Source organism: Lactobacillus porci, assembly GCF_009695985.1.
Taxonomy (GTDB): Bacteria; Bacillota; Bacilli; order Lactobacillales; family Lactobacillaceae; genus Lactobacillus; species Lactobacillus absianus.
This window is the reverse complement of record NZ_VUMX01000009.1, coordinates 1-57671: the sequence shown is the minus strand read 5'-3', so window position 1 is coordinate 57671 and position 57671 is coordinate 1. Positions and strand designations below refer to the sequence as shown.

Genomic DNA, 57671 nt, shown 5'->3' with positions numbered 1-57671 from the left:
TCGGCGGCTAATTCAGATACGCCGGCGGCCGCGCAAACGACCACACAGACAACCGCGGCCACACAGACAACCGCGGCGACGCAGCCGACCACACAGCCGACCACGGCTGCGCAGACAGCTAAGACGCCAGCCGCGTCAACGACCACGGCTGTTAAGGCCACACCGGCTAAGGCTGCGTCAACGGCCACGGTGGCTAAGTCCAAGTCAACGGCGACTAAGGCAGTGAAGGCAGCCAAGGCGCCGGCAATTCAAACGGCCCAAAAGGCAGTCGCTGCTGCGCCAGCGGCTCAGCCGACCAAGAATGCCTTTAAGACGTCTTCTGGCCTGACTTTCTACTACGATGGCAACGGCAATGTGGTTAAGAACCAGTTCATTACCGTTGATGGCAAGCAGTACTACGCCGATTCAACGGGGAAGATTGCCAAGAGCACGACCAAGACTCTGAACGGGATCAAGGTTTCGTTTGACAAGAAAGGCGCCGTCAACAACGGGGTGGATCACGCCCAGCTTCTGCGCGATCAAACGGAATTTCTGACGGCGGTCAAGCTGAAGAAGGGGGCCAAGTACGACTGGACCGAATCCAAGAATGGCTACCAAGAGTCAGCTGTCCACGAAATGGCCCAATTGCTGGCCCAAGGCGACGTCAAGGAAGACAATGCCGTCATTGCTTCACTAATGGAAAAGAACAGCTCCATGCAAGGCAAGGTTCTGGCGACTTTGACGGCCAACGTTGCCAAAAGCAACGAAACTGCCGCTCAATTTGCCAAGGATCTGGTTGCCAAGCTGGGGAATGCTGACGCGACTGGCAGCTTTGTTGGGGTTGGCTACTACAAGGGTACCTTGGCCGGCCTGATCTACAAGGTTGAAGCCGTTGCCCCGGCCAAGCAGGCCGCCTCCGCTTTGGCCCCAACGGTTAAAAAGGTTGATGGCCAAGACAAGGTGAAGATCCAAAATGGCCTGAAGGACGGCCAAGCCCTGAGCAGCGAGGAAACGAGCAAGCTGCAAGCCAACATTTCCGCCGCCCTCTTGACCGGACCAGCTGGAACTGAGATCAGCCAGGACGTCTTGACGGCGATTGAAGCCGGACTTGGCGGGGATGATTCAGCCGATGTTGGCACGACTGACTATCTTGATGAAACTGGCAAGACTTATCATTACGTCTACTGGCTGGACGGGGCTGACAGCGCCGCCAAGCTGGCCAACTTCTTAAGCCTCAACCAGGGCGTCAAATATGGCGAAGCCATCAAGGCCAACTTCACAGCGACTTTGACTGAAGGGACCGGCAACAATAGCGATGCGGTCAATGAGACGCCAACCAGCAAGAAGACGGCTGACGAAATTACCGCTGCTTATCAAAACGGGACTGAAACCGGCTTGAAATACGAGAGTGTCAAAGTGGAGAAAATCCCAGGTCTGACTGACGAGATGGCCCGCGGGGTGGACGTGTCGACCTACCAGGCCATGCTCAAGGCTGGCGTGAAGTACTATGACTTTAATGGCAAGGAAGCCGACCTGTTTGACGTTTTGAAGGAAGCCGGCGTCAACTGGGTTCGCCTGCGTCTTTGGAACGATCCCTACAATGCAGACGGCAACGGCTACGGCGGCGGGAACACCGACGAGGAAAGCCTGATCAAGACGGCCTTGCAGGCCAAGAAGTATGGGATGAAGGTCCTGCTTGACTTCCACTATTCAGACTTCTGGGCTGACCCAGCCAAGCAGCTTTTGCCAAAGGCCTGGAAGAACCTGTCCAAGGCTGAATTAAACGAGTCCGTTTCCCTTTACACTCAGAGGGTTCTGGGCGATCTGGCCAAGGCGGGTGTTGCTCCAGCCATGGTTCAAATCGGCAACGAAATTACCAAGGGCTGCTTCGGCTATGATGCTGACCAATTGACCGGGGGAGATTGGAACAAGTTCTGGCAAAGCGACTACGGCACGACCGTTGCGGGCTATTTGGCAACGGCGGCCAAGGCAGTCAGAAGTGCTGACAAGGACGCCAAAATTGCCGTTCAGTTTGAATCGCCAGACGTTGACCGCTACCGGATGATCATGACGGTCTTGAAGAACAACGGCGTTGACTACGACTACTTGGGGACGTCCTACTATCCATTCTGGGGCAGTTCCAACAACAATCCGGACAACCTGCTGAAGGTGCAGGAAATGGCCCAAAAGGAATTCGGCAAGCGGGTAGTCGTCATGGAAACCAGCTGGCTGAACAACGTCAACGACTCCGACGGCACTGGCAACAACATCGGCTACGCTCCAAGCGACTATGCGATTGGACCGCAAGGGCAGGTTGATGAAGTGACCGCCCTCTACAAGTCCCTGGTCCAGGGTGGCGGCGTTGGGGCCTTCTACTGGGAGCCGGCCCAAATTGCAGTCAGAGCCGGCTGGAACAGCTGGAACTACAACAAGCAGGTGGCCAACGTCTTAGGTACTGGCTGGGCTTCCAAGTATGCGATCGGCTACGCGCCTGACAATGAAATGTACTACAACGGCAAGGAAACCTGGGGCGGTTCAACCTGGGACAACATGGGCCTGTTTGATGACCATGGCTACCCGCTGCAATCATTGCTGGTCTACAAGGGCATGATGGAAGGCTACGCGTCCCCAGAAAACGTGGCATCAACCGTAACGACGAAAGTCAGCGCCGTTTACGGGGCTGACGGAATCCAGTTGCCAGAGGCCAATGCCTTGAAGGCGGGGCAAACCGTGACCTTGAGCAACTATTTGACGGCAGCTGCTGGCGTTTATTTGAATGGGACCAAGGGCACCGCGATCAGTGAAGGATCCCTGAAGGCCTTGTTCAATGGCTTGAGCGGAACAAGCGATGCCATTAAGGGTGCCCAGTTCACTGACGCTAGTGGCAACAAGTACCACTGGGAATACTGGCTTGAAGGCAAGACAGCAGCCGACAAGCTGGCCAACTTCTTAAAGGCCAACAGCGGTGCCAAGTACGGGGAGGCCTTGACGGTTAACTATACCGCGACTCTGGTTAAGGACAAGCAGAATTCCGTTTCGGCAACTTCAAGTGCAGTTCCAGCTTTGACCAAGGTTTGGGGCCTTGACGGCGTCACGATCGACAAGCCGCTGACTGAAGGATCAGCTTTGCCTGAAGCTGATGCCAAGGCGATCAATGCCCTGCTGGCAAGCACCCTGACCGGCGAAAAGGGCGAAGCCATTCCAAGCTCGGCCTGGGACAAGGTCAAGACGGCTTTGGCTAATGGCGTCAACGGCAATGATGTCTTCACGGTTGCTTTCGCCAGCGGAAGCAAGTCGACCTACCGCTACGTCTACTACCTTGACGGCACTGATCTGGCTGACTTGAACAAGGACGCCAAGTATGGTGATTCAGTCAAGCTGAACCTGACGGCTTCATTGAAGTGGCTTGCCAACCTTTAACGAATAAGCGATCATTAGAAAAGCACTCTAGATCACGTGATCTAGGGTGCTTTTTGGTGCATCGCTGCATCTGCTATGGAAAAATATCAAAATCAAAGGTCAAGCTGATTGTAATTTTCTATCAACTAACTATATCGGATAATCAGAGATTGCATGATAATTTAGGTCAAAATGAATGCATAAACAGTTATGGATTTCAAGATGGGAGTTTCAAGCTAACGGACCCGGCTGCGACGGATGGCAACCGGGACTGCTCGTTGGGCCAATTGCCGGTAGCCTAATGCAATTAAGACGGCTGCCGCGGTCAAACCGAAAATTCTGGATAAAAAAGTCATAGCGATTACCTCCTCGGAAAAATTAACTGATTCGCAACTTCTTCTTGAAGTTGTGCCTTTATCATAGCCGAAGTCTGTGACCATCTTGTGAACATTACCCTAAGAAAGCATGCGTTTATCTTAAGAAGTTGTCAACAAGGCAAAGAAAAAGGACCTGAAATTTGCTTCAGGTCCTTTAAATATGCTGATGATTAACGGAAGTTGGACTTAACGACGTACTTGCCAACAGCAACGATGTAGTACTTCTTGCCTTTAATCGTAACTGCTGAGCCATAGGTCTTGTGCTTGCTGTTCTTCTTCCAGGTCGTCTTGCCTGAGCGGACAGCCTTGCCCTTGGACTTCTTGTAGACGTAAGCGTTCTTCTTCAAAGTCCGCTGGGTCCCGTCGGCGTTTGCCGCAACGACAAAGGCGTTGGTGCCAACTTGGTAGTACTTCTTATTGTCCAAAGTAGCACTGGCCAAAGCGTAGAGCTTCTTGCCTTCAGCGTAGGCAACCGTTGTCTTTTGCAAGTCCTTGGTGTAGGCGATAGAGCCGTGCTTCAAGGTAATGTACTTGCCGTCGGCGTTGACCGCGCGGACGTACTTGTTGGTCCCGATGCGGTAGAACTTGCTGCCGGCCAGGGTTACCTTTTCGTAAGCGTAAAGCTTCTTGCCAGGCTTGTAGCCTTCCTTGGTGGCCTTGGCGTTCTTGTCGTAGACCAAAGTGCCGACCTTCAAGGTGATGTACTTGCCGTCAACGTTTGAGGCTCTGATGTATTGGCTGGCCTTCTTGGAGATCTTGTAGAACTTGGTCGTCCCGCGGGTCAGAGTGCCATAGGTGGTAATCGTCTTGCCGGCCTTGATGGTCTTGACGCCCTTGATGCGAACGGCTTTGCTATTGTAAACGGCTGAGTTTCTTTGAACCTTCTTCTTGGCTACGGCATTGGTCGTAGTGATGTTGGTGTAAGACTTGCTTGGCAATGCCCCTAAAACCATGTCGGCCTTGAAGGCGTCAGTCCCCAAGCTGCTTACGACGAAGCTGGCGCTGCCTTTTCCGGCCTTATAGGCACCGGTAAAGGTGTAGGTTACCTTGCCATTCTTGTCAGTGGTCGTCTTGGCCTTCTTGCCGTTTAAGGTCAGGTCGCTGTAAACGGCACTGTCCTTGTCCAGGCTGAAGCTGAGCGTGGTCAGCTTGCCATTCTTGATGACCACGTTCATCATGGTTGGCAGCAGGCTGGCTTCAGTTGAGTTGACGTTGCTGCCGACATCGTAGAATTCAGCACTGACAGCGTAAGTGCCATCGCGGTATTCAATGGACTTGGTCGTCTTGACTGCGGCAGAAGCAACGCCGGCGCTGACTGCTGGGGCCAGGCTGACAACGGAGGTTGCCAGTGACAGGGCAGTCAGCAAAGACTTAGTAATTTTTCGCAATTTTTACCTCCTAAGAACATAACACAATGATCTTTTCCGTTTTTAATTATCGTACTTAAAGGCGCATTTGACAATAGAATCCGGCCCGTTTTCCGTTGCTGATTGGCAAAGTTTTTTCCTTTATATGCTGAAAAAATTGTCATATTTGTTTACGCTTGCAAAAGGTGCTAGGATTAAAGTGAAAAGGTGAGAGCATTTTGCCTAAATGGTGGCCACATGCCAGATGGATCAGTTGCACAGTTAGCCCAAGAGAAGGGGGTAATTCGTCATGACCAGAACCCATGCCAAGAAAGCCTATCGCAAAGCCCGCCGCCAGCGGCAGCTAGCCTGCCCAAGCGGGAAGAAGGCCTTTAAGACCAAGTTTGACGCGGACCTGTTCCTCTACCGGGAGCAAGCCGCCATGCACTCGATGGAAATCAACCACGAGCACTGGCACAAGATGCCGATCCGGGCCTACCTTTGTCCTTACTGCAAGCATTACCACGTGACCTCGATGTCGAGCGAGCGCTGGGGGCAGCTGCTCAAGCAGGGACATTTGGATTGAGAAAAGCGAGTCAGCAAGCTGCTGGCCCGCTTTTTTTGCTTACGGATGCCTTATAGTATAATTGACTTAGAATTTTGCATAAAAACGGAAAGGAAAAGACTTATGGCAGAAAGAATCAACGCTTGTTTTTACGACATCGAGTCGCTGACCAATGCCTTTACCTTGTCCTGCTACCGGCCTGATGACGGCCGCGTCGACATCTATTACTTGGTTGATGACCCGGCCTTGATGGACGGGGACAGCATGGACTTCAAGAAAATGACGGCTGCCCGGATCCGGCAGAAGAACCAGAACTTTGCCGGCCAGGTCTACTACCAGAATCTGCAGGGGCAAAAGGCCAACGAGCGCCTGGCCATGACTTTTGGCGTCTCTGACGCCCATTACGTCAATGATCCAGACGCTGAATCCAGTTTTCCTGATGCCTTCCGTCCCATCTGCGACACTGACCCGGACTATCGCCCGGAAAAGGCGCCATGGCTGATGGGCTACAATTCCAGCAACTACGACCTGACCATGCTGGCCTACTACTTCAACTTGGTCTGGCAGCCTGGGGAAGACGGCAAGCGGTCCCGCTTCAAGCCCACGACCGCCAGAATCATGCGGGCCTTCAATGATGAGCTTTTTTCCGGCCGCTACATCGGCAACATGCGCCTCAGACTCTGGAATGACCAGACGCTGGGGATGATTGCCAAGAACTTCATCATGAGCGGACGGCAGATCGATGTGGCCCAGCTCAACGAGCGGCAAAGGCGGGTCGGCCTCAAGCGCCTGCTGGGGATGCTGGGCTGGCAGATCCTGGAAAGCGACAAATTGCGCCCAGGGACTGACCGTTTGCGGAATGAAGACGAGCTGGCTGACTTGATTGCCTACAATGTCTCAGACGTCGTCAATTTAAAGGAGCTTTTCCTGCATCCCTTCTACCAAGGCCAGTTCATTTTGAAAAAGGGCCTGCTGGAACGCTACCCCGACTTGGTCTATGAGGAAAAAGGAAGCAGCTATCAGCCAAACGTCTCGCCTAAAGCGGTCAGAAAAGACCGGCTGACGATTGACTCAACTTCCGCCAACTTCGCCCGCAAGACCTTGTGCCCTTATGGCCGCTTGAAGGACAGCCGCTGCGTCTCCTTCCTGTATCCAGCCAAGGAGGTCTGCCAAAAGACCGGCGAAAAGCAGCGCGATATCCTGGAGGAAAGCCGGGACTTTTTCTACGGCTTGTTCAAAGAGTCTGACCTGCGCGAGAAGTTCGACCGGGTTTATGACTTCTACAAGCAGTTCGCGGGGAAGAACTTCAACCCCAGCAAGGAGTACCAGGAAGACTACGGGGACGAGGCCTTGCCAGTGGCTGATCTGGCCCAGCTGAAGACCGGCGACACCAACTTGTTTTACTATGAAAAAGATGGCCGGCCGTCGACCTGCTACATTACTTTTTCAATTGGGGGCCTGCATGGGTCGGAATACAACCGGGACTTGTTTGAAAAAGACCACCAGGCCTGGGAGCAAAAGACAGCGGATTTGGCTTACGTGAAGCGCAAGTTTCCTGATCCGCTGGCCCTGCGCCAGGCTAAGACCGTTGAACTGCCAGACGGGCGGGTGGAAAAATACAACGCCTTTTTGACCAGCAAGGCTACGATCAAGGCCATGTCGGCTGCCAAGCCCGAAGAGCTGAACCAGTTCTGGAAGGACTTCAAAGACGAAGAACCGGCAGTCTTCAAGCTGACGGGCGGCAAGGTCAAGCTGAACGAGCGCTACGCCTACACTTCCGCTGACCTGACCAACCACGAGGACTTTACCTCCTACTATCCAAACATGCTCCGCCGGCTGAATGCCTTTTACAACGAGAAGCTGGGAGAAGACCGCTACACGGCGATCTTCCAGAGAAAGCAGGAATTGGACGTCTTTCGGAAAGACCCCAAGGCCAGTCCGGAAGAGCGGCGGATGTACAATATCGAGCGGGAAGGGACCAAGCTGATTCTGAATTCCGCCACTGGGGCGGCTGACCCGCGGGATGAGCATACGCCGTCGGTGATCCGGATGAACAACCGCATCCGCTCCATGCGGATTATCGGCCAGCTGTTCACTTACATGATTGGCCAGGCGCAGACCTACTACGGGGCCAGAATCGTTTCCACCAACACGGATGGCCTGTACTCAGTCTTGGAAAAAGGGCTGAATGATAAAATTCTGGCTGATGAAGCCAAGCAGATCGGGGTCGAGATTGAGCCGGAAGAGCTGTACCTGATTTCCAAGGACTCCAACAACCGGATGGAGCTGGCCAGTCCCGCCCTTGATGCCGCGGTGTTATCCGCTTCCGGGGCCAGTCTGGCCTGCCGTAAGGACACTTCCCCGACCAAGTCCTTGTCCCATCCGGCCATCATCGACTGGGCCTTGAGCGAATACCTGCGCCAGGCAGCCGCCAGCGGCACTTTGAGCGCCCACTTTGACCGCGAGCTTGGTCAAAAGATCATGGCCAAGATTCCAGCGGCCTTTCCAGACCCGGCCCACCGCCTGCGGATGTTCCAAAACGTGCTGGCCTCCAACCACAGCCGGGAAAAGGCCAGCTGCATCTTTGGGGTTGACCCGGCGGAAGCTTTTGACTTGGACGACCCTAGTCAAGTCTGCCCGGATCCCTTGATCATGCAGCGCTACAACCGGGTCTTCATCTGCAAGGATGACTCGCCTTTGACCGTGCACCTGTACGCGGCCACGGCCAAGAAGGTGACGCCGGCCATGCAGAAAAAGCGCCAGCGGGACGGCGAGCCTTTGCTGCAAGATGACCAGACCGCCCGCCTGGTGCTGGAGGCCAATGGCTTTAAGAACCTGGGCCGGGGAAGAGAGGCGGCCGTCAAGCGGATTCCAAACTTGAATCCGGCCTGGTTCATGCACCTGGAAAACCGGGCCATCAACCTGCTGGATCCAGAAGCCTCCGGCCAGCTGCTGGACTCGCTTGACCTTGACAAGTACCTGGAGCTGGTGGAAAGCGCCTATGAGAACAATTGGCGCAATTTGACCCCAGCTGAGTAAGGCAGAAGGCCATGTTTTTTGCTAAAATAGATAGGCCAAAAAAGATAAATTCGCTAATGCAGGCAAAAATAGCAGCAATTAATTCCAGGAAGAGAGGGGATTACTCGCGATGACCAAGAAGATTATGGACAAGGACGGCATCCGCCGGGCCTTGACAAGAATGAGCTATGAAATCGTTGAACGCAACCAGGGGACGGAAAATCTGGTCCTGATCGGGATCAAGACCCGGGGCTGGTATCTGGCCCAGCGGATCGCGGACCGCTTAAAGCAGATCGAAGGGCATGAGCTGCCCGTCGTCTCCTTGGACATTTCCGGCTACCGCGACGACTTGAGCCAGGAAGAAAAGGAAAAGGCCATGGAGAGCTTTGAAACGCCAGTCGACTTGACCGGCAAGACCGTCATCCTGGTCGATGACGTCCTTTATACGGGCCGGACCATCCGGGCGGCTTTAGACGCCATCATGGACCAGGGGCGGCCAGCCAAGATCGCCCTGGCGGTCCTGATCGACCGCGGGCACCGGGAGCTGCCGATCCGGCCGGACTTTATCGGGAAGAATATCCCGACTGCCGCCAGCGAGGACGTGCAAGTCTACGTGCAGGAAGCTGACGGCGAGGATGCCGTCAAGATCAGTGAAGGTGAATAGAGAATGGCAGAACAGTACTTTACAGAAAATCCAACCACGGCTCATGACGAGCAACAGGTCAACTACCACTTGCAAGGGATCAGCCTGAATTTGACCACCGATGCCGGCGTTTTTTCCAAGAACCGGGTTGACTATGGGTCAGGAGTCTTGATTGAGCAGATGCTGGAGCAAGAGCCGGCAGCAGGCAAGATTCTGGACCTGGGCTGCGGCTATGGCCCGATTGGTTTGTTTGCCGCCAAAAAGTGGCCTGACCGGCAAGTGGACATGGTCGACGTCAATGAGCGGGCCCTGGCCTTGGCCAAGCGCAACGCGGCCGCCAACGGAGTCAAGAACGTCCAGATCTTTGCCTCAGACCGCTATGAGCAAGTTGCGGCAAGCGACTATGCCATGATCGTGACCAACCCGCCGATCCGGGCGGGCAAGAGCATCTGGTCAGCCATGATCGAGCAAGCCCCCCAGCACCTGGCTGCTGGCGGCCTGCTCTTGGTCGTGATCCAGAAGAAGCAAGGCGAACCCAGTGCCCGCAAGCTGATGAAGGCCAAGTTTGGCAACTGCGAGATTTTGACCCGGGACAAGGGCTACTACATTTTAAAGAGCGTGAAGAACTGATGTATACGAGCGAAGAAAAGAAGCGCTACATGCAGCTGGCCTTTGCTGAAGCTGAAAAGGCCCGGGTCCAGGATGAGGTGCCGATCGGCGCCATCGTCGTGGGACCGGACGGAACCGTGATCGGGAAGGGCTACAACCGCCGCGAGCTGGATGAGGACGGGACGGCCCATGCCGAGATGCTGGCAATCCGCCAGGCCTGCCAGGCCCTTGACTCCTGGCGCCTGATCGACTGCAGCCTGTTCGTGACCCTTGAGCCTTGTGCCATGTGCGCCGGGGCCATCATCAACTCCCGGATCAAGGAAGTCTACTTCGCGGCCATGGACCCCAAGGCCGGCGCCGCGGGCAGCGTGGTGGACTTGTTTGCCGTTGAGAAGTTCAATCATCATCCGGCAGTGGTCCGTGGCCTGTTCAAGGAGCAGGGCGCCCAGATCTTAAAGGACTTCTTCCGCCAGATCCGGGCCAAGCAGAAGGCTGCCAAGGAAAAAGCGAAAAAAGCCCAAGAAAATGACTCAGAAAATTGCCAAACGGAGCAGTTTAAGATACAATAGTTGTCGGGCAATGTTTGTCTTCCGAAGCGTGTCAGGACCGGAAGGTAGCAGCACTAAGGTTGTTCAGGCATGTGCCCTTTATTTTGAAATCAACAAGCTCTTAGCTCCTCGGAGCTAGGAGCTTTTTTAATCGCAAGCAAAGGAGCAAGCAAAGAGAATGGCATATCAAGCTCTTTACCGGAAATGGCGGCCCCAGACCTTTGACGCGGTCGTCGGCCAAGAGGCTATTACTGATACCCTGAAGAACGCGATCAAGCGCGGCAAGGTTTCGCACGCCTTCCTGTTCGCCGGTCCCCGGGGGACGGGGAAGACCTCTTGTGCCAAGATTTTTGCCAAGGCCTTGAACTGCTTGAATCTGCAGGACGGGGAGCCCTGCAACGAATGCGCCAACTGCAAGGCGGCTGACGAAGGGGCCATGCCGGACATTCTGGAACTTGACGCGGCCTCCAACAACAGCGTGGAGGACATCCGCGACCTTTTGTCCAAGGTCAGCTACAGTCCCAATCAGGGCCGCTGCAAGGTCTACATCATCGACGAAGTCCACATGCTGACCATGTCAGCCTTCAACGCCCTCTTGAAGACCTTGGAAGAGCCGCCGGAGAGCGTGGTCTTTATCCTGGCCACGACCGAGCTGCAGAAGGTGCCGGCCACGATCATCTCCCGGACCCAGCGCTACAACTTCAAGCGCATCTCCAAGCAGGACCTGGTCAAGCGGATGAAATACATCCTGGATCAGGAAGGGATCAAGTATGAGGACAAGGCCCTGTCCGTCATTGCCCAAGTCGCTGACGGGGGGATGCGGGACGCCTTGAGCATCCTGGACCAGCTGATGTCCTTTGAAAAAGAGCAGCTGCTTTACCAGGACGCCCTGGAAATCACTGGCTTTGCCGCCAGAGAGCAGATCGAAAAGATCCTGCTGGCCCTTTTTAAGGAAGACGCGGCCAGCGCCTTGACTTTAGCCAAGGAGGCGGCCAAGGACGGGGCCAGTCCCCAGAACATCTTAAGCGAAATCATCAGCCTGGCCACGGAAGGGCTGCTGGCGGTCAAGACCCAGCAGGACAGCGGGAACTTCTTGACTCCGGACTTCTACCAGACCCTGCTGCAGGTGCGGGAAGGGCGCTTTTACCAGGTGATCGACCAGGCCAACGATGCCTTGAACAACCTCCGCTTCACCAACCAGCAGCAGATTCCGTTGGACGTCTTCTTGGTCAAGGCCGCCAGCGGCCAAAGCGTGCAAAAGGAGCCGGCCCAAAGCCAAGGATCAGTGGCCGTGACCGCCGCTGACCCAAGACTGGCCCAGCAGGTCGACCAGCTGACCCAGCAGGTGCAGGCCTTGAGCCAGCAAGTCGCGCGCCTTAGCCAAGGGCGGGCGAATGGCGGGGGCAGCCTGAGTCCAAATCATGTCTTCAGGCTTAACCAGACCCTGTTTGACGACAAAAAGAAGCAGGACCTCTTGAGCAGCCGCACCCAGTCCGGCCAAGGCAAGGCGGCTGCCCCAAGCCCGCGGTCCTTCAAGTCCTCAAGCGCGGACGTCAATGCCGTTTTGGCCGCCGCGACCCGGGCTGACCTGGAAGAAGCCAAGAACTTGTGGGAGCGGGACCTGCCGTCGGAATTGACGGGGCCAGACCAGGCAGCCTTGAAATTCCTGGAGCCAATCGCGGCCGGGAACGGAAAGATGCTGCTGAAGGTCAAGAACGATGCTTGGCAGGTCGGTCATGACCCAGACGGCTTTTTGACCGAGCTGAAGGACCTGCTGGAGCGCTTCACCAAGACCCCATGGACCTTGGCCCTGGTCGAGGAAGCAGAATGGCCAAGCATCCGCCAGGCCTTTATCAAGGAGCACTTCGCCAAGAAGAAGCCGGCCCCAGCTGATTCGCCAGCCGAGCAGCCAGCTGCAGAGGCAACGGCTGCGGAAACAGGGCCCGTGCCACCGGAAGCACCGGCAGAAGCAGAGCCGGAAGTGGAGCCTGACAATTCCGATGTCGTGGACAAGGCCCGGGAAGTCTTCGGCGACCTGGTTCAGGTAAAAGATTAACGATTCTTAAATATTGCAAAAAATCGCAAAAAACGGGCTTTTTGCTCTAGGAAAAGCCCGGATTAGCGCTAAAATATTGTCATAAAAGGAGTAATTTACAATGAGTAGAAGACCAGCTTTCCCAGGCATGGGCGGCATGAACATGCAACAAATGATGAAGCAAGCCAAGAAGCTTCAAGAACAGATGGCCCAAGAACAGCAGACCATCACTGAGCAGGAATTCGTTGGCAAGTCAGCTGACGACATGGTGGTTGCCACTTTCACCGGTGACCGGCACTTGAAGGAGATCGCCATCAAGCCGGACGCCATTGACCCTGACGACCCTGACATGCTGCAGGATTTGATCATTGACGCCGTCAACAAGGGCTTGACCCAAATCGACCAAGCTACCCAAGCCAGCTTAGGCAAGTACACGAAAGGCCTGATGTAATTTGCAGTACCCATTGCCCATTGCCCATTTGATCGATTCATTCATGAAGCTGCCCGGGATCGGGGAAAAGACCGCGACCCGGCTGGCTTTTTACGTGATGGACATGCCTGAGGGTGACGTCAAGGAATTTTCAGAGGCCCTGGTGGACGTGAAGCAGAAATTGACGACCTGTTCAGTCTGCGGCAACATCACTGAGCACGACCCCTGCGAAATCTGCACCAATCCTAACCGCGACCGGTCAACGATCATGGTGGTGGAAGAGCCCAAGGACGTCATGGCCTTTGAGAACATGGGCGAGTACAACGGCTTGTATCACGTGCTGCACGGCGTTTTGTCGCCGATGGACGGGATTGGGCCGGAAGAGATCAACATCAAGTCGCTGATCGTCCGCCTGCAGAAGAACGACGCGGCCAAGGAGGTCATCCTAGCCTTGAATTCAACGCCTGAAGGCGAATCGACTTCAATGTATATCAGCCGGCTGATCAAGCCGGCCGGAATCAAGGTGACGCGCTTGGCGGCCGGCCTGGCCGTTGGCTCTGACATTGAATATGCCAACCTGATCACGCTCAAGCGCGCGGTACAAGGAAGGACGGAACTCTGATGTCAAAAAGAAGATCCGACAAGATCAAGCAAGCAGAAGATGCCAAATTGATGGCCGCGGTGGAGAAGATCCAGCAGGAAATCAGCCTGAACAAGGGCCTGGACAATACCACCCTGGACATGTCTGACGACAACATCATCACGGACAAGGTATTGCGGGCAGAGTATGCCTTCTTGTACGATGAAGCCCGCTACCGGCACGCGAGCTACACCGGCGTGACCAACGCGATTTCCCAATGATTGAGCGGGAGCAGAATATCTCTAACGAATAATTAAAGGCTTCTAGAAGTGAAAAACTTCCGGAAGCCTTTTTTATGTATTTCAAATCACAGCAGAAAGCTGCTGAAGCTCAAAAGTCCCTAACTGCCATAATAACATTGAGTTTTTTCCTGTCCTTTGAACCAACCCCCTAGATTTGGTGCAAGATATGACTGTAAATACTAGCGATAGTTCTGTAAAATAGAACGTAGAATATCGGAAGGAATATGCAGCAAAATGACAGGATATTTTATTACTTTTGAAGGCCCAGACGGCGCCGGCAAGACGACCGTGATCAATGAAGTCGTCAAGCAAATCCAAGCTTCTTGCAAGCGGCCGATTCTGGTGACCAGAGAGCCCGGCGGCTCCAAGATCGCGGAAAAGATCCGCCAGATCATTCTGGATCCCGCCAACACGGAAATGAACGCCAAGACTGAGGCCCTCCTTTACGCGGCCAGCCGGTCCCAGCACGTCAGCGAGATCATTGAGCCGGCCTTGAAGCGCGGGGACCTGGTGATTTCCGACCGCTTCGTTGACTCATCCCTGGCTTATCAAGGCAAGGGGCGGGGCCTGGGCATCAAGCAGGTGCAGGCGATCAACGACTTCGCGACGGGCCACCTGCAGCCGGATTTGACGATCTTTCTGGATCTTGACCCGCGCCTTGGCTTGGCCCGCATCAGCCGGGCAAGAGCAGGCACGGAAGACCGCCTGGAACAGGAAAAGCTGGCCTTTCACCAAGAGGTCTATGCCGGCTACCAGGAAGTCAACGCCCTGCACCCGGACCGGGTCAAGCTGGTCGATGCCAGTCAGGAATTGCCACAAGTCGTGGCGGCAAGTGTTAAACTAATTGCAAGCACCTTACCAGAGATTTTTGAAAAGTAAGAAGCAGGCCTGCCAGACAGGCTTGCCAGACAAGGGGGATTTGCTCATGAAAATGATTATCGCTATCGTGCAGTCAGAAGACGCCAGCCGCCTGCAGGCGGCATTTGTCGATCACAACATTAGGGCGACCAAGCTGTCATCAACGGGCGGCTTTTTGCGGGAAGGCAACACCACTTTCCTGGTCGGAATTGCCGACGACAAGGTTGAAGAAGTCCTAAGCGTGATCAAGAAGCATTCTGAGCAGCGCGAGGAATTGATTACGCCGGGCCTGCACCCGGGAATCTCCTTTGAGCAGCAGATCGAGCCGGTCAACATTACTGTGGGCGGGGCCACGGTCTTTGTCCTGCCGGTTGACCGCTTTGAGCAGTTCTGATGATTGACATCAAGAAGGTGGGCCAGGACCAGGCCCAATTGCTTAAGCAGGCCGCTGACAAGGACCAGCTCTCGCATGCTTACCTTTTGGCGGGCAATGACGAGGAACTGGCGGTCAACACGGCCTATTGGCTGATCTGCTACCTGAACTGCACGGGCGTCCAGAAGCCGGATGGAACCTGTGCCAACTGCCGGCGGATCTTGGAAGGCAACCACCCCGACATCCGCTTGGTTGACGTGCCGGACAAGCGGCAGACCATTTCAATTGACCAGGTCCGGGAATTGAAGCAGGAATTGATGAAGCGGCCCGCGGAAGGAACCTACCGCTTTTTCATCATTAACCATGCCCAAGCCCTGACCCTGCCGGCCGCCAACGGTCTGCTCAACCTCCTGGAAGAGCCGATCGCCCCGGTGATTACTTTTCTGGTGGCCAATAACGTCAACCAGATTCTGCCAACGGTCAAGTCAAGAACGCAGATCATCAATTTCAGCCAGGTTCAGGTCAGCGACCGGACCAGCTTCTTGCTGGAGAACGGGCTCAGCCAGGAGGAAATCGACCTGCTGGGCGAGACAGCGGCTTTTGACCGTCAGCTTAAGTCCTTTTACCAAGAGCTGCAGGGGCAGGATTCGCTTTCGCTGATTACGGCCCACCAGCTGGCGGCCAGCATCAAGAAGCAGAAGCAGGCCAGCGGGGTCTTGGAGAAGTACGTCTGGATCATGCTCAAGCGCTGGGCCAACGAGGACTTGGACCAGGCGGCCCTGCGGCCGGTCGCGGCCAGCCTGTTGACCGACTTGATGAAAATCGACCAGATGCGGCAGAGCAACGTGAACTTTTTAAGCAGCTTGGACTATTTGGCCTTGCAGCGGCAGAAATGAAGGCAGGTAACGGAATGGATCCATATTCAAAATTGCAGCAGCTTCAGCAGCAGATGGAGCGCATGGTGAAGAGCATCTCTTCCCTGCAGCAGGAAGTGCTGGAGACGCTGAAGGAAAACACGGAATTAAAAGTTGAAAACCAGCTCCTGCGCGAGAAACTGGACAAGATGTCCGTCAACCGTCCGGAGCATGAGGGCAAGACGCCAAGTGGCATTGAAACCTTGAAGCAGATCTACAAGTCGGGCTACCATATCTGCAACATGTACTATGGCACCCACAAGGATCCAAGCGCCGATTGCATGTTTTGCCTGGACATTTTAGATAATTTTGGAAAGAAGACAGGTCACAAATAATGCAAATTCAAAGCAGCTACGGGGATGAACAGGCAGGCAAGCTCTACTTGGTGCCAACGCCAATCGGCAACCTGGAGGACATGACCATTCGGGCCAAGAAGGTCTTGCAGCAAGCTGACTATATCGCCGCCGAAGACACCCGGACCAGTGGGATCATGCTGGACCGGCTGGGCATCCACAACAAGATGGTGGCCTTCCACAAGTTCAACTCCAAGGAAAAGGCGCCAGAGCTCATCAAGTTGATGCGGGAAGGGGCCGTGATTGCCGAAATCAGTGATGCCGGAATGCCGGTCATTTCTGATCCCGGCTTTATTTTGGTCCAGGAATGCATCAAAAACGACATTCCAGTCGTTCCGCTGCCAGGTCCGTCCGCTTTCGCGACGGCCCTGATCGCTTCCGGCTTTGACGCCCAGCCCTTTACCTACTATGGCTTTTTGCCGCGCAAGAGCAGCCAGCAAAAGCCCTATTTTGAGCAGATGAAGCAGGCTATGGCCACCTCAATTTTCTATGAGGCGCCCCACCGCCTGGTCAAGACCTTGGAAACGGCCGCGGCGGTTTTTGGCCCGGACCGGCAGATCGTGTGTGCCCGGGAATTGACCAAGATTCATGAAGAATTCGTCCGCGGGAGGATTCAGGAAGTGCTGGACCACTTCCAGGAAGTCGCTCCCCGGGGTGAATTCGTCGTGCTCGTTGCTCCGGCCACTGAAGCAGTCCAAGCCCTGAGCTGGGATGACCTGGTTAAGCTGGTGCAAGAGCTGACTGAAAAGGGCGTATCCAAGAAGGACGCCATCAAGCAGGTGGCCAAGGAGAACAAGGTTTCCAAAAACGAGCTTTATGACCGCTACCACCAGAAGTAGCACTTTTGGCTTGTGCTAAACTAAAGATTAGATTGCAATCAAGATGAGGCATGCAATGAAGTTTTACAAGGATTACCGGGTGCAGTATGATGACTGCGATGAGACCAAGCGCTTAAAGCTGACGACCATGATCAACATGCTGATGGAGGTTTCCGAAGCCCAGCTGGCCAATACTCTGGGCAGCGCCAAGGCCATGAATGAGCAGGGACGCGGTTGGGTCGTCACCCAGTATGAGTTCCACGTCAAGCGTCTGCCAAAAGCCCTGGAGGCGGTCAAGGCCTGGACAGAGGCGGCTGGCTACAACCGCTTTCTCTGCTACCGGGACTTTGGCATGGAGGACCTTGAAGGCAACGAATTGCTGACGGTCCACAGCCAGTGGGTTCTGTTTGACCTTAAGCTGCGCAAGATGCTGCCGACGGACCCAGACTTGGTCAAGGGGATTGGAGCGCCGAAATTGGCCAAGGTGCCGCGCTTTAAACGCCTGCGGCCACTGGAAGCGTATGACTCCTCCCACGTCTACCGGGTCCGCTATTATGACCTGGACACCAACCACCACATGAACAATGGCCGCTACTTTGACTGGATCGTTGATACCTTGCCGCGGGACTTTTTAAATCAGCACGTGCCCGTGCGGATTGATCTGCGCTTTGACAAGGAAGTGCAGTACGGGGATGAGGCCCAAAGCTGGCTGAAGTTCACGCGGACCAGCCAAGAAGAGTGCCTGTCCCAGCACCTGATCAAGGTAGGCGAAGACGACATGGCCCTTTGTGAGATAGCCTGGCGCAAGTCTTTATGATTTAAAGTTGCTTTTGTGCTTTAATAAGGCTTGATTCTGATTTATCGATAGCCACGGTTTTATTCACGGAGGATTTACAAATTGAAGACTGAATCAAAGACTTTGGGCAAAGTTAAGTTTGGCGCCAAGCTGGAATTGCGCGACGTAATTCTGCTGGGCATGGTGATTGCCATCAAGATCATCCTGGGCAAGTTTACGGTCGGGAGCCAGCTGCTCCAGGTCGGCTTGGGCTTTATCGGCAGCGTCATGCTGGGCTACTTGTTTGGGCCGCTTTGGGGCTTTGCCGGCGGTGCGATCAGCGACCTGGTCAATTCAGCTATTTTTGGCAACATGGGCGGCTTTTTCATCGGCTTTACGCTGACGGCTGCCGTTGGGCCAATGATCTACGGCTTCTTCTTCTACAAGAAGCCTGTTCAGATTTGGCGGGTCATCGCGGCCACTATCGTGGTTGCGATCGTCTGCAACATTGGGATGAACACCTTGTGGCTGCACATCATGTACAACATGCCATTTATGAAGACCTTGGGCGTTAGAATCGTCAAGGAAATGATTGCTCCTTGGATTCAAATGGTCGTGACCTGGTTTGTGCTGCAGGCCCTGTCACGCGTTGACGCCAGATTGAGAAAATAAGTTAGAAATTGGGGATTCCATTTAATGAAGATTTTGAGCATTTCAACGGCCACCAGCGACTTGAGCGTAGCCTTGAATGACGATGAACAGATTATTAGTGAAACGGTCGAGCCAAACAAGCGCAACCACAGCGTTGACCTTGATCCCGACATCGACAGGCTACTGCAAGAGCAGGGCCTGTCCTTGAAAGACATTGACCGCTTCGCCGTTGCCATTGGGCCGGGCTCATACACCGGCCTGCGGGTTGGCTTGACCACGGCCAAGATGTTTGCCAGCATTTTAGGCAAGGATTTGGTGGGAATTTCAACCCTGCAGGCCCTGGCCCAGAACTTTGCCGGCCAGGAGGCTCTGGTCGTGCCCGCGCTTGACGCCCGCAACCAGAACTTTTTCGCTGGCGCCTACCGTCAGGCTGAAGCAGTCATTCCAGACGGCCACTATGCTTTAAGCGAGCTTTTGGACCAGCTCAAGGACCAGGGGGACAAGAAGTTTATCTTCCTGGGCAGCAACTTCAGCAAGTACATGGAAATGATCAAAGACCAGCTGGCTGACCGCGAGCTGATTTTTGCCAGCGGAGACGAGAACCTGCTGCACGCCGGCCAGGTTGGCCGCCTCGCGGCCAAAGCCGCGCCAATCGATCCTGACCAGGCCGTCCCGAACTACCTGCGCCGGACCCAGGCTGAATATGACTGGCACAAGAAGACCGGCCAAGCTTTCGCGCCTGACAGCGAATACGTCGAAGAAGTATAGACAGCTGATCCAAATGGGATTGTTTATGTCGCACGTCGCGCCATTTAAGCCGCGCCAGGTCATTATCAGGGGCCAGGCCTACCAGATCAGGCAGGCTGAGGCCAATCGCCGCCAGATCAGCCAGCTCCTGTACCTGGAAGCTGAAGACTATGATGGAGCGACCCCTTGGGATGGGGAGGCTTTTAAAAGAGAATTGACCAAGCCAAACTGCCTGTATCTGGCCTGCTATGCCGGCGACCAGCTGGCCGCTGCCATTGGCATGCGCTTTGGCTATGTTCAGGCCCACATTACCTTTGTTGCCGTCGCTCCGGCCAGGCAAGGACAGGGGGTAGCCGGCTGCCTGCTCCGCTTGATGATCGACCTGGCCAAAGCCGCCGGCTACAAGCGCCTGACTTTGGAGGTCGCGGTTGACAACCAGCGGGCAATTGCCGTCTACCGGCATTTGGGCTTTGAGGAGAATTTTAAGCGCGAAGGCTACTATACCCATCCTGACGGGTCAACGATGGACGCCTTGGAAATGATCATGTACTTAGGAAGAAAGAAGCAATGAATTTGAACGAGAAGAAAGACATTCGCATCTTGGCTTTTGAAAGCTCCTGCGATGAAACCTCAACCTCAGTCGTCAAGAACGGCTCAGAGATCGAGAGCCTGGTCGTGGCCACCCAAATCAAGAGCCATGCCCGCTTTGGCGGAGTGGTTCCGGAAGTGGCCAGCCGCCACCACATTGAAGTAATTACCCAGATTACCCGGGAAGCTTTGGCTGAAGCCGGCTGCACTTGGCAAGACATTGACGCGATCGCCGTCACTTACGGGCCAGGATTGGTTGGGGCCTTGCTGATCGGGATCAACGCCGCTAAGGCCGCTTCAATGGCAACAGGCATTCCGCTGATCGCCGTGGACCACATCATGGGCCACATTTCGGCCGGCCAGCTGGCAGACACGATCGCATACCCAGCCTTGGCCCTGCAGGTTTCCGGCGGGCATACTGAAATCGTCTTGCTGAAGGATCCAACCCACTTTGAAATTGTGGGCGATACCCGTGATGACGCGGCTGGGGAAGCCTATGACAAGATCGGCCGGGTTCTGGGCGTCAACTACCCAGCCGGCAAGACCATTGACCAGTGGGCTCACCAGGGCAAGGATACTTTCAATTTCCCGAGAGCCATGATTGACGAAGACAACTACGACTTCTCCTTCTCTGGCCTGAAGAGTGCCTTCATCAACACCTGCCACCATGCTGACCAGCTTGGCCAGAAGCTGGACAAGTATGATCTGGCGGCCAGCTTCCAGGCCGCGGTCGTTGACGTCCTGGCGGCCAAGACCATCCGGGCGATCAAGCAGTACCAGCCAAAGACCTTTATCATGGGCGGCGGGGTAGCCGCCAACTTGGGTCTGCGCGAGCGGATGGAAGAGGAGATCAAGAACTTGGCCCAGCCGCCGAAGGTCGTCCTGCCGCCGCTTAAATTGTGCGGCGACAACGCGGCGATGATTGGGGCAGCGGCCTACAACCTGTACAAGGAAGGCAAGTTTGCTGGTCTGGACCTGGATGCCGATCCTTCATTGGAACTCCCATACGCGGCAGACTATCAGTAAGAATGCCAAAAAAATAATTGAACGCTACAGAAAACAACTAAAAACAATTCAGAATTATTTGCCAATAAGCAAACGAAAGGGCATCCCTTCACTGGGGATGCCCTTTTGCCGTTAATCGATTGTTGATGTTGATATTTTGCGGATTTGGATCTGTTAAAAACAAATCCTGTTTATTGTAAGCCAAAAGAACAATTTAATCAAAATCTTCCAGCTTCAGGGAATTTTCTTCCCATTGGGCGCTGACCTTTTCCAATTCCTCCTGGACCGCGGTCAGGTCTTCCTGCAGGGGACCAAGCTTGGAGAAGTCGGCAGCGATGGCTGGATCAGCCATCTGCTGCTGGATGTCGGCTTCCTTGGCTTCCAATTCGGCTAATTGCTGTTCAGCCTGGTCGACCAGGCGCTGGAGCTTCCGCTTTTCTGAATCCCGCTTCTTCTGCTCCTGGTAGGAGAGCTTGCTGTCGCTGGTCTTGACCAGCTGGGGAGCTGCTGGCGCCTTTTCTGCTTCGGCTTGGGCCTGCTTGGCCTTCTCATCCAGATAGTAGGAGTAGTTGCCCTCATAGATCTTGGCGTGGCCGTCCCGGACAGCAACGATCTTGTTGGCCAGCTGGTTGATGAAGTAGCGGTCGTGGGAGACGAAGAGGAGGGTGCCGTCATAGCTGGCCAGCGCCTTCTCCAGGACTTCCTTGGCTTCGATGTCCAAGTGGTTGGTTGGCTCGTCCATCAAAAGGAAGTTGTCGTGCTCCATTGACAGAACGGTCAAAGTCAGCCGGGCTCTTTGCCCGCCGGAAAGCTGGCTGACCTTCTTGTCGATGTCCTTGGCCGTGAACAGGAAGGAGGCCAGAATGGAGCGGATGTCTTTTTCATCCATGTCTCGGTGCTTGTCCCAGATGGTGTCGATGACCGTCTTGGAGTAGTCCAGTCCCTGCAGTTCCTGGTCATAGTAGCCAATGTCCAGGCTGGCCCCGTACTTGATGGAGCCGCCTTTTGGCTCTAGCTGCTTGACGACCGTCTTCAGCAGGGTGGACTTGCCGATCCCGTTGGGGCCAATCACCGCGACCCGGTCGCCCTTGTTGATCTGGAAGTCGATGTCGCGTAGCATCACCTTGTCAGGGTAGCCGATGGTCAGGTCCTTGAGAATCAAGACTTCCTTGCCGGATGGTCTGGCGCTCTTGAAGCTGATCCGGACCTTGCCGGAATGCTTAGGCGGGTCAATCAGGTCCATCTTCTCCAGGGCCTTGCGGCGGCTTTGGGCCTGCTTGGTCGTGGAGGCTCTGACGATGTTCTTTTGGATGAACTCTTCCTGGCGCTTGATTTCCTCCTGCTGCTTCTCAAAGGCAGCTTCCTGCTGCTGGTCGCGCAGCTCGCGCTGGGCCAGGTATTGGCTGTAGTTGCCCTTGAAAATGGTCAAAGCCCCGTGGTTCAGCTCAAAGATCTGCGTGGCCAGGTGGTCCAGGAAGTACTGGTCGTGGGAGACCGTGACGATGGCGCCAGGGTAGTTCTTCAAGAAGGCTTCCAGCCAGTCCAGGGTGTCCAGGTCCAGGTAGTTGGTCGGTTCGTCCAAAAGCAGCAAAGGCGGCTTCTTAAGCAGGAGCTTGACGAAGCTCAAGCGGGTCTTCTCCCCGCCAGACAGGCTGGCAATCTGCTTTTGCCAAGCAGCCTGCGGAAAGTTGAAGCCGTTGAGCATGGACTTCATTTCGGCCTGGTAGGTATAGCCGCCGGCCTGTTCAAAACTGAACTGGGCCTGGTCAAGCTTCTTGAGCAGGTCCTGGTCTTCTGGATGGTCAGCGACCGCGTACTGCAGCTGCTCCAGCTGCTTGCCTTGGTCAATCAGGGGCTGGAAGACCGTAATCATTTCATCCCAGATGGACTTTGACTCGTCAAAGTCGTGCTCCTGGGCAATATAGCCCAGCTCAATCCCCTTGTTGACCGTAAATTCGCCGTGGGTCGCTTCCTGCTTGCCGGTCATGATTTTCAACAGGGTGGTCTTGCCGACCCCGTTGGGGCCAACCAGGCCGATCCGGGCGTTGTTTTCAATTGTAAAGTTTACGTTGCTGAATAATGGAGTCGCGCCAAAGCGCTGCTCCAAGTCATGTCCTTGTGCAATTATCATATCTTTTTTCACCTTGTCACATTCTATCATACAGTAGGATTATAAAGGAAAAAGATTGAATTTTATTTTGTGAAAAAGGTCCTATTTTTTGTGTAAAAGCAAATATTGTGAAATTGCATCTTGTCAACTGACGGGAAAAACTATTATTATAATAAGTGATTGATTAGAGATTCACATTCACAAGACAAATGAAATGGGAGGCTTTTTATGAGCAAAATTAAGATTCCCAAGGCTACGGCAAAACGCTTGCCGCTCTACTACCGCTACTTGCTGCTCTTAAATGATGAAGGCAAAGACAAGGTTTCCTCAACTGAACTGGCGGAAGCAGTGCAGGTAGACAGCGCCTCCATCCGGCGCGACTTTTCCTACTTTGGGGCCTTGGGCAAGCGGGGCTATGGCTATGACGTCAAGAACCTGCTGAGCTTTTTCAAGAAGATTCTGAACCAGGACACCTTGACCAACGTGGCCCTGGTCGGGGTCGGCAACCTGGGCCATGCCCTGTTGAACTACAACTTCAAGCGCAGCAACAATATCAGAATTTCCTGCGCCTTCGACATCAACCCCGAGATTACCGGCAAGATCATGCAGGGCGTGCCGGTCTACTCCATGGAGGAAATGAAGAAGCAAATTGCTGACCAGCAGATCCGCATCGCGATCCTGACCGTTCCCCAGTCCACGGCCCAAAAGACGGCGGATGAAATGATTGAAGCCGGCATCAAGGGGATCATGAACTTTACCCCGATCCGTTTGTCTGCGCCAAGCGGCGTGCGGATCCAGAACGTGGACCTGGCTACGGAGCTGCAGACTTTGATCTACTTCCTTGATTCCGACCAGCTGGCCGAAAAACAGGCTGAAAATGAGCAAAATAAATAGACAAATGGCACTTTTTAGCACTCGAAGCTAAAAAGTGCTATTTTTTTCTTGCATTCTTTGCAAAAAGGGCTTATTATCATACTTGTAAGTTAGCACTTGGAAAACACGAGTGCTAAACACTTTGATTAAGACTATTATTTCAGGAGGGACAAACGTGTTACAACCAATTGGAGATCGCGTGATCGTTGAAGTTAAGAAAGAAGAAGAACAAACCGTTGGTGGCATCGTACTTGCTTCCAACGCTAAGGAAAAGCCAACCCAAGGCAAGGTTGTTGCCGTAGGTGCTGGCGCTTATGCTGAAAACGGCAGCAAGCTTCCTATGACCGTCCAAGAGGGCGATGAAGTCGTATACGACAAGTATTCTGGCACCAAGGTTAAGTATGAAGGCCAAGAATACTTGGTATTGCACGAAAAAGACATTTTGGCAATCGTTAAATAATTTAAGGAGTGCAGATAAAAGATGGCAAAAGACATTAAGTTTTCAGAAGACGCAAGACGTTCACTTTTAAACGGGGTTGACAAGCTGGCCAACACGGTTAAGACCACTTTGGGGCCTAAGGGCAGAAACGTAGTTTTGGAACAAAGCTATGGCAATCCAACCATCACCAATGACGGCGTAACCATCGCCAAGGCCATTGAATTGAAAGACCACTACGAAAATATGGGGGCCAAGCTGGTTGCGGAAGCTGCTTCAAAGACCAACGACATCGCCGGTGACGGTACGACGACGGCTACGGTTTTGACCCAAGCAATCGTTCAAGAAGGCATGAAGAACGTCGTTGCCGGGGCTAACCCAGTTGGCATCCGCCGCGGGATTGAAAAGGCCACCAAGGCTGCCGTAGACGAATTGCACAAGAACAGCCACGAAGTTTCCAGCCGGGACCAAATTGCCCAAGTTGCTTCTATTTCAAGTGCTTCAAGCGAAGTCGGCAACCTGATCGCTGACGCCATGGAAAAGGTCGGCAACGACGGCGTCATCACCATCGAAGACTCCCGCGGGATTGAAACTGAATTGAGCGTCGTTGAAGGGATGCAATTCGACCGCGGCTACCTGTCACAATACATGGTAACTGACAACGACAAGATGGAAGCCGACTTGGAAAATCCATACATCTTGATCACTGACAAGAAGATCTCCAATGTCCAAGACATTCTGCCATTGCTGCAAGGCATCGTTCAACAAGGCCGTGCCCTCTTGATCATTGCTGACGACGTAACTGGCGAAGCTTTGCCAACCTTGGTCTTGAACAAGATCCGCGGGACCTTCAACGTCGTTGCCGTTAAGGCTCCTGGCTTTGGTGACCGCCGCAAGGAACAACTGGCTGACATCGCTGCCTTGACTGGCGGTACGGTCATCTCAGACGACCTTGGCCTGGAACTCAAGGACACCAAGCTTGAACAATTGGGTCAAGCCCGCCGCGTAACGGTTACCAAGGACTCAACCACGATCGTTGACGGCTCAGGCTCAAAGGAAGCCATCCAAGAACGCGTTGACACTATTAGAAAGCAAATCGAAGTTACTACTTCCGACTTCGACAAGAAGAAGCTGCAAGAACGCTTGGCTAAATTGGTCGGCGGCGTGGCAGTCATTCACGTTGGTGCCGCAACTGAAACTGAATTGAAGGAACGCCGCTACCGGGTTGAAGACGCCTTGAACGCTACCCGCGCGGCCGTTGACGAAGGCTACGTAGCCGGTGGTGGTACTGCTTTGGTCAACGTTGAAAAGGCCGTAAGCGAAGTCAAGGGTGAGACCCCAGACGAACAAACCGGGATCAACATCGTTTTGAAGGCTTTGACCGCTCCTGTTCGTCAAATTGCCCAAAACGCCGGCAAGGACGGCTCAGTCGTCGTTGAACACCTGCGTCACGTTGATCCAGAAGTCGGCTACAACGCTGCAAATGACGAATACGTCAACATGATTGACGAAGGGATCATCGACCCAACCAAGGTTACCCGTTCAGCTTTGCAAAACGCTGCTTCAATTGCCAGCCTGCTTTTGACCACTGAAGCTGTCGTGGCTGAAATCCCGGAAGACAAGCCAGAAGCTCCTGCCGCTGGCGCTCAACCAGGAATGATGTAAACTGACTGAAAAGACAACAAGACAAAGAATTACTGCAAGAAGAGCTTAGCCCTGGGCTAGGCTCTTTTTGTCGTTTTTGGATTTGCTGCTGGCGGGATAAACGTTTGTTTGGAAAAATAATGTATAATAGAAGGCAACTGAATTACGTGAGGGAGATCTTTAATGCCAAAGAAAGCCACGACTCCAATGATGGAGCAATACTACAAAATCAAGGAACAGTACCCGGATGCCTTTCTCTTCTACCGGGTCGGGGACTTTTACGAATTGTATGAAGACGACGCGGTCAAGGGCTCGCAGATTCTGGAGCTGACCCTGACCCACCGGTCCAATAAGTCAGCCAATCCGATCCCAATGGCTGGGGTGCCGCACATGGCCGTTGACTCCTACGTCAACACCCTGGTCGAAAAGGGCTACAAGGTGGCGATCTGTGAGCAGCTGGAAGATCCCAAGAAGGCCCAGGGAATGGTCAAGCGGGGGATTATCCAGCTGGTCACGCCCGGGACGCGCATGGCTTCAGGCCCGGAAGATGGGGCAGAAGCCAACTACTTGACCAGCGTCATCGCCAAGAAGAGCGGCTATGGCCTGGCTTACAGCGACTTGTCTACGGGGGAGATTTTTGCCACCCACGTCAAGCGGTTCGCTGAGGTTTTCAATGAGCTCCTGTCCTTAAGAACCAGGGAAGTGGTTTTTGACGGGCAGATGAAGCAGGATGAGCGCGAAAGCCTGCAAAAGTCCAACATTACCATCTCCGTGCCGGCAGAGCTTGCTGGGGAGCATGCTGAAATTTCTTATGCTGAGCAGAACCTGACCGACTCCCTGGAAAGAGCCGCGACCAGGCAGCTGGTGGTCTACCTTTTGGCAACCCAGAAGCGGAGCCTGGCCCACCTGCAGGCAGCTGAAAGCTTTGAAGTCGGCCAGTACCTGCAGATGTCCAATACCGTCCAGCGGAATCTGGAATTGACCCGGTCAGCCACGACCGGCAAAAAGCAGGGCTCCTTGTTCTGGGTCCTGGACAAGACCAGCACCGCCATGGGCGGCCGCCTGCTTAAGCAGTGGCTGAGCCGGCCGCTCTTGAGCCAGGAGAAGATCAAGCGCCGGCAAGACTTGGTCCAGGCCCTGCTGGATGAATACTTCAGCCGGGAAAATATCGTCGATGCCTTGAAGGGCGTCTATGACCTGGAGCGGCTCAGCGGGCGGATTGCTTTTGGCAGCGTCAACCCGCGCGAACTGCTGCAGCTGTCCCGGACCTTAAATGCCGTCCCGGCCATTCTCCAGGCCTTGAGCGAGTCAGGCAATGAGGTCTTGGCCAGCTATGGACAGGCAATCGATCCTTTGGGCGAAATCGCGGAGACCATCCAGAATACGATCGTCGATGACCCGCCGGTTTCCAGCACTGATGGCGGCATTATCAAGGCCGGCGTCAGCGAGGAGCTGGACAAGTACCGTGAGGTCATGAACGGCGGCAAGCAGTGGCTGGCCCAAGAAGAGCTGGCTGAGCGGCAGCGGACCGGGATCGACAACCTGAAGATCGGCTACAACCGGGTCTTTGGCTACTTCATCCAAGTCTCCAAGGGCAACGTCTCCAAGGTGCCGCAAGACCGCTACACGAGAAAGCAGACCCTGACCAACGCCGAGCGCTACATCACGCCGGAATTGAAGGAGCATGAAAGCCTGATCCTGGAAGCGGAAAGCCGGTCAACGGACTTGGAGCATGAATTGTTCGTTCAGCTGCGCGACGCGATCAAGCAGCATATTCCACAGCTGCAGACCCTGGGCCGCCAGCTGGCTGCTTTGGACGTCTGCGTGGCTTTTGCCAAGGTAGCGGAAGAGAAGAACTACTGCCGGCCAGTCTTCGTGGACCGGCAGGACCTTGAAGTCAAGAATGGCCGCCACCCGGTCGTTGAAAACGTTCTGGGCGCCGGCAACTATATCCCCAACGACCTGGAGATGGATGAGGATACCAGCATCTACTTGATTACCGGCCCGAACATGTCCGGCAAGAGCACCTACATGCGCCAAGCCGCTTTGATTGCCATCATGGCCCAAGTCGGCTCCTTCGTGCCGGCTGATTCGGCCCAATTGCCGATTTTTGACCAGATCTTTACCAGAATTGGTGCCGCTGACGACCTGTATTCCGGCAAGAGCACCTTTATGGTTGAAATGAGCGAGGCCAATGAGGCCTTGCAGCGCGCGACGCCAAGGTCCTTGATCCTGTTTGACGAAATTGGCCGCGGGACCGCCACTTATGACGGGATGGCCCTGGCCGGCGCGATCATCAAGTACCTGCATGACAAGGTTGGGGCCAAGACCCTGTTTGCCACCCACTACCACGAGCTGACCGACCTGGACCAGACTTTGCCGCACTTGAAGAACATTCATGTTGGAGCCACGGAAGAAAATGGCAAGCTGATCTTCCTGCACAAGATCCTGCCCGGTCCGGCCGACCAGTCTTACGGGATTCACGTGGCCAAGCTGGCTGGTCTGCCCAAGAAGGTGCTGCGGGACGCCTCCACCATGCTTAAACGCCTGGAGGCCCAAGGAGCAGGGGAGATCAATGAGCCGGTGGCTGAGCAGCTGAGCCTGTTTGCCCCAGCTCCAGAGGTCAGCGAGCCGGATCCACTGACGGAAAGCCGCCAGGATCTGCTGGATGAGATCAGCCAGGTGGACTTGAATGAACAGACCCCGCTGGAAGTCATGCAGCTGGTGGCTGACTGGCAGAAGAAATTAAAGGATGAGGGCTGAGCAGACTATGGCCAAGATTCATGAACTATCAGAAAACCTGACCAACCAAATTGCGGCCGGCGAAGTCATCGAGCGGCCGGCCAGCGTGGTCAAGGAGCTGGTGGAAAACGCCATCGATGCCCAAGCCACGCGGATCCGAGTGGAAGTCAAGAAGTCCGGGCTATTGGAAGTCGCCGTCCAGGACAATGGGACGGGGATCGCGCCTGACCAGATTGACCTGGCTTTTATGCGCCACGCCACCAGCAAGATTGCCAATGAGCATGACCTGTTCAATATCGCGACCTTGGGCTTTAGAGGCGAAGCCCTGGCCTCAATTGCCGCCGTTGCCCACGTGGAGATTCTGACGTCAACGGACGGGCAATTGGGTACCAGAGCCGGCTTTGCCGGCGGGGCCAAGACTTTCCAAGAAGACGCGGGCAGCGCCAAGGGGACCAAGATCACGGTCCGCGACCTGTTTTACAATACGCCGGCCAGATTGAAGTACTTGAAGAGCCCCAGAACGGAGCTCATGAAGATTGTCGACATCGTCAACCGGATCGCCTTGGGCCACCCTGAAATCAGCCTGACTTTGACCAGCGAAGGCAAGGTGCTTTTGCGCACTTCCGGCAACGGCAACCTCCAGCAGGATGTGGCCAACATCTACGGGCGCAAAGTTGCTGAGCAGATGGTCAAGATTGAAAGCGAAGACCCCGACTTCACGGTTTACGGCCTGGTTTCCAAGCCGGAATTGTCCAGATCCAGCCGGAACTTTATCTCCATTCTGTTGAATGGCCGCTACATTAAGAACTATGCCCTGGCCTCAGCCCTGCTGGACGGCTACGGGACCAAGCTTTCCGGCAAGAAGTACCCGATCGCGGTCGTCGCGATTGAGGCCGATCCGCTCTTGGTCGACGTCAACGTCCACCCGACCAAGGAAGAGGTCCGCTTGTCCAAGGAAAAGGAACTCAGCCGCCTGCTGACGAGCGCGGTGACTGACGCCTTGCTGGCAGGGGAGGAGGATCCCCTTTTCCGCCTGACTCCGTACAAAAATTCCACCCAGCAAGAGCAGCTGGAATTCAACCTGAACCAAAAGGTAGTCGATACCCGGCGGCCGGACACCTTTTCCTTGCAGGATGACCTGGCAGTCAGCGAGCCGGCTAAAGTGCCAGCGCCGGAGAAAAAAGCGCCCAAGGCGGGAAAAGCCGAATACGTTGATTTAAACCAGGTCAGAGAAGACGACCAGTATGTCCTGACCAAGACCTGGGACGCCAACGTGTTGGCCCAGCAGCAGCTTAAGCCTTTTGAAGAGGCCGTCAGCGGAGAAGCAGTCATCGCTCCCGTGGACAAGGTTCTGGCCAACAATATGCCGGCCTTGACGCTGCTGGGGCAGATCAATGGCTGTCTAGTGGCCGCCCATGAAGGCGACTTGTATCTGGTTGACCAGCTGGCTGCCCGCCGGCGCTTGGATTATGACGAGATCATGGACAGCCTGACCCAGGAGACCAACTACCAGCAAGGGCTGCTGGAGCCCCTGGTCTTTGATTTTGGCAGCCTGGACTACGAGCGCCTGCTGGATGCCTTGCCGCTGCTGGACAAGATCGGCCTGCACCTGGAAGACTTCGGGCAAAATTCCCTGGTCATGCGGACTTATCCAACCTGGCTGACTGGCGATCTGGAAAGCGAAGTCCGCGGCTTGCTGGACATCTTCTTGAATGGCCGGCAGATGACCGGGGAGAAGCTGCTGAAGGCGATTGCCGCCCAGGCAGCTGAAATCAACGCGGGCCGGCGGGTCAATTTGACCAATGCCGAGGCCAGTCAGCTGCTCGCTGCCTTGCGCAAGGCCTCAAATCCTTACCAGGACGCCAGCGGCAGAACCGCGGTCGTGCGCCTGAGTGCCAATGACCTGCGCAAGCTGTTCAACAAGTAAAGCAGAGACAAAGCAGATTAAAGACTGAGGATAAAAGCAGATGTATGAATATTTTGATGGAGTCGTGACCCTGATCACGCCTGGCTATATCGTCCTGGAAGCGGGCGGAATTGGCTATAAGATCTACAGTCCCGTTCCTTACGCTTACCATGAAGGCGACAAGGCCCGGGTATGGGTCGAGCAGGTCGTCCGCGACACCGGCATTACCCTGTATGGCTTTCGCAGCCAGCAGGACAAGGGCTTGTTTATGAAGCTCAACCAGGTTTCCGGCATTGGGCCCAAGTCGGCTTTGGCCATTATGGCGGCCCAAGACAACGGCGCCTTGGCATCAGCGATTGAGAACGGGGAAGTCAAGTATCTGACCCGCTTCCCGGGCATTGGCAAGAAGACGGCCTCCCAAATCGTCCTGGATTTAAAGGGCAAGATGGGGGCATACGTTGGCGAGAACCTCTTCAATGAATATGAAGACCAGCCAAAAGCAGCCGAAGCGGTCACGCCCGAGCTGCACGATGCCTTGCTGGCCTTGGCGGCTTTGGGCTACACCCAAAAAGAGCTTGATCGGATCACGCCTAAATTGGCCAAGCTGACTGGTCTGTCGGCTGACGACTACACCAGAAAGGGTCTGGCCCTGCTTTTGAAGAAAGCCTAGCTGGCAATTAGCGCAGCAGGAAAAGGAGAGATTGAATGACGGATGAACACATCACTTCCCAGGAGACCGTGGGTCCAGGGGAAGAAGCGATGGAATTGTCCTTGAGACCCCAATACCTGTCCCAGTACATTGGGCAGACCCGGGTCAAAAAAGACATGGAGATCTATATCAAGGCCGCCAAGCAGCGCGACGAGGCCCTGGACCATGTCCTGCTTTACGGCCCGCCTGGCTTGGGGAAGACGACCATGGCGTTTGTCATCGCCAATGAACTGGGCGTCAAGCTCAAGAGCACCAGCGGTCCGGCCATTGAAAGAGCCGGGGACCTGGTGGCCCTCTTGTCAGACCTGGATCCCGGGGATGTCCTGTTTATCGACGAAATCCACCGCCTGGCCAAGCCGGTGGAAGAGGTCCTTTATTCCGCGATGGAAGACTACTATGTCGATATCGTGGTTGGGGAGGGGCAGACGACGCACGCGGTGCACCTGCCTTTGCCGCCTTTCACCTTGATCGGGGCCACGACTTTGGCCGGCCAGCTGTCCGCACCTTTGCGCGACCGCTTTGGGATCGTGGAGCACATGCAGTATTATGAGGTCAAGGATCTGGAGGATATCGTCCTGCGCTCAAGCGCGGTCTTCCACACCAAGATCTCGCCAGAAGCCGCCCATGAACTGGCCCGCCGGTCCCGGGGAACGCCCCGGGTGGCCAACCGCCTGCTCAAGCGGGTCCGCGACTTTGCCGAGGTCAAGGGCGAAAGCGAGATCTCCCTGGCAACCACGGCCCAGGCCCTGCACCAGCTGCAAGTGGACAGCGCCGGGTTGGACCAGACTGACCGCAAGCTCTTGCTGACCATGATCATGAGCTATGGCGGCGGCCCGGTCGGCATCAGGACCCTGGCTTCCAATATTGGGGAAGACCGGGAAACGATTGAGTCTTTGTATGAGCCATATCTGCTGCAAAAAGGCTTCATCGTCATGACGCCCCGGGGACGCGTGGTGACCGGCAAGGCCTACCGGCAGCTCAATCTGCCGCTTCCTGGCGAAGAATAGGCGTAAATACTGCAAAAAAATTAGCGATACAGTATAATTGATGTTATCGTTCAAAAAACAAAGATTTATTTATGAGGTGGACTATATTGAATACTTTCGCATTAGCTGCGCAAGCTGGCAACGGTGCTGGCAGCCAGTTGTTCATGATCATTATTTTGGTGGTTTTGTTCGGTTTTACCTACTTCACCATGATTAAGCCGCAAAAGAAGCAGCAGCAAGAACGTCAGGAAATGATGAACAAGCTGCAAAAGGGCGACCAGGTCGAAATGGTTGACGGCCTGCACGGCAAGATCGACTCGATCAACGATGAAGACAAGACGGTCGTTTTGGACGCGGATGGGATCTACTTGACCTTCTCCCGCCTGGCAGTCAGAACCGTCTTGAAGAAGGCTTCAGCTGAAGACGCCAAGCCAGCAGCCGAAAAGCCTGCAGAGGCAGACGGCCAAGAAGCTGACTCAACTGACGAAAAGTAAACAAGCAATTTTAAAAACAAAACGTTTTTTCGCAACGTTTTGTTTTTTTTCGTGTCTGGAACTTGCTAAAATAAAAGCAGTTGAAACAATAGTTATTCTAAGGGAGACAAAATGAACAATATTCCAACAGTGATGATTATTTTTGGCGGCAGCGGGGATCTGGCCCACCGGAAGATCTATCCCGCCTTGTTTAACCTTTACCGCAGCGGCTTGATTCACGACAATTTTGCCGTGATCGGAACGGCGCGGCGGCCTTGGTCGCATGAATACCTGCGCGGGCAGGTTGCCGACGCGGTGCATGAGACCTACGGGGAGGTCGATGAAACTGACCTGGAAGCCTTTGCCAGCCACTTCTATTACCAGTCACACGACGTGACCAACGTTGAGCACTACGTGACCTTGAAGAAGCTGGCCCAAGAGCTGGATGAGCGCTACTCCTGCCAAGGCAACCGCATCTTCTACATGGCCATGGCGCCAAGCTTCTTTGGCACGATCGCGGAGCACATTGCCGACCAGAAGCTGACGGGCAGCGGCTTCAACCGCCTGGTGGTTGAAAAGCCATTCGGGACCAGCCTGGAGACGGCGGAAGTCTTGAACAAGCAGATCAACGGCTCCTTTGATGAAGAGCAGGTTTTCCGAATTGACCACTATCTGGGCAAGGAAATGGTGCAGAACATCTTGCCTTTGCGGCTGAGCAATCCAATGATCAAGAGCATCTGGAACAAGGATTGCATCAAGAACATCCAGGTGACCCTGGCTGAGCGCCTTGGCGTTGAAGCACGGGGCGGCTACTACGATGCTTCTGGTGCCATGCGCGACATGGTGCAGAACCACATCTTCCAGATCATTACCCTTTTGGCCATGCCAGAACCAGCCAGCCTGGCTGACACTGACATTCACGCGGCTAAGGAAGCTCTGCTGGATTCTTTGGAAATCCCTGATGAGGCGGAAGTCGCGGCTGGCTTTGTCCGCGGCCAGTACGGCGGCACCGAGACTACTTTTGCCTACACCAGCGAGCCCAACGTTGATCCTGAATCCAAGACTGAGACCTTCGTGGCCGGCCGGGTGAAATTTGACCAGGGGCCACTTGCCGGAGTCCCGATCTACTTCCGGACTGGCAAGGAAATGAAGGAAAAGCGGACCAGAATCGACATCGTCTTGAAGGACATGGCCGGCATTTACGGCGAAACCGGCGAAAACAGCATTACCATTGAGGTCGACCCGGCCAGCGAAATCTACCTCACCATCAACGGCAAGACCATCCAGGGCGGGGGCTTGCGCCGGGAACGCCTGGCCTACAAGTTCAGTCCGGAAGAGCAGGCCCAAGTCCCAGATGGCTATGAGCGCTTGATCCACGACGTTTTCGTCAACGACTCCACCAACTTCACCAAGTGGAAGGAGCTCAAGCGCTACTGGGAATTCGTGGACGCCGTTGAAGACGCTTGGCAGAAGCAGAACGAAAGCGGCCAGAAGCCGCTGACTTATGCCCCGTACAAGATGGGACCAGCTGAATCCAAGCAGATTTTTGCTAATCCAACCGACCGCTGGATCTACTGATTGATGAAAAAATAAATACGAAGAGACGAAATGAAAGATGAAGACCTGCTGCCGCGAAATGACTGTTCGCGGCGGATCATCCACCTGGACATGGATGCCTTCTATGCCTCAGTGGAAATGCGGGATCATCCGGAATTGCGCGGCAAGGCCGTCGTGATTGCCCAAGACCCCCGTCTGCATGGCGGGCACGGGGTGATCGCGACGGCTAATTACCGGGCGCGGAAATACGGGGTTGGCAGCGCCATGCCGGCCATCAAGGCCATCCAGCAGATTCCAAAAGAAGAGCTGGTCTTTGTCGACCCGGATTTTGCCAAGTACCATGCCGTTTCCGACCAAGTCCATGCCATCATGCACGAAGTGACTGACCAGATTGAAACGGTGGCCTTGGATGAAGCATATCTGGACGTGACCCAGAACAAGCTGCAGCGAAGCTCAGTAATTGAATTGGGCTGCTATATGCAGCAGAAAATCTATGCCGAGCTGCAGCTGACATGCTCTTTTGGGGCCAGCTACAACAAGTTTCTGGCCAAGATGGGGTCAGAGTACGCCAAGCCGTTTGGCCGCACCGTGATTCTGCCGCAAGAGGCGCGCGCTTTTTTGGCCAAGCAGGACATCAAGGAGTTTCCGGGCATTGGCAAGAAGACCCAGGCCGCCTTGCGGGACTTAGGCATCAACAACGGTGCTGACCTGCGAGCTTTTGGGACCAGAAAGCTGCTGGAGAAGTTCAAGAAGGCGGGCTACTATATGGCCATGCAGGCCTATGGCATTGACCTCTCGCCGGTCAGAGCCACGCGCCAGCGCAAGTCCTTGGGCAAGGAGCGGACTTTTGAGCCGGAAATCTATGATCCAGTCCAGGCCCAGACCTTGCTGCGCCAGTATTGCGGCGAGATTGCCCAAAGCCTGCAGGCGCGGGGACTAGTGGCGCGGGTTCTGGTCTTAAAATTGCGCGACCGGGACTTCAATACCATTACCAGACGCCAGCGGCTGCCAGCGGCAAGCAACAAGGCGGCGGACTTTTATCCAGTGGCGAAGGAGCTGCTGGACCGGGAGCCGGAGTTTATCGAAAATGGTCTCCGCTTGCTGGGGGTTTCCGGGGGCGACCTGTCTGGGGCGCGGTATGAAGAGATTTCCCTTTTTCCAACTGACGAATGAGAAAAAAGTGGCAGTTTAGCTTTGAAAATAGCGCGAGCCGGCTTTTTTTGCTAAAATAGGTAGCCGAATAAATAGGAGGTACCCATGAACACGTTTGACGAAATTTTAGGCAAAATCAAAGAATACGACACGATCATCCTGCATCGGCACACCAACCCGGACCCTGATGCCATTGGCTCACAAGCAGGCCTGGCCAAGTCCCTGCGCCTGGCTTTCCCAGAGAAGACCATTCTCTGCACGGGCGAAAACGACGTTGGCGACCTGGCTTGGATCAATACGATGGATGAAGTCAAGGACAGTGACTATGAAGGTGCCCTGGTCATCACCACGGACACGGCCAACACGCCAAGAGTTTCCGACAAACGCTACAACATGGGCGACTTCCTGATTAAGATTGACCACCACCCAGACGTTGACCAATACGCTGACATGGAATACGTTGACCCTACGGCCAGCGCGGCCAGCGAATTGATTGCCGACTTCATCGACCAGGAAAAGCTGCCGCTGAACCAGGAAATTGCCTTGGCCCTGTACGCCGGCATCGTTGGCGACACTGGGCGCTTTTTGTACGACGCGACGACCACCCACACCTTTGAAGTTGCCGCGCGCTTGAAGGCAACCGGCATCGATACTGCCCAAATTGCCCGCAGCATCAGCGAAGTTACCCTGGGCCAGGCCAAGCTGCAGAACCTGTCAATCGACAAATTGGCGATTGACGAGGAAACTGGCGCGGCTTTGGCGGTCATTTCCCAGGCTGACTTAAAGCAGCTGGGCGTCAGCCAGGCGGAAGCTTCCGCCTGCGTGTCCAGTCCTGGCCGCATCCGCGGCATTCTGGCCTGGATCGTGGCCGTGGAAAAGGGCGATGGGACCTACCGGATTCACTACCGGTCAAAGGGGCCTTTCATCCACAAGCTGGCTGAAAGCCACGATGGCGGCGGCCACGAGCTGGCCTCAGGCGCCAACGCCAAGGATGCTGCCGAAGTTGACCAGATCTACCGTGAATTGGTCGACGCATGCAAGAACTACAAGGAAGAACACCCGAATGACTAATATTTTTGAAGACACTCGTTTACGCCCTGAATTGCGGGCAGGCTTGGCCAAGATTGGCTTTAAGAAAGCGACCAAGGTCCAAAGCGCGGTCATCCCAGTCATGCTGGACCACCAAAGCGTGATCGTCCAGGCCGCGACTGGGTCAGGCAAGACCCACGCCTACCTGCTGCCGCTCTTGAACGACATTGATCCGGCAGACCAATGCGTGCAAGCTATCGTGACCGCGCCAAGCCGGGAGCTGGCTGACCAGCTCTACCAGGTGGCCCGCCAGTTGCGGGATGCCTCCGGTCTGGCAATCTCGATTGCCCACTTGGCCGGCGGGAGCGACCGCGACCGGCAGATCGCCAAGTTTGCCCAAAACAAGCCCCAGCTGATCGTAGCCACTCCAGGGCGGCTGCTGGACTTTGCCGATAAGAAGATCCTGGTCCTGGACCGGGTAAAGAACTTTGTCATCGATGAAGCCGACATGACTTTGGACATGGGCTTTTTAAGCGACGTTGACAAGGTGGCGGCCCGGCTGCCGAAGGACGTGGTCATGTCTGCCTTTTCAGCCACGATCCCGGTCAAGCTGGCCAATTTCCTGCGCAAGTACATGGCCAAGCCCCAGGAAATCGTAATCGACAACCCAGCCGTGATTGCCCCAACCATCAAGAACGATCTGCTGGACATCGGGTCAAAGGACCGCAAGAAGATCGTCTACCAGCTCTTGACCATGGGTCAGCCATACCTGGCCCTGGTTTTTGCCAACACCAAGCAAAAGGTGGATGAATTGGCGGCCTACCTGAGCGAAAAGGGCCTGCGCGTGGCCAAGATCCACGGCGGCATTACTGAGCGCGAGCGCAAGCGGACCTTGCGCGAAGTCAGAAACGGCCAGTTCCAGTACCTGGTTGCCAGCGACCTGGCTGCCCGCGGGATCGACATTGACGGGGTCAGCCTGGTCATCAACTATGAAATTCCCAAGGACCTGGAATTCATGATCCACCGGATCGGCCGGACAGGCCGCAACGGCCTGCCAGGCCATGCCGTGACCCTGATCCGGGAAGAAGAGATGGACCGGGTGGCTGGCCTGGAAAAGATGGGCGTCCACTTTGACTTCGTTGAAATCAAGGGCGGCGAGTTGACCGCGAGAAGCCACTACCGCAGAAGAGACAACCGCAAGTCGGCCAAGACCCGGACAGTCAATGCCCAGACCAAGGGGATCGTGGCCAAGGCCAAGCGCAAGAAAAAGCCCGGCTACAAGAAGAAGATCAAGCGGGCCATCCAAGAAGACAACCGCCAGCAGCGGAAACTGGAGCAGCGCCACGAAATGCGCCACCAAAAGCGCCTGCGCAAGCGCAAGCGCGAGCAAGGCCGTTGACAGCTGCCGGCTTAAAGTAGTAAAATTAATCTCGTTTAAGATATGTTTCTTGCTTTCAGGATTCAAAGAGAGAGCCAGGCCGGTGAGAAGGGCTTATCCCAGAGCAGGAAATGCTCCTTAAAGCGATCACAATTAGATAATTAAGAGGTAACAAGCACTGTTGCAATCAAGGTGGTACCGCGTTTCTTGAGCGTCCTTGAATTTCACGCGACTGTGCTTGTTTTTGTTTTTGTTTTATTTGTAGGAGATTTCGATGAAGAAATTAAACAGTTCTGAATTTCGGCAAATGTTCCTGGACTTCTTCCACGAACACGGCCACATGGTGATGCCATCAGCCAGCCTGATCCCGCAAGATGACCCAACCTTGCTGTGGATCAACTCCGGCGTTGCGACGATGAAGAAGTACTTTGACGGCTCCGTCGTTCCTAAGAACCGCCGGATCACCAGCTCACAAAAGTCAATCAGAACCAACGACATTGAAAACGTCGGCAAGACGGCCCGTCACCAGACCCTGTTTGAAATGCTGGGCAACTTCTCAGTTGGCGACTACTTCAAGGAAGAAGCGATTCCTTGGGCTTGGGAATTCCTGACCAGTCCAAAGTGGCTGGACCTGGACAAGGACAAGCTGTACGTGACCGTCTACCCAAAGGACACGGAAGCTCACCGCATTTGGCATGAAGTCGTAGGTCTGCCAGAAGACCACATCGTGCAGCTGGAAGACAACTTCTGGGACATCGGTGAAGGCCCTTGTGGTCCTGACTCAGAAATCTTCTACGACCGTGGCCAGGAAAACAATGACGTGGCTGAAGACGACCCGGAAAACTTCCCAGGCGGCGAAAACGCCCGCTACCTGGAAATCTGGAACATCGTGTTCTCAGAATTCAACCACTTGCCAGACGGCCGCTACGTTGAGCAGCCACACAAGAATATTGATACCGGGATGGGTCTGGAACGCGTGCTTTCAATCCTGCAAGACGCCCCAACCAACTTCGAAACCGACTTGTTCCTGCCAATCATTCACGCGACTGAAGAAATGACCGCAGGCAAGAAGTACGCGGACAACAAGGCTGACGACACTTCCTTCAAGATCATCGCCGACCACATCCGCGCCATCTCCTTTGCCATTGGCGACGGCGCCCTGCCAGGCAACACCGGCCGTGGCTACGTTTTGCGCCGCTTGCTGCGGCGGGCAGCCTTGAACGGCCGCAAGCTGGGCATCCAAGGGCCATTCTTGTACAAGCTGGTGCCAGTTGTCGGCGACATCATGAAGAGCCACTACCCAGAAGTGATCAACCAGGCAGCCTTCATCAGCAAGGTCGTCAAGAACGAAGAAGACCGCTTCGGCGCTACTCTTGAAGCCGGTCTGACCCTGCTGGACGACTTGATCGGCAAGGCCAAGGAAAGCGACGACAAGACCATCTCCGGCAAGGACGCCTTCAAGATGTTCGACACTTACGGCTTCCCATACGAGCTGACCTTTGAAGCTGCGCAAGACAACGGCCTGAAGGTTGACAAGAAGGGCTTTGACGCTGAAATGGAAGCCCAGAAGGAACGGGCACGCAAGGCCCGGGGCGACTTGCAGTCAATGGGCTCACAAGACGAAACCCTGATGAGTTTGAAGGACGCAAGTACTTTTGACTACGGCGTATACGAAGAAAAGAGCAAGCTGATTGACATCATCGTTAACGACCAGCTGGTAGACAAGGCTGACGGCGAAAAGGCCACTCTGGTTTTTGACCACACTCCTTTCTACGCTGAACGGGGCGGCCAAGTGGCTGACCACGGGGAAATCCTGGACGAAGACGGCAACCTGGTTGCGACCGTGGTTGACGTGCAGCACGCGCCTAACGACCAAAACCTGCACTTCGTTGACGTGACCCTGCCACTGGAAAAGGGCAAGACCTACACGTTGAAGATTGACAAGGCCCGCCGTGAAGGCCTGCGCCACTCACACTCAGCGACCCACCTCTTGCATGCTGCCCTGCGGCAAGTCTTGGGTGAGCACACCCACCAAGCCGGCTCAGTCGTTGAGCCAGACTACCTGCGCTTTGACTTCACCTCCCTGGACCCAACGACGCCAAGAGAGCTGAAGACGGTTGAAAAGATCGTCAATCAAAAGATCTGGGAAGCAATCCAGGTCAAGACGACCGAAACCGACCCAGACACTGGCCGCAAGATGGGGGCTTTGGCCCTCTTTGACGGCAAGTACGCCGACAAGGTCCGCGTGGTCCAAATGGATGACTTCTCAATTGAATTCTGTGGTGGGACCCACTGCGACAACACTTCACAAATCGGGATCTTCAAGATCGTTTCAGAGCAGGCGATCGGTGCCGGCGTCAGAAGAATTGAAGCCGTAACCTCTAAGCTGGCTTACGAATACCTGGCTGGCCGCTCAGAAATGCTTGACGAATTGCAGGCTGAAGTCAAGGCAACGAAGCCAGAAGGCATCAAGACCAAGGTTGCCTCCCTGCAAGAAGACCTGCGCGCTGCCCAAAAGCAGAATGCCGCCTTTGAAGCCCAAATCAACAAGGCCAAGGCGGGCAAGATCTTCGACAACGTAAAGACGGTTGCCGGTCTTAGCGTCATCGCCACGATTGCTGACGTCAACAGCATGAACGACTTGCGGGAAATCGCCGACCAATGGAAGGCTGAAAACAAGTCAGACGTCCTGATTCTCGGCTTGAAGGCTGACGGCAAGGCCAACATGCTGGTCAGCCTGGGCCAAAAGGCTCTGGACAAGGGCCTGAAGGCTGGCGACATGATCAAGTCCGTTGCCCGCATCTTCGGCGGCGGCGGTGGTGGCCGGCCAAACATGGCCCAAGCCGGCGGCAAGAAGCCAGAAGGCTTGCAAGACGCGATCGATGCTGCTGTCTCACTTTTGGACAACAACTAAAGAAAGAGGCACTGAGGCCAATCAGATCAATTGAGTTCGCTTGGCTTTTTCAGTAAAATAGACAAAAGAGGGGGAATAACAGTGAGTTCGCTTGATAAGACGATGCACTTTGATTTTAATCAAAATAAGGGCAAGAACATTCATGATACCTTGGAAGACGTATACAAGGCGCTTGAAGAAAAGGGTTATAATCCAATCAACCAAATTGTGGGCTACCTGCTTTCAGGCGACCCGGCGTACATCCCGCGGCACAATGATGCCCGGAACCTGATCCTGCGTCATGAACGTGATGAGATTATTGAAGAGCTCGTCAAGAGCTACCTTGGCAAGGACAAGTAATGCGGCTGCTCGGCTTGGATGTCGGCTCGCGCACGATTGGCGTCGCGGTCAGCGATCCTCTGGGGATTACGGCGCAACCGCTGGAAACGATTCAAATTGACGAGACCCGCCACAACTTTGGCATGCGGAGCTTGAAGAAGCTGGTCCGGGAATATGAGCCGGAAGCCTTCGTCTTGGGCTTGCCCAAGAAGCTGGACGGCTCAGCCGGGGCTTCCGTTGACCGGAGCCACGCGATGGGGGAAAGATTGGCCAAGAAATTCGGCCTGCCCGTCTACTACTCCGATGAACGCTTGACTACGGTTGAATCTGAGCGGGTGCTCGTTGAAGAAGCTGGCATGCATGATCGCCGCGAACGCAAAGAGGTCGTCGATCAGCTTGCGGCCGTCTTGATTTTGCAAAATTATTTAGATTTACATCGAAAGGACTAACCATGGCAGTACAAATCGATCCTACTTCCGGCAACACTGACCGGCAAATCACCTTAGTTGACGAAAACGGCAACGAGGAATTGTTCGAAGTATTGTTTACCTTCCACTCAGAAGACAACGACAAGTCTTACATTTTGCTTTACCCAGCAGCTGTAGATGACGACGATGAAATTGAGGTTCAAGCCTTCAGCTATGACGCCGACGAAGACGGCGACGTCACCAGCAGCGACTTGCACGAAATTGAGTCTGACGCTGAATGGGACATGGTTCAAGGGGTGCTCAACACCTTCTTGGACGATGAGCGCTTGAGTGGCGACGAACAATAGTTAAAGCAATGAGAAAAGCGGGTGAGAGCCCGCTTTTTTTATATTAAGGCTATTCTTGAATTTGCTAAAAAGAACTTACAGATAGAAAACATGAATCATAAAATTTTAGATACGCTTGAATATGAACAGATTACCCAGCGTCTGGCCGCAGAAACCATTACAAAGCCAGCCGCCCGCGAAGCCTTAGACCTGGTCCCAAGCTCAGACCCGCAGGCCGTAGAGCAGGCTTTGAATGAAACCAATGCTCTGGCCAACTTGCTGCGGGTCAAGGGGCAGCTGCCGCTGACGGATTTTGCCAGCGTGACCCCAAGCCTGAAGCGCTTGAAGGTCAAGGCTGACCTGAATGCCAAAGAACTGGGCAACGTCTTGCTGGTTTTTACCCTGGCCCAGGAAATCAACCAGTTCGTGGAAGACGTTGCAGATGAAAATTGCGACTTGTCAGCGATCGACAGCCTGCTGGACCAGCTTGAAGTTCCAGACCGCCTGTACCGCCGCCTGCGGACTTCTTTGACTTTTGACGGGGAAGTGCTGGATACGGCGTCAGAGAATCTGGCCCGCCTGCGCCGCGGCCGCCAGGCCAATGAAACGGAAATCAAGCAGCGGATGGAGGGCTACACCCGGGGCAAGATGAGTCAGTACTTGTCAGAAGCCATCGTTACTATCCGTGACGACCGCTACGTAATTCCAGTCAAGCAGGAGTACCGGCACAAGTTTGGCGGGGTCGTCCACGACCAAAGCGCGTCAGGGCAGACCTTGTTTGTGGAGCCAGAAGCCATCCTGAACCTGAACAACCGCCTGCAGAACCTGCTGGCAGAAGAGCGCCAGGAAATCCGCCGGATCCTGCATGAGCTTTCTTTGGCCGCCAGAGAAGAAGCTCCAGCCATTAAGCAGCTGGCCCAGGCTTTGAGCCAGCTGGACTTCCTCCAGGCCAAGGCCAAGCTGGCCAAAAAGATGCAGGCCGTCCAGCCAGTCTTGACCAAGGACCATTCCTTTAAGCTCCTGGCCGCCCGCCACCCCTTGATTGACCCGGAGAAAGTCGTCGCCAATGACATCAGCTTGGGCGAAGACTTTGACACGATCCTGATCACGGGGCCCAACACCGGGGGGAAGACCATTACCCTGAAGACGGCAGGGCTTTTGCAGCTGATGGCCCAGTCCGGCTTGTTCATCCCGGCGGCAGAAGGCAGCAAGGCTGCCGTTTTTGACCAGATTTTTGCCGATATTGGGGACGAACAGTCAATCGAACAGTCCTTGAGTACCTTCTCCTCCCACATCAACGATATCGTGGCGATCATGAAGCAGGTAAGCAAGGAAAGCCTGGTCCTGATCGATGAAATCGGGGCCGGGACCGACCCCGAAGAAGGGGCCAGCTTGGCCATCTCCATCCTGGACTTCTTCAGGAAGAAGCAGGCCAAGATCATCGTTACGACCCACTACCCGGAGCTTAAGCTCTATGGCTACAACCGTGAGCGCACCACCAACGCCTCCATGGAATTTGACATCAAGACCCTGTCGCCGACCTACCGCCTGCAGATGGGCATCCCCGGCCACAGCAACGCCTTTGCGATTGCCCGTCGCCTGGGGATGCGGGAGGATGTCGTCCAGAACGCGGAAGGCTTGATGAATGACGATGACTCCGACCTCAACCACATGATCGATGAGCTGAACAAACAGACCAAGCAGGCGACTGAAAACCGCCGCAAGCTGCAAAGCGCCCTGGACCGGGCCAGAAGCTTGGAGAAGCAGCTGTGCGATGCTTTGGACATCTACAACCAGCGCGTGCAAAAGCAGCTGGACTTTGCCCAGGAGCGGGCCAATGAAGTGGTAGCCAAGAAGCGCAAGAAGGCCGACCAGATCATTGCTGACCTGGAAGCGGCCAGAAAGCAGGGGGCCAACGTCAAGGCCAACCAGCTGATGGATGCCAAGGGTGAGTTCAACAAGCTGGCCAAGCAGGAGCAGAACCTGGCCAACAACAAGGTCCTGCAAAAGGAAAAGAAGCGCCACCACGTGCAAGTTGGCGACAAGGTCAAGGTCCTGTCCTATGGACAGACGGGGACGGTCACCAAGCAGCTTGGCGAGCATGAATACCAGGTTTCGCTGGGGATGATCAAGCTGAAGGTCTCAGACCGAGACATCGACAAGCTGGCGGCAAGTGCCAAGCCAAAGAAGAAGACCCGGGCAACGAGCGCTTCAAGAAGCAGCCGGGCCCATGCCTCCCTGGACTTGCGCGGCCAGCGCTACGAAGAGGCGATGATCAATTTGGACCGCTACTTTGACACGATCCTGCTGTCCGGCTTGAGCACCGTGACCATCATCCACGGGATCGGGACCGGGGCCATCCGCGAAGGCGTTCAGCAATACCTCAAGCGCAACAAGCACGTCAAGTCCTTTGCCTACGCGCCAGCCAATGAAGGCGGGACTGGAGCCACGATTGTCGTTTTGAAATAGCGATCAATGCAAGCATGTCACTTGCAAAAAGTAAGTAACATGGTAAACTAAGAGCATAAGCAAATCGCGATTGCTAGAGATTAGATAAAATTAGCTAGAAGAAGAGGTATTAACTAATGGTAGACGCAATTACCGATCAAACTTTTGCTGAAGAAACCAAGGATGGCGTAGCCCTGATCGACTTCTGGGCAACCTGGTGCGGTCCTTGCCGCATGCAGTCTCCGGTCATCGAAGCCTTGGCTGAAGAGCGCCAAGACGTGCACTTCACCAAGATGGACGTTGACGAAAACCCAAACACGGCCAAGGAATTGGGGATCATGGCCATTCCAACTTTGATCATCAAGAAGGACGGCCAGATCGTTGACCGCCTGACTGGCTACACGCCAAAGGAAAAGCTGGACCAAATCCTGGACCAGTATGCTGACTAAGCTGCCAGCAAAGCCAATTGACAGATACAAGAAAAGGACCGGACAATTGCCCGGTCCTTTTTGACGTGTTCGCTTTTTGAATATTGATCCAGGTTGCTGGCTGAAAGAGAGCGCAAAGACAGCAAATCTGGCTCTTAGAAGAAAGTGGTGATGGTGACGGTCTGCTTCTTGTCGTCAACGGCAATTTCAGCTTCAGTAGACCGCTGCTTGGCTTCCTCGACCGCTTCAGCGATCATGCCGCTTTCCAAGGAGAACTCCTTGCTGCCGCTGGCTAAGCGGTCGCTGACTGCCTGCCCGCTCAGGCTGAAGATCATGGAAGCCCGCCGTTCCTTGACCACCTTAAGCTGGCCAAATTCGGCCATGTTGAAGAATTCGACCAAATCATCAAGGTCGCTCAGATCATATTTGCGCGTGATTCGCTTGCCGGCCCAATAGAGGATGGCCGGAGCGTCGCTGCCTAGAATGGTTGGCAACAGGAAATCACGATACAGCTGGTTGACAAAATATACGTGTTCGTTTTGTTCAGACATAAAACCTCATCCTTATTCAATGACTTCATTTTACCCTAAACCAGGGGGATGGTGAAATATTTTTGAAAAGTTTACGGAAATTAAAGAAGCAGGTGATTGATAAATTGTTGTAAAATTATCGAAATTGCCTTAAAGAGTGGTAAAATTAATTTGATGAGTTTTTAATAATATATTTGTGATTGTGATTGGAGCATATTATGACCCAAGTATTGTTATTTGCCACTGATAATCAAAACAAAGTCAAGGAATTGCGCGAAGCCTTTGCAAAGGCCGGCTTGGATATCGAAGTCAAGTCAAAGGCAGACCTTGAAAACCCACCATACGTCAACGAAAGAGGCAACACTTTCGAAGAAAATGCTAAGCTCAAGGCCCACGCCTTGGCAGACTTCAGCAAGTTGCCAACGCTGGCTGACGACTCCGGTCTGGTAGTTGACAAGCTGAACGGTGCTCCTGGCGTGCACTCAGCCCGTTACGGCGGCGAAGCCCACAATGACTCCCGCAACAATGCCAAGCTGCTGGCAGCCTTGGGCGGCGTTCCAGAAGAAAAGCGCCAAGCCAAGTTCGTCTCCGTTTTGGTTCTGTCACAGCCAGGCAAGCCAGAACGCGACTTGGTCGTTGAAGGAACTTGCGAAGGCGTAGTCTTGGCTGTCCCACGCGGCAACGATGGCTTCGGCTACGACCCATTGTTCTACGTTCCAGCCAAGGGCAAGACTTTTGCTGAAATGAGTACGGATGAAAAGAACGAAGTTTCCCACCGCGGCAATGCTGTCCGCAAGTTGGTCAAGGAATTGCCAGACTGGTTTGCTGAGCTTGACTAGTCGCGGCAAGCGAATCTAAAAATGCTGGACGCCTTGTCCAGCATTTTTTGTTACAATCTATAGTGGACCAGGGATTAGGACTTGGTCTCTTGAATGACGAGATTATTCTCCGCGAATTCGATCTGCTGGTCTTTGAGGGCTTCCAGGTAGGCTTCCCAGTAGGCCTTTCTGACCGTGCCTTCATGGCCAGGCTGCACTTGGAAGTGCACCCGGTAAATGATTGACCGGCCTCTTTGCTCAATGACGCCCAGGCAGCTTGGGCCGCTGACCAGGAAGTTGGCGATTTCTTCTTGAGCCAGGCGGCTGTTGGCTTGGTTCAAGGCAGCATTTACGGCTTCAAGGTCAGCGTCGGCATGCAAGCCCAAGTCCAAGTCCAGGCCAATCCCGCCGTGGGTCAGGTTCTTGACGATCTTGATTTCCCGGTTGGGGATAAAGATCAAGGTCCCATCTGCGGACATGATCCTGGTGGTTCTTAAGCCAAGCTGGACCACCGTGCCGGCGTCAGTCCCGATCTTGACGCTGTCGCCGACGTCATACTGGCCTTCGCTCAAGATGAAGAAGCCATTGACCAGGTCGCTCATAAAGCCCTGGGCCCCGAGACCAATTGCCAGGGAGAAGATCCCGGCTGAGGCAATCAGGGTGCCGACAGGCACGCCCAGGATGGAGAGGACCGAGTAAAGGTAGAAGAAGATCATCGTGTAGCGGAAGCCGCTGTTGATCAAAGTCGAGATGGTCTGTGCCCTTTTGGACAGCTTGTCAGCCCGCCCGTTGAGGTAGCGGTTGATCAGCTTGCGGCCAAAATGGGCAATCAAGTAAAAGACCAGGGTGGAGATCAACAATTGCCAGAGAACACTGGCGACATGAGTGAAAATTTTAGTCAAGTCGACGGATACGCTCCCAAAACTGAATTTTAAATCTTTCATTTTTGTCGTTTCCTTTCAAGTACTAGAATAAAGCATACCAAAAAGTTGCTTTCCATTGAGATAAAAGTGTTTTCATGCTAGACTTTTTTTAGAAATTTAGAAAGGGGAGCAAGTTATGGTTTTATCCTACGGTGCATTGGCAGGTCTTATTGCCGCGATTGCATTTTTAGTATTGGTGCTGTTTACCATTCCAACTTTGGTTAAGATGGGCCGGGCCCTGAAAGAAGCTGAAAGAACCGTTCAGCTGACTAACCAGTCTTTGGAAACCGTGAACGAATCACTGAACAAGTTGACGGATGACGTCGACGAGTTGATGAAGCAAGCAAACAGCCTGATGGACAAGACGAATGACCTGATGGACGACGTCAACGGCAAAATGAAGACCGTTGAACCCGTAGTCAAGGCCGCTGCCGATTTGGGCGAAAGCGTCTCAGAAATCAACGAATCATCCAAGAAGATGGTTAAGCGTGTTTCCAATGCCCACTTTACGCGGACTGGGATGCTTACTTCGGTCATTACCTCAGCTTTTGCGCGCCATTTCCGGCGCAGAGGCCAAGATTAAGCAAAGGAGAATCACTATGAGAAAATTTACGAGCTTTCTGTTTGGCGTAGTCCTCGGGGCCGCTGCCGGCGTGGTTGCCGCCAGCCTGGTTTCTGATGACAAGGTCAAGGAAGTCAAGGACAAGATCAAGAGCAATCCAAACGTTGAAGACTTGAAGGAAAAGTACGACAACGGGACGGAAATCTTGAAGAATCAACTGGCTTCCTTCCCAAAGAACGTTGAAGACGATTCTGAACTGAAGGATTTTGACGATATCGTGATCGACGACTCTGAATCAGCTGAAGCTGACGGCAAGTCAGCGGCTGAATCAGCCAGTGATTTGGAAAATGCCGAAAAAGACGAAGATGACAAGGCAGCTGACGATGCGCCCGCAGCGCCAACTGCTGAATAATGGCGTAGAATAGCCACAAAGCAATGAAGCTATTGCTTGATTTTTGCGGCAGCCGGGCACTGGCTGCTAGATGCAGTTCCAGTCAAGACGATTGCCGGATAATAGGCAGCCGCGGCCTGTTAGTTGCTAAAGCCACCTGTCCACGGGTCTGGAATCCGTGGCGTTGGCCAGCAGCCACTTCGCGCGGAGGCTTGGGCCGGCATAAATTGCTGCAAGAAAAAGCCTGACAGGATAAGCTGTCAGGCTTTTTGAATGTCAAAATTTTGCCTTATTCCTTAAACCGGCAGGACTTTCAATTCCTTGCTGGTATGGGTGAATGGCTTGAAGCCGTCCTTGGTGAGGACGCCGCAGTCTTCGATCCGGACGCCGGCAAAGCCTGGGATGTAGATCCCTGGTTCAATGGAGAAGCACATGCCTTCTTGCAAAACGACGTCGTTGCCGTTAGGAATTTTAAATAATTGGATTTCGATTAAAATACGGGTTGCATTATTACCAATTGCGGTGTACTTTTTACTCAAGTAAGCTGAGTAAAGCAATTAGATTATTAGTGGCATTTGTGATGGCTGTAGTTCCATTTTTACAGCCCGCATCACTAGTAGAAGCAAGTTCAGATCAAAGAAATGGTGCTGTTGTGAATACTTCAACTGTTTATCAAAACGTTTAAGTAATTAGGAGAGGATAAAGCACATGATGACAATAGATACGATTCTTTTTCTGATTTGTTTGATGGGAATGTATTTTTCCTTCAAAAAATCAGAAAATCCGTTTGTTTTGAAGCTGAGAAAATACCGGGGGATAATCTTGACCATCGTACCGGCCTCGTTTTTTGCCATTTTTGTCATGAAGGAAGGCTATCACGATTTTCTGAATGTCTACTTGTTGTTGACTTTAATTGGCGTCTATTACTTGATTCGCGACCTTCGCAAGGCATAGTTTTATACGAAAAAGGCTTCTAGAAGAGAGATGCTTCTAGAAGCCTTTTTCTGTTTTCAATCTTATTCCTTAACCGGCAGGACCTTCAATTCCTTGCTGGTGTGGGTGAATGGCTTGAAGCCGTCCTTGGTGAGGACGCCGCAGTCTTCGATCCGGACGCCGGCAAAGCCTGGGATGTAAATCCCAGGTTCAATGGAGAAGCACATGCCTTCTTGCAAAACGACGTCGTTGCCGTTGGCGATAGATGGGAATTCGTGGACTTCCATCCCGATCCCGTGGCCCAAGCGGTGGATGAAGTATTCACCATAGCCGGCATCAGTGATGATCTTGCGGGCTACGCCGTCAAGTTCGCTGGCCGTCATGCCTGGCTTAGCCGCGTCGATGGCCGCTTGCTGGGCAGTCCGGTTGACTTCGTAGATTTCCCGCATCTTGTCAGTCGGTTTCCCGTAGGCGACCGTTCGGCTGGAGTCAGAAGCATAACCTTCGTGCATGGTTCCCAGGTCAAAAAGCACCAGTTCGTTTGGCTTAACCGTGTTCATGCTTGGCCCTTGGTGAGGGTTAGCGGCATTTGGACCGGCTTGAACGATGGTGTCAAAGCTGGTCTGCATTACGCCTTTTTGCAGCTTCAATTGGTATTCAATTTGGCTGACTACGGCTCTTTCGGTAACCCCGTTTCTAAGAGCATCAAAGCCGATCGTGAAGGCAAAGTCAGCTTCTTCTCCGGCCTTGCGCAGCTTGGCCAGCTCGCTTTCCGTCTTGAAGAGGCGGATGTGGGCGATGAATGGGGAAAGGTTCTTGTCAAAGTCCGCGTCTGGGAATTCAGCGTGCAGGGCTTGGTAGTGGGCCACGGTCAAGCCGTCCTTTTCAACGGCCCAGCTTTGGAAGTCCTTAGTCCGCTTCTTGATTTCCGCGGCGATCTTCTTCCAAGGGTTCTCGTCGTCAAGGTAGCCAACGACGTCCCCGTCCCAGGCTGATGCCTTGGCTTCTTCATAGTTTAAGGCCGGGCAGAAGATAAAGGGATCCGCGTCCTTAAAAGCAAAAAGCTTGAAAATTCTTTCTTCCGGATCAGTGATAAATCCGGTAAAATAGTTGATCGTTGTGGGACTTGAAATGTAAGCCACGTCAGTATCATTTTCTTGCAGCCATTGCTGTAACTTGTCTAAATTCATATAGCTATTCTCCTTGCATCATTGAAATTAATTTCAGTATAGCACTAAAAAAATGCAAAAAAATGAAAGTTCTGCTGTAAGCGATTGCACCAGAAATGATTTCATGCTATCATATGACTAGTAATTAGTTTTTAGATAGGATGGGTCAGTTATTATGCACAAACAAGATGTAACAATATATGACGTGGCTAGGGAAGCCAAGGTTTCCATGGCCACCGTTTCACGTGTCGTAAATGGCAACAATAATGTCCGCAAGGAAACCCGCGACCGGGTCATGGAAGTCATCAAGCGTCTCCACTATCAGCCAAATGCTGTAGCGCAAGGTCTGGCTTCAAAGCGGACTACTACGGTCGGCTTGATCGTTCCTGACTTGACCAACCTTTACTTCGCTGAGCTTTCCAAGGGGATTGACGACATTGCCGTCCTCTACAAGTACAACATCATCATTTCCAGCGTGGAAAACCGTTTGATGAAGGAAGACGCGGTAATTCAGGGGCTTTTGAACAAGCAGGTTGACGGGGTCATCTACATGTCCAACAAGCTGTCAGATGAAGCAGCTGAGGCCTTTAAGCGGACCAATACGCCAGTTGTTCTGGCCGGGACGGTTGCCGGCAATGAAAACTTCCCTTCAGTCAACATTGACTACAAGAAGGCCGACACCGAAGCCTTGAACCTGCTCCTCAATGACGGCAAGAAGCACCTGGCCTTGATCGTTGGCGACAAGAACGCTCCGATCAACGCTGAAAACCGGGTGCCAGCCTTTGAAAAGTTCATTGAAGACAATGAACTGGAAGGCTGCGAAATCTTTGACGGCATCAAGGACTACTCTGACGGCTACAACCTTTACCCAGAGCTGGCCAAGAAGGGCATCAACGGGGTGATCGTGACCAAGGACTTGTCTTCAGTTGGCCTTTTGAATTCTGCCCTGGATCGCGGGGCCAAAGTGCCAGAAGACTTTGAAATCATCACGGCTTCAGCCACCCAGATTGCCTCAGTCGTTCGTCCGGCCTTGACCACCATCAAGCAGCCGCTTTACGACTTGGGGGCCGTCGCCATGAGAATGCTGACCAAGCTGATGAATGACGAAGGCTTGGATGAAAAGCACATTGTTTTGCCTTACGAATTGATCAAGAAGCAAAGCACCCTGAACAAATAAGAAGATTTTTGCGGAAAGAGCCTGCACGAGCAGGCTCTTTTCTTATCTGCCAAGTGCCCGTTGAATTTGTGATACAATTTTTACTAAAGACAAAATGGGGGAAGAGACGAAATGGCTTATGAACAATTTGATCTGATTGAGGAAATTACCCGCAACGACGGGAGCACTTACTATGAAATTTCCAATATTGACCAAAACGGGATCGCGGAGCTGGCGGCTGACAACGGCATGATCAAGCAGGTCCGGATCCTGGTCATCAACATTCCGCGGACCAAGGCCCTGGAGACGTATGAGAAATACATCAACAAGACCTATCCGCTCAATACCCTGATGGATGAGCAGTTTTGGGAACATCCAAGCTGGGTGGAATGGGAGAAGCCAAAGGGCCCTGTCCGGGAGGCATATGAGATGGTCTTGAAAGCCAATAGAATTGGGTAGGTGGAAAGTATGGAAACTCTGCGAATTTTGCACACGAATGATTTACACTCACACTTTGAGCATTTCCCAAAGATCAGGCGCTATCTGCATTACGTGCAAAAAAACGCTGATGCTGACCAAGTCTTTACTTTTGACGCCGGCGACTTCATGGACCGGTCCCACCCGTTGTCTGACGCGACTGAGGGCCAGGTCAACATCCGCTTGATGAATGACTTCAATTATGATGCCATCACGATCGGAAACAATGAAGGCATCTCCAACCCGCACCAGGTCCTGGAGCACTTGTTTGACCACGCTGATTTTCCGGTCGTCCTGGCCAACTTGCGCGAAGAAGATGAATCGATGCCTAAGTGGGCCAAGAGCCACCTGTTTTTGACCAGCAAGAAGGGGACGCGGATCGCGCTGGTGGGCTTGACCGCGGCTTACCCTATGACTTACGGGCCAAACCACTGGAGCATCAAGATGCTCGGCGAGACCATGGACAGCGTGATGCAGGAGATTGCCGGCCAATATGACCTTTTGATTCTGATCACCCATACCGGGGTCAGAATGGACAAGTGGCTGGCCAAGCACTATCCGCAGATCGACCTGATCGTTGGTGGTCACAGCCACACCTTGCTGGCCAAAGGCCTCCAGGAGGGCCATACTTGGATTACCCAAACAGGCAAGTGGGGCAATTACGTGGGCGACATTACCCTGCATCTGGATGATGCCCACCACCTGCTTGACGTTAAGCCAACTACGATCGCCACGGCCAGCCTGCCGGAAGAGCCAGGCGATCAGCAGGAGATTGATGCCTTGTACAACAAGGGCAAGGAGCTCTTGGAGCGGTCAGCCGTGGCTTATCTGCCAGAAAAATACAACAATGACGTCGAAGCGGCCATCAGCGTCTCGCTGGATGCCATTGCTGATTTTGCCGGCACCGACCTGGCTATGCTGAGCACCGGCCTGTTTTTGTCCCCGTTCAAGAGCGGGATCATCAACAAGTTTGACCTCCAGCATGCCTTGCCCCACCCAATGCACGTGGTGCGGACCAGCTTGCAGGGGAGGGACTTATGGCGCTTGTGCATGGAAGTTGAAAAGAACCGCCACTTTTTGTCCCACTTTAACCTGATTGGGATGAGCTTTAGAGGGAAGATTTTTGGCCAGGTCCACTACAAAGGGATCAAGGTCGACATGATGACCAGAAATGTCTATGTCCAGGGCAAACTGCTGAATCCAAACGCGGAATACCAGATTGCCGTGCTGGACCACTATGTCCTGATTCCCTTCTTCCCAACCCTGTCAATCGTCGGGGAAAATGAATTCCTGTTCCCGCAGTTCCTGCGCGAAGTCGTAGGCAGCTACCTGAGCAAGCATTATCCATTAAAGGAAAGTGATGTCTTTGAAGAAGAAAAGCAAGAACAACAATAAGCCGGATAAGGGCAAGAAGCAGCGGGCCAGCCAGCTGGAACAGGCCTTGCCGGCAAAAGCTGCTGACCGGCCGCTTTTGCATGAATTGTCCGACGTGGCCATCAGCGGCGACACGGTGATGATCAACCAGCGCGAGTACCATATCGTGGCCAATGAGCGCGGCGCCCTGGACACGGAGCAGCTCCGGCAGAAGTATGACCCCTATCTGGACCAGTACGACTACCTGGTAGGGGATATTTCCAGCGAGCACCTGCGACTGAAGGGCTTTTACAATGACTACGTAAAGACGGCGATTGACCGCAAGAAGTCAACGATCGTCGACTACCTGGCCGAATACTGCAATCCTGGTGCCCCTTACTTTATTCTGGCTTCAGCCCAGCAAAGCAAGAAGCCGAAGATCAAGATCAAGAACCGCAAGCACTCTTCCGGCAAGAAGCCCCGCGGCCGCGCGGCCTTCAGCGAGCGCAAGGTGCATGAGACCAAGCTGCCAAGGAAGAACTCGCACGCTGAGCGCAAGCGCAAGAACGGCCACCATCAGGCTTTTGTAATTAGAAAGAAAAACAAACGTGAGCAAGATGCAAAGCAGAGTTTATAAGATATTCCTGGTTGACCTGGACGGGACCGTCTACCGGGGCAAGGAAACGATTGAATCCGGCGTCCGCTTCGTCAAGCGCCTGCAGGAAGCTGGCAAGGACTACCTCTTTTTGACCAACAACACGACCCGGACCCCGCAGATGGTGGTCGACAAGCTGAAAGGACACGGGGTTGCGACTGACGTGGCCCACATCTACACGCCTTGCATGGCTACGGCCAGCTGGATCATCGAGCAGAACCCCGGCAAAAAAAGCTTTGGCGTCTACATCATCGGTCAAGTGGGCCTGTGGACGGAAATTCTTAGCCGGCCAGAATTCTACTTTGATGAGCAGAATCCCGACTATGTCATCGTTGGCATGGACACTGACCTGACCTACCACAAGCTGCAGGTTGCCAACCGCTGCATCAGACATGGGGCAACTTTTATCGGGACCAATTCTGACTTGAACCTGCCATATGGGGCTGAGCTCCTGCCGGGCAATGGGGCAATCTGTGCCATGCTGGCGGCCGCTTCCGGCCAGCAGCCAACTTTTATCGGCAAGCCGGAGGCCATCATCATCGACAAGGCCTTGGAGCTGACCAAGTCCAGCCGCCAGGAGGCTTTGATCGTGGGCGACAACTACCAGACCGACATCAATGCCGGCTTCAATAGCGGCGTTGACACCCTGATGGCCTTGACCGGGGTCAACCGGCGCGAGGACCTGGCCGGCAAGCGGCAGCCAACCTATATCGTTGATACTTTAGATGAATTTGAACTGTAACTATGAAAAAACAAGATACGATTGGCAGCGTGATCTACCACTTCTTCTTCGCGCTGACGAGCGGGGTCATGGGGGCAATCGTTGCCAGCTGGCCCTTGCTGTTCTTTTTTATGGCAATTGAGAAGACCAATGAGACGGTGGGGATGTCCCTCTTCAAGGTCATGGGCAACTACAACCAGTTGATGGGCTACCTGCTCTTGCCCTGGCACCGGCAGCTGAAGATGGCTGACTTTCCGACTTCGGCCAATGCCGCGGCCCACTTCGCGGAAGTCAAGGGCCTGTTTCAATTGACGGCACTGGTCTTTTTGCTCTGCCTGGCCTTGCATTTTTACTTTCAGCAGGCTAAGCGCAAGCCTTATCTGGGGATGAGCCAGGTGGCGGCCTTGATCTTCATGGTCTTGCCGGTCGTCGTCTTGCCCTTTGCCATTGCAAACTTTGACGACTTCTTCAGGACTTTCCACACTTTGCTCTTCCACAACAGCAACTGGCTTTTTGATCCCAACACGGACCCGATCATCGATGTGCTGACCGAAGGCTTTTTCTCGGCCTGCTTTGCTGTCGGCGGGGCAGTCTATGAGCTCTATTTTGCCCAGTACCTGATCAGCAGGCACTGAGTGAAAAAATAACAAAAAAGAGGAAAATCCATTAGGGATTTTCCTCTTTTTTAGTTGATGTTTGCTATTCAAGGATCAGATATCTGACTCCTGGAATTGCCGTTCGCGCTTGATGGACAGCTTCTTCTTCAAGGCCACGACCAAGACTGGCACGACTGAAACCAGGATGATGGCCAGGACGATCAAAGAGAAGTGCTCCTTGACGACCGGGAAATTCCCGAAGAAGTAGCCGATGCCGGAGAACAGGCCGGTCCACAGCAAGCCGCCAAGCAGGTTGTAGAGGGCGAAGGTCTTGTAGTGCATCTTTGAGCCCCCGGAAATGAATGGCACGAAGGTTCTGATGAAGGGGATGAAGCGGCCGATCACGATAGTGATGGAGCCATGGCGTTCAAAGAACTTCTCCGCGGCAACTCGGTTCTTTTCATTGATCAACTTGTTGAACCAGGAGTGCTTGACGCCGGAATTGACCGACCAGCGGCCGATTTCATAGTTGGCCGAGTCGCCGATGACGGCGGCAGCCGCCGCCGTCAGGTAGAGCAGCCAGATGTTCAGGCCATACTTGGGGTTGGCAGCCATTGCCGCGGCCGCGAAGATCAAGGAGTCACCCGGCAGGAAGGGGAAGACTACCAAGCCAGTCTCAATGAAGATAATGGCAAAAATAATCAGGTAGGTCCACCCGCCAAAGGTATTCACGATCGTGACCAGGTGGTCATCGATGTGGAGGATAAAATCAATCAGAGGCATATGTATCCCTTTCTTGCAGTTTTTTTAATGGTTATTTTGCAGTTTTATCTAAACAAGTGATAAAGCAAATCTTAACCGATTATAGCTTACTTTTGCTAGGATTACTTGCTTAAAGCAGTTGAGTGAACGGTCAGCGTCTTTTCTGGGAAGAGGTCGCGCATGATGGCGTTGACGGCAATCTGCGCCTCACCAAAGCCGATGCCGATCACTGGCACCCGGCCCTCATAGCCGCAGGCATCGCCAACGGCATAGATGCCAGGGGCACTGGTCTGCATGGAGCGGGAGACGGCAATCAAGCCGTGGTCCAGCTCCACGCCCCACTTCTTGACGAAGCGGTTGTCGGCTCTGAAGCCATAAGCCACCAGGATCTGGTCAAAGGCCAGAGTCTCAAGGTGATCAGGCTGGCCGACTTCCTTTAAGCAGATGGCCAGCTTGCCGCCGGCCATTTCCATGCTCTTAGGCAGGTAAGGGGTCATCAAGCTGACCTGTGGATTGTCCTGCAGCTTTTGGACGCTGCTTTCCATGCCGCGAAACTGCTCGCGCCGGTGGATGAGCGTTACTTTGGCATAAGCCGCCAATTCGTTGGCCCAGTCAAGGGCCGTGTCGCCGCCGCCAAAAATGCCGACCGTCTTGCCGGCAAAAAACTGGGGATCCTTGAAGAAATAGTGAATCCGCTGGCTGGCTTCCGCGTCAGCCTTCAAAGGAAACTTCTTAGGCTTGAAGGCTCCGTTGCCCGTGGCAATGATGAGGCTGCGAACCTGAAATTCGCCGTCGATGGTCAAGCTGCCGTCCTCGTTTTTAGTGACGTCAGCAACCTTGTGACCAGTGACGATCGCCACGCTGTCGTCAAGGTCATCTTTCAGGCGGCTGATCAGGCTTCCGGCACTGATTTCCTTGAAGACGGGGATGTCCAGGATCTGTTTAAAAGGATAAAGCATTTCTGGTTGGCCGCCCAAATCGTTCAGCGATTCAAGCAAGACCGTCTTGAGCCCATGAAGGCGGGCGAAGTAGGCGGTGAACAGGCCGACCGGACCGCCGCCAATCACAGCTAAATCGTAGTTTTTGATAATAAGGTGCTCCTTTCCAAAATCACATAAAATTACTTTACCATGATTATTTTGAATTTTCACTAAAAACATGCTTGCATTCACTCCGCAAAAAGAGTATCTTAATACATGTCGCTTGTGACCCAGATGAACAATCCTGGCCAGTGGCAGAAAGAAAAAATAACAAAGCGCTTGCAAAGCCTTTGCTATTTTGCTAAGATAGAAACCGTCATCGAGTTCAGGTGACGTTGGTACTTTGAAAACTGAACAAAGTTTCGCAGTGTGCGGGTTCGAGTTTACTTGAATCCAAACAAATAAGCGAAGTCAATTCGCAAGCAATAATCTGGAGCAGATTAAAAAAAGCTCATTTTCAAAATGAGAGTTTGATCCTGGCTCAGGACGAACGCTGGCGGCGTGCCTAATACATGCAAGTCGAGCGAGCTGAATTCAAGGATCCCTTCGGGGTGACTTGTTGGACGCGAGCGGCGGATGGGTGAGTAACACGTGGGCAACCTGCCCTAAAGACTGGGATACCACTTGGAAACAGGTGCTAATACCGGATAACAACGACTTTCACATGAAAGACGCTTGAAAGGCGGCTTTAAGCTGTCACTTTAGGATGGGCCCGCGGTGCATTAGCTAGTTGGTGAGGTAACGGCCCACCAAGGCAATGATGCATAGCCGAGTTGAGAGACTGATCGGCCACATTGGGACTGAGACACGGCCCAAACTCCTACGGGAGGCAGCAGTAGGGAATCTTCCACAATGGACGCAAGTCTGATGGAGCA

The 57671-nt window shown here is 53.8% G+C and carries 55 protein-coding genes, 1 rRNA gene, 1 other RNA gene and 1 pseudogene (1 of these 58 running past the window's edge); 50 read left to right on the top strand and 8 right to left on the bottom strand.

Annotated elements, in window-relative coordinates; all coding sequences use genetic code 11:
* Window positions 1-3399 carry the 3' portion of a glycoside hydrolase family 53 protein gene (locus FYJ62_RS04675; protein ID WP_154548216.1) on the top strand. 156 nt of this gene lie to the left of the window's left edge, so only the last 3399 of its 3555 coding nucleotides appear in the window; the start codon falls outside the window, past its left edge; its stop codon occupies window positions 3397-3399.
* A 526-nt stretch (window positions 3400-3925) separates the two neighbouring features.
* Here the strand turns inward: FYJ62_RS04675 and FYJ62_RS04670 are convergent.
* Window positions 3926-5143 carry an SLAP domain-containing protein gene (locus FYJ62_RS04670; RefSeq protein WP_154548214.1) on the bottom strand — a complete coding sequence of 406 codons (1218 nt, stop codon included), beginning with the start codon at window positions 5141-5143 and terminating at the stop codon, window positions 3926-3928.
* A 268-nt stretch (window positions 5144-5411) separates the two neighbouring features.
* Between FYJ62_RS04670 and FYJ62_RS04665 the strand changes: the two genes are divergently transcribed.
* The 20 genes from FYJ62_RS04665 (at window position 5412) to tsaD (ending at window position 20934) form a co-directional block, all read left to right on the top strand.
* On the top strand, window positions 5412-5687 hold the full coding sequence (locus FYJ62_RS04665) for a hypothetical protein (RefSeq protein ID WP_154548212.1): 276 nt from the start codon (window positions 5412-5414) through the stop codon (window positions 5685-5687).
* 102 nt (window positions 5688-5789) lie between these two features.
* A complete protein-coding gene (locus FYJ62_RS04660; protein WP_154548210.1) occupies window positions 5790-8705 on the top strand; it encodes a hypothetical protein in 2916 nt (971 codons plus the stop codon).
* A 109-nt stretch (window positions 8706-8814) separates the two neighbouring features.
* A complete protein-coding gene (pyrR, locus tag FYJ62_RS04655) occupies window positions 8815-9348 on the top strand; it encodes a bifunctional pyr operon transcriptional regulator/uracil phosphoribosyltransferase PyrR (RefSeq protein WP_154548208.1) in 534 nt (177 codons plus the stop codon).
* A 3-nt stretch (window positions 9349-9351) separates the two neighbouring features.
* On the top strand, window positions 9352-9957 hold the full coding sequence (locus tag FYJ62_RS04650; protein WP_154548206.1) for a class I SAM-dependent methyltransferase: 606 nt from the start codon (window positions 9352-9354) through the stop codon (window positions 9955-9957).
* A complete protein-coding gene (gene tadA / locus FYJ62_RS04645; RefSeq protein ID WP_154548204.1) occupies window positions 9957-10505 on the top strand; it encodes a tRNA adenosine(34) deaminase TadA in 549 nt (182 codons plus the stop codon). The genes FYJ62_RS04650 and tadA overlap by 1 nt, the downstream gene beginning before the upstream one ends.
* A 1-nt stretch (window position 10506) precedes the next feature.
* An RNA gene (gene ffs / locus FYJ62_RS04640) (signal recognition particle sRNA small type) lies at window positions 10507-10588 on the top strand.
* Window positions 10589-10662: 74 nt separating this feature from the next.
* Window positions 10663-12540 (top strand): DNA polymerase III subunit gamma/tau, encoded by a 1878-nt coding sequence (gene dnaX / locus FYJ62_RS04635; protein ID WP_154548202.1) that lies wholly within the window; start codon window positions 10663-10665, stop codon window positions 12538-12540.
* A gap of 100 nt (window positions 12541-12640) precedes the next feature.
* A complete protein-coding gene (locus FYJ62_RS04630) occupies window positions 12641-12970 on the top strand; it encodes a YbaB/EbfC family nucleoid-associated protein (RefSeq protein ID WP_154548200.1) in 330 nt (109 codons plus the stop codon).
* Between the two features lies 1 nt (window position 12971).
* A complete protein-coding gene (gene recR, locus FYJ62_RS04625) occupies window positions 12972-13571 on the top strand; it encodes a recombination mediator RecR (protein ID WP_154548198.1) in 600 nt (199 codons plus the stop codon).
* A complete protein-coding gene (locus tag FYJ62_RS04620) occupies window positions 13571-13810 on the top strand; it encodes a YaaL family protein (protein ID WP_154548196.1) in 240 nt (79 codons plus the stop codon). Before recR ends, FYJ62_RS04620 begins: the two co-directional genes overlap by 1 nt.
* A 255-nt stretch (window positions 13811-14065) precedes the next feature.
* The gene (gene tmk / locus FYJ62_RS04615) at window positions 14066-14710 is read left to right on the top strand and encodes a dTMP kinase (protein ID WP_154548194.1); all 645 of its coding nucleotides are present in this window, start codon (window positions 14066-14068) and stop codon (window positions 14708-14710) included.
* Window positions 14711-14756: 46 nt separating this feature from the next.
* Complete coding sequence (locus FYJ62_RS04610; RefSeq protein ID WP_154548192.1) at window positions 14757-15083, top strand: cyclic-di-AMP receptor; 327 nt, start codon at window positions 14757-14759, stop codon at window positions 15081-15083.
* Entirely contained in the window at window positions 15083-15958 is an 876-nt protein-coding gene (locus FYJ62_RS04605; RefSeq protein WP_154548190.1) for a DNA polymerase III subunit delta, read from the top strand. Before FYJ62_RS04610 ends, FYJ62_RS04605 begins: the two co-directional genes overlap by 1 nt.
* Window positions 15959-15972: 14 nt before the next feature.
* Window positions 15973-16311, top strand: coding sequence for a DNA replication initiation control protein YabA (gene yabA / locus FYJ62_RS04600; RefSeq protein WP_154548188.1), 339 nt, complete (start codon window positions 15973-15975; stop codon window positions 16309-16311).
* Window positions 16311-17168, top strand: coding sequence for a 16S rRNA (cytidine(1402)-2'-O)-methyltransferase (gene rsmI, locus FYJ62_RS04595; protein WP_154548186.1), 858 nt, complete (start codon window positions 16311-16313; stop codon window positions 17166-17168). The genes yabA and rsmI overlap by 1 nt, the downstream gene beginning before the upstream one ends.
* Before the next feature lie 55 nt (window positions 17169-17223).
* A complete protein-coding gene (locus tag FYJ62_RS04590; protein WP_154548184.1) occupies window positions 17224-17964 on the top strand; it encodes an acyl-[acyl-carrier-protein] thioesterase in 741 nt (246 codons plus the stop codon).
* A gap of 81 nt (window positions 17965-18045) precedes the next feature.
* Window positions 18046-18594: a folate family ECF transporter S component gene (locus FYJ62_RS04585; protein ID WP_268233449.1), complete on the top strand. Its 549-nt coding sequence runs from the start codon at window positions 18046-18048 to the stop codon at window positions 18592-18594.
* 24 nt (window positions 18595-18618) lie between these two features.
* Window positions 18619-19341 (top strand): tRNA (adenosine(37)-N6)-threonylcarbamoyltransferase complex dimerization subunit type 1 TsaB, encoded by a 723-nt coding sequence (gene tsaB, locus FYJ62_RS04580; RefSeq protein ID WP_154548182.1) that lies wholly within the window; start codon window positions 18619-18621, stop codon window positions 19339-19341.
* 13 nt (window positions 19342-19354) lie between these two features.
* Window positions 19355-19891, top strand: coding sequence for a ribosomal protein S18-alanine N-acetyltransferase (gene rimI, locus FYJ62_RS04575; protein ID WP_195837388.1), 537 nt, complete (start codon window positions 19355-19357; stop codon window positions 19889-19891).
* Window positions 19892-19893: 2 nt separating this feature from the next.
* On the top strand, window positions 19894-20934 hold the full coding sequence (gene tsaD / locus FYJ62_RS04570) for a tRNA (adenosine(37)-N6)-threonylcarbamoyltransferase complex transferase subunit TsaD (protein WP_154548246.1): 1041 nt from the start codon (window positions 19894-19896) through the stop codon (window positions 20932-20934).
* A gap of 193 nt (window positions 20935-21127) precedes the next feature.
* Here tsaD and FYJ62_RS04565 read toward each other — a convergent pair whose 3' ends face one another.
* Complete coding sequence (locus FYJ62_RS04565; protein ID WP_154548178.1) at window positions 21128-23044, bottom strand: ABC-F family ATP-binding cassette domain-containing protein; 1917 nt, start codon at window positions 23042-23044, stop codon at window positions 21128-21130.
* A gap of 207 nt (window positions 23045-23251) precedes the next feature.
* Between FYJ62_RS04565 and FYJ62_RS04560 the strand changes: the two genes are divergently transcribed.
* The 18 genes from FYJ62_RS04560 (at window position 23252) to trxA (ending at window position 44791) form a co-directional block, all read left to right on the top strand.
* Window positions 23252-23917, top strand: coding sequence for a redox-sensing transcriptional repressor Rex (locus FYJ62_RS04560; RefSeq protein WP_154548176.1), 666 nt, complete (start codon window positions 23252-23254; stop codon window positions 23915-23917).
* A 154-nt stretch (window positions 23918-24071) separates the two neighbouring features.
* The gene (groES, locus tag FYJ62_RS04555) at window positions 24072-24356 is read left to right on the top strand and encodes a co-chaperone GroES (protein ID WP_206989376.1); all 285 of its coding nucleotides are present in this window, start codon (window positions 24072-24074) and stop codon (window positions 24354-24356) included.
* Window positions 24357-24377: 21 nt separating this feature from the next.
* Entirely contained in the window at window positions 24378-25997 is a 1620-nt protein-coding gene (gene groL, locus FYJ62_RS04550; protein ID WP_154548172.1) for a chaperonin GroEL, read from the top strand.
* Between the two features lie 162 nt (window positions 25998-26159).
* Window positions 26160-28739 (top strand): DNA mismatch repair protein MutS, encoded by a 2580-nt coding sequence (mutS, locus tag FYJ62_RS04545; RefSeq protein WP_154548170.1) that lies wholly within the window; start codon window positions 26160-26162, stop codon window positions 28737-28739.
* Window positions 28740-28746: 7 nt separating this feature from the next.
* Entirely contained in the window at window positions 28747-30645 is a 1899-nt protein-coding gene (mutL, locus tag FYJ62_RS04540) for a DNA mismatch repair endonuclease MutL (RefSeq protein WP_154548243.1), read from the top strand.
* Window positions 30646-30685: 40 nt separating this feature from the next.
* Entirely contained in the window at window positions 30686-31294 is a 609-nt protein-coding gene (gene ruvA / locus FYJ62_RS04535; protein ID WP_154548168.1) for a Holliday junction branch migration protein RuvA, read from the top strand.
* A gap of 35 nt (window positions 31295-31329) precedes the next feature.
* On the top strand, window positions 31330-32340 hold the full coding sequence (ruvB, locus tag FYJ62_RS04530) for a Holliday junction branch migration DNA helicase RuvB (RefSeq protein ID WP_154548166.1): 1011 nt from the start codon (window positions 31330-31332) through the stop codon (window positions 32338-32340).
* Between the two features lie 86 nt (window positions 32341-32426).
* Window positions 32427-32813: a preprotein translocase subunit YajC gene (gene yajC, locus FYJ62_RS04525; protein WP_154548164.1), complete on the top strand. Its 387-nt coding sequence runs from the start codon at window positions 32427-32429 to the stop codon at window positions 32811-32813.
* Window positions 32814-32924: 111 nt separating this feature from the next.
* A complete protein-coding gene (gene zwf / locus FYJ62_RS04520; RefSeq protein ID WP_154548162.1) occupies window positions 32925-34370 on the top strand; it encodes a glucose-6-phosphate dehydrogenase in 1446 nt (481 codons plus the stop codon).
* Window positions 34371-34400: 30 nt separating this feature from the next.
* Window positions 34401-35522: a DNA polymerase IV gene (dinB, locus tag FYJ62_RS04515; RefSeq protein WP_154548160.1), complete on the top strand. Its 1122-nt coding sequence runs from the start codon at window positions 34401-34403 to the stop codon at window positions 35520-35522.
* An 84-nt stretch (window positions 35523-35606) separates the two neighbouring features.
* Window positions 35607-36572 carry a DHH family phosphoesterase gene (locus tag FYJ62_RS04510; protein WP_154548158.1) on the top strand — a complete coding sequence of 322 codons (966 nt, stop codon included), beginning with the start codon at window positions 35607-35609 and terminating at the stop codon, window positions 36570-36572.
* A complete protein-coding gene (locus FYJ62_RS04505; RefSeq protein ID WP_154548156.1) occupies window positions 36565-37929 on the top strand; it encodes a DEAD/DEAH box helicase in 1365 nt (454 codons plus the stop codon). The genes FYJ62_RS04510 and FYJ62_RS04505 overlap by 8 nt, the downstream gene beginning before the upstream one ends.
* A gap of 253 nt (window positions 37930-38182) precedes the next feature.
* A complete protein-coding gene (gene alaS, locus FYJ62_RS04500; RefSeq protein ID WP_154548154.1) occupies window positions 38183-40822 on the top strand; it encodes an alanine--tRNA ligase in 2640 nt (879 codons plus the stop codon).
* An 81-nt stretch (window positions 40823-40903) separates the two neighbouring features.
* Window positions 40904-41161 (top strand): IreB family regulatory phosphoprotein, encoded by a 258-nt coding sequence (locus tag FYJ62_RS04495; RefSeq protein WP_302188049.1) that lies wholly within the window; start codon window positions 40904-40906, stop codon window positions 41159-41161.
* Window positions 41161-41589: a Holliday junction resolvase RuvX gene (gene ruvX, locus FYJ62_RS04490; RefSeq protein ID WP_154548152.1), complete on the top strand. Its 429-nt coding sequence runs from the start codon at window positions 41161-41163 to the stop codon at window positions 41587-41589. The genes FYJ62_RS04495 and ruvX overlap by 1 nt, the downstream gene beginning before the upstream one ends.
* Window positions 41590-41591: 2 nt before the next feature.
* The gene (locus FYJ62_RS04485; RefSeq protein WP_154548150.1) at window positions 41592-41915 is read left to right on the top strand and encodes a DUF1292 domain-containing protein; all 324 of its coding nucleotides are present in this window, start codon (window positions 41592-41594) and stop codon (window positions 41913-41915) included.
* A 90-nt stretch (window positions 41916-42005) separates the two neighbouring features.
* Window positions 42006-44363 (top strand): endonuclease MutS2, encoded by a 2358-nt coding sequence (locus tag FYJ62_RS04480; protein WP_154548148.1) that lies wholly within the window; start codon window positions 42006-42008, stop codon window positions 44361-44363.
* A 116-nt stretch (window positions 44364-44479) separates the two neighbouring features.
* Entirely contained in the window at window positions 44480-44791 is a 312-nt protein-coding gene (trxA, locus tag FYJ62_RS04475) for a thioredoxin (RefSeq protein ID WP_154548146.1), read from the top strand.
* A 134-nt stretch (window positions 44792-44925) separates the two neighbouring features.
* Here the strand turns inward: trxA and FYJ62_RS04470 are convergent, their stop codons facing one another.
* On the bottom strand, window positions 44926-45321 hold the full coding sequence (locus tag FYJ62_RS04470) for a YslB family protein (RefSeq protein WP_154548144.1): 396 nt from the start codon (window positions 45319-45321) through the stop codon (window positions 44926-44928).
* Between the two features lie 197 nt (window positions 45322-45518).
* Here FYJ62_RS04470 and FYJ62_RS04465 point away from each other — a divergent pair, with 197 nt between their 5' ends.
* A complete protein-coding gene (locus FYJ62_RS04465) occupies window positions 45519-46139 on the top strand; it encodes an XTP/dITP diphosphatase (RefSeq protein ID WP_154548142.1) in 621 nt (206 codons plus the stop codon).
* Window positions 46140-46213: 74 nt separating this feature from the next.
* On the opposite strand, the gene FYJ62_RS04460 is transcribed toward FYJ62_RS04465, so the two are convergent.
* Window positions 46214-47062 (bottom strand): mechanosensitive ion channel family protein, encoded by an 849-nt coding sequence (locus tag FYJ62_RS04460; protein WP_154548140.1) that lies wholly within the window; start codon window positions 47060-47062, stop codon window positions 46214-46216.
* A 115-nt stretch (window positions 47063-47177) separates the two neighbouring features.
* Here FYJ62_RS04460 and FYJ62_RS04455 point away from each other — a divergent pair, with 115 nt between their 5' ends.
* Window positions 47178-47624: a DUF948 domain-containing protein gene (locus tag FYJ62_RS04455; RefSeq protein WP_154548138.1), complete on the top strand. Its 447-nt coding sequence runs from the start codon at window positions 47178-47180 to the stop codon at window positions 47622-47624.
* A 16-nt stretch (window positions 47625-47640) separates the two neighbouring features.
* On the top strand, window positions 47641-48015 hold the full coding sequence (locus FYJ62_RS04450; protein ID WP_154548136.1) for a DUF1269 domain-containing family protein: 375 nt from the start codon (window positions 47641-47643) through the stop codon (window positions 48013-48015).
* Between the two features lie 275 nt (window positions 48016-48290).
* Here the strand turns inward: FYJ62_RS04450 and FYJ62_RS04445 are convergent.
* Window positions 48291-48464: pseudogene (locus tag FYJ62_RS04445) on the bottom strand (M24 family metallopeptidase); the annotation flags it as partial.
* Between the two features lie 238 nt (window positions 48465-48702).
* Between FYJ62_RS04445 and FYJ62_RS04440 the strand changes: the two are divergent.
* The gene (locus FYJ62_RS04440; RefSeq protein WP_206989396.1) at window positions 48703-48948 is read left to right on the top strand and encodes a hypothetical protein; all 246 of its coding nucleotides are present in this window, start codon (window positions 48703-48705) and stop codon (window positions 48946-48948) included.
* 62 nt (window positions 48949-49010) lie between these two features.
* Here FYJ62_RS04440 and pepQ read toward each other — a convergent pair whose 3' ends face one another.
* Window positions 49011-50117, bottom strand: coding sequence for a Xaa-Pro dipeptidase (gene pepQ, locus FYJ62_RS04435; RefSeq protein ID WP_154548134.1), 1107 nt, complete (start codon window positions 50115-50117; stop codon window positions 49011-49013).
* A 154-nt stretch (window positions 50118-50271) separates the two neighbouring features.
* Here pepQ and FYJ62_RS04430 point away from each other — a divergent pair, with 154 nt between their 5' ends.
* The 6 genes from FYJ62_RS04430 to FYJ62_RS04405 all read left to right on the top strand — a co-directional run bounded on the left by FYJ62_RS04430 (window position 50272) and on the right by FYJ62_RS04405 (window position 55093).
* Window positions 50272-51273, top strand: a complete 1002-nt coding sequence (locus tag FYJ62_RS04430) for a substrate-binding domain-containing protein (RefSeq protein ID WP_154548132.1) — start codon at window positions 50272-50274, stop codon at window positions 51271-51273.
* Window positions 51274-51384: 111 nt separating this feature from the next.
* The gene (locus FYJ62_RS04425; protein WP_154548130.1) at window positions 51385-51711 is read left to right on the top strand and encodes a hypothetical protein; all 327 of its coding nucleotides are present in this window, start codon (window positions 51385-51387) and stop codon (window positions 51709-51711) included.
* Window positions 51712-51720: 9 nt separating this feature from the next.
* Window positions 51721-53124: a bifunctional metallophosphatase/5'-nucleotidase gene (locus tag FYJ62_RS04420; protein ID WP_154548128.1), complete on the top strand. Its 1404-nt coding sequence runs from the start codon at window positions 51721-51723 to the stop codon at window positions 53122-53124.
* Window positions 53090-53719: a YutD family protein gene (locus FYJ62_RS04415; protein WP_154548126.1), complete on the top strand. Its 630-nt coding sequence runs from the start codon at window positions 53090-53092 to the stop codon at window positions 53717-53719. The genes FYJ62_RS04420 and FYJ62_RS04415 overlap by 35 nt, the downstream gene beginning before the upstream one ends.
* On the top strand, window positions 53700-54479 hold the full coding sequence (locus FYJ62_RS04410; protein ID WP_154548124.1) for a TIGR01457 family HAD-type hydrolase: 780 nt from the start codon (window positions 53700-53702) through the stop codon (window positions 54477-54479). The genes FYJ62_RS04415 and FYJ62_RS04410 overlap by 20 nt, the downstream gene beginning before the upstream one ends.
* A 2-nt stretch (window positions 54480-54481) precedes the next feature.
* On the top strand, window positions 54482-55093 hold the full coding sequence (locus tag FYJ62_RS04405; protein WP_154548122.1) for a TIGR01906 family membrane protein: 612 nt from the start codon (window positions 54482-54484) through the stop codon (window positions 55091-55093).
* 75 nt (window positions 55094-55168) lie between these two features.
* Here the strand turns inward: FYJ62_RS04405 and FYJ62_RS04400 are convergent, their stop codons facing one another.
* Window positions 55169-55837 carry a VTT domain-containing protein gene (locus FYJ62_RS04400; RefSeq protein ID WP_154548120.1) on the bottom strand — a complete coding sequence of 223 codons (669 nt, stop codon included), beginning with the start codon at window positions 55835-55837 and terminating at the stop codon, window positions 55169-55171.
* 101 nt (window positions 55838-55938) lie between these two features.
* Entirely contained in the window at window positions 55939-56883 is a 945-nt protein-coding gene (locus FYJ62_RS04395) for an NAD(P)/FAD-dependent oxidoreductase (protein ID WP_206989405.1), read from the bottom strand.
* 371 nt (window positions 56884-57254) lie between these two features.
* Between FYJ62_RS04395 and FYJ62_RS04390 the strand changes: the two genes are divergently transcribed.
* A 16S ribosomal RNA gene (locus FYJ62_RS04390) occupies window positions 57255-57671 on the top strand; the annotation flags it as partial.

Coding starts and splice junctions, on each gene's coding strand:
- FYJ62_RS04665 (WP_154548212.1), top strand. CDS start 5,412: ATGACCAGAACCCATGCCAAGAAAGCCTATCGCAAAGCCCGCCGCCAG.
- FYJ62_RS04660 (WP_154548210.1), top strand. CDS start 5,790: ATGGCAGAAAGAATCAACGCTTGTTTTTACGACATCGAGTCGCTGACC.
- pyrR (WP_154548208.1), top strand. CDS start 8,815: ATGACCAAGAAGATTATGGACAAGGACGGCATCCGCCGGGCCTTGACA.
- FYJ62_RS04650 (WP_154548206.1), top strand. CDS start 9,352: ATGGCAGAACAGTACTTTACAGAAAATCCAACCACGGCTCATGACGAG.
- tadA (WP_154548204.1), top strand. CDS start 9,957: ATGTATACGAGCGAAGAAAAGAAGCGCTACATGCAGCTGGCCTTTGCT.
- dnaX (WP_154548202.1), top strand. CDS start 10,663: ATGGCATATCAAGCTCTTTACCGGAAATGGCGGCCCCAGACCTTTGAC.
- FYJ62_RS04630 (WP_154548200.1), top strand. CDS start 12,641: ATGAGTAGAAGACCAGCTTTCCCAGGCATGGGCGGCATGAACATGCAA.
- FYJ62_RS04620 (WP_154548196.1), top strand. CDS start 13,571: ATGTCAAAAAGAAGATCCGACAAGATCAAGCAAGCAGAAGATGCCAAA.
- tmk (WP_154548194.1), top strand. CDS start 14,066: ATGACAGGATATTTTATTACTTTTGAAGGCCCAGACGGCGCCGGCAAG.
- FYJ62_RS04610 (WP_154548192.1), top strand. CDS start 14,757: ATGAAAATGATTATCGCTATCGTGCAGTCAGAAGACGCCAGCCGCCTG.
- FYJ62_RS04605 (WP_154548190.1), top strand. CDS start 15,083: ATGATTGACATCAAGAAGGTGGGCCAGGACCAGGCCCAATTGCTTAAG.
- yabA (WP_154548188.1), top strand. CDS start 15,973: ATGGATCCATATTCAAAATTGCAGCAGCTTCAGCAGCAGATGGAGCGC.
- rsmI (WP_154548186.1), top strand. CDS start 16,311: ATGCAAATTCAAAGCAGCTACGGGGATGAACAGGCAGGCAAGCTCTAC.
- FYJ62_RS04590 (WP_154548184.1), top strand. CDS start 17,224: ATGAAGTTTTACAAGGATTACCGGGTGCAGTATGATGACTGCGATGAG.
- tsaB (WP_154548182.1), top strand. CDS start 18,619: ATGAAGATTTTGAGCATTTCAACGGCCACCAGCGACTTGAGCGTAGCC.
- rimI (WP_195837388.1), top strand. CDS start 19,355: ATGGGATTGTTTATGTCGCACGTCGCGCCATTTAAGCCGCGCCAGGTC.
- FYJ62_RS04565 (WP_154548178.1), bottom strand. CDS start 23,044: ATGATAATTGCACAAGGACATGACTTGGAGCAGCGCTTTGGCGCGACT.
- FYJ62_RS04560 (WP_154548176.1), top strand. CDS start 23,252: ATGAGCAAAATTAAGATTCCCAAGGCTACGGCAAAACGCTTGCCGCTC.
- groL (WP_154548172.1), top strand. CDS start 24,378: ATGGCAAAAGACATTAAGTTTTCAGAAGACGCAAGACGTTCACTTTTA.
- mutS (WP_154548170.1), top strand. CDS start 26,160: ATGCCAAAGAAAGCCACGACTCCAATGATGGAGCAATACTACAAAATC.
- mutL (WP_154548243.1), top strand. CDS start 28,747: ATGGCCAAGATTCATGAACTATCAGAAAACCTGACCAACCAAATTGCG.
- ruvA (WP_154548168.1), top strand. CDS start 30,686: ATGTATGAATATTTTGATGGAGTCGTGACCCTGATCACGCCTGGCTAT.
- ruvB (WP_154548166.1), top strand. CDS start 31,330: ATGACGGATGAACACATCACTTCCCAGGAGACCGTGGGTCCAGGGGAA.
- zwf (WP_154548162.1), top strand. CDS start 32,925: ATGAACAATATTCCAACAGTGATGATTATTTTTGGCGGCAGCGGGGAT.
- dinB (WP_154548160.1), top strand. CDS start 34,401: ATGAAAGATGAAGACCTGCTGCCGCGAAATGACTGTTCGCGGCGGATC.
- FYJ62_RS04510 (WP_154548158.1), top strand. CDS start 35,607: ATGAACACGTTTGACGAAATTTTAGGCAAAATCAAAGAATACGACACG.
- FYJ62_RS04505 (WP_154548156.1), top strand. CDS start 36,565: ATGACTAATATTTTTGAAGACACTCGTTTACGCCCTGAATTGCGGGCA.
- alaS (WP_154548154.1), top strand. CDS start 38,183: ATGAAGAAATTAAACAGTTCTGAATTTCGGCAAATGTTCCTGGACTTC.
- ruvX (WP_154548152.1), top strand. CDS start 41,161: ATGCGGCTGCTCGGCTTGGATGTCGGCTCGCGCACGATTGGCGTCGCG.
- FYJ62_RS04485 (WP_154548150.1), top strand. CDS start 41,592: ATGGCAGTACAAATCGATCCTACTTCCGGCAACACTGACCGGCAAATC.
- FYJ62_RS04480 (WP_154548148.1), top strand. CDS start 42,006: ATGAATCATAAAATTTTAGATACGCTTGAATATGAACAGATTACCCAG.
- trxA (WP_154548146.1), top strand. CDS start 44,480: ATGGTAGACGCAATTACCGATCAAACTTTTGCTGAAGAAACCAAGGAT.
- FYJ62_RS04470 (WP_154548144.1), bottom strand. CDS start 45,321: ATGTCTGAACAAAACGAACACGTATATTTTGTCAACCAGCTGTATCGT.
- FYJ62_RS04465 (WP_154548142.1), top strand. CDS start 45,519: ATGACCCAAGTATTGTTATTTGCCACTGATAATCAAAACAAAGTCAAG.
- FYJ62_RS04460 (WP_154548140.1), bottom strand. CDS start 47,062: ATGAAAGATTTAAAATTCAGTTTTGGGAGCGTATCCGTCGACTTGACT.
- FYJ62_RS04455 (WP_154548138.1), top strand. CDS start 47,178: ATGGTTTTATCCTACGGTGCATTGGCAGGTCTTATTGCCGCGATTGCA.
- FYJ62_RS04450 (WP_154548136.1), top strand. CDS start 47,641: ATGAGAAAATTTACGAGCTTTCTGTTTGGCGTAGTCCTCGGGGCCGCT.
- FYJ62_RS04440 (WP_206989396.1), top strand. CDS start 48,703: ATGATGACAATAGATACGATTCTTTTTCTGATTTGTTTGATGGGAATG.
- pepQ (WP_154548134.1), bottom strand. CDS start 50,117: ATGAATTTAGACAAGTTACAGCAATGGCTGCAAGAAAATGATACTGAC.
- FYJ62_RS04430 (WP_154548132.1), top strand. CDS start 50,272: ATGCACAAACAAGATGTAACAATATATGACGTGGCTAGGGAAGCCAAG.
- FYJ62_RS04425 (WP_154548130.1), top strand. CDS start 51,385: ATGGCTTATGAACAATTTGATCTGATTGAGGAAATTACCCGCAACGAC.
- FYJ62_RS04420 (WP_154548128.1), top strand. CDS start 51,721: ATGGAAACTCTGCGAATTTTGCACACGAATGATTTACACTCACACTTT.
- FYJ62_RS04415 (WP_154548126.1), top strand. CDS start 53,090: ATGTCTTTGAAGAAGAAAAGCAAGAACAACAATAAGCCGGATAAGGGC.
- FYJ62_RS04410 (WP_154548124.1), top strand. CDS start 53,700: ATGCAAAGCAGAGTTTATAAGATATTCCTGGTTGACCTGGACGGGACC.
- FYJ62_RS04405 (WP_154548122.1), top strand. CDS start 54,482: ATGAAAAAACAAGATACGATTGGCAGCGTGATCTACCACTTCTTCTTC.
- FYJ62_RS04400 (WP_154548120.1), bottom strand. CDS start 55,837: ATGCCTCTGATTGATTTTATCCTCCACATCGATGACCACCTGGTCACG.